The organism is Pseudomonas sp. JL3, assembly GCF_031570575.1.
GTDB lineage: Bacteria > Pseudomonadota > Gammaproteobacteria > Pseudomonadales > Pseudomonadaceae > Aquipseudomonas > Aquipseudomonas cucumis.
Genome location: NZ_JAKWJK010000004.1, coordinates 115,156 through 172,826, shown reverse-complemented (window position 1 = coordinate 172,826; position 57,671 = coordinate 115,156). Strand labels below are relative to the sequence as shown.

Genomic DNA, 57,671 nt, shown 5'->3' with positions numbered 1-57,671 from the left:
GCAAGGGGCATGCTCATTGAAGTAATTCGGGTTTATGATGCCGGACGGCAGAATAATAGAAGTCCCCCCAGGGATGACCTCGACCCCTTACGGAGCGCGCAATGCAGACTTTGTACCCGCAGATCAAACCCCACGCCCGGCACGATCTGGCCGTCGATAAAACCCACACGCTGTATGTCGACGAAAGCGGTTCGCCGGAAGGTTTGCCGGTGGTGTTCATCCACGGCGGCCCTGGTGCCGGGTGTGATGCCCAGAGCCGTCGGTATTTCGATCCGAACCTGTATCGCATTGTCACCTTCGACCAGCGTGGTTGCGGTCGCTCCACGCCCCACGCCAGCCTGGAAAACAACACCACCTGGGATCTGGTCGCCGACCTCGAGCGGATTCGCAAGCACCTGGGCATCGACAAATGGGTGCTGTTCGGCGGCTCCTGGGGTTCAACCCTGGCCCTGGCTTACGCGCAAACCCATCCGGAGCGCGTGCACGGTTTGATACTGCGCGGGATTTTTCTCTGCCGTCCCCAGGAAATCGAGTGGTTCTACCAGTGTGGCGCCAGTCGTCTGTTTCCCGATTACTGGCAGGACTACATCGCGCCGATCCCCCAGGATGAACGCCACGACTTGCTCTCGGCGTTCCACAAACGCTTGGTCGGCAACGATCAGATCGCCCAGATGCACGCGGCCAAGGCCTGGTCCATGTGGGAAGGCCGCACTGCCACCCTGCGGCCGAATCCGCTGGTGGTCGACCGCTTCTCCGAGCCTCAGCGTGCGTTGTCCATCGCCCGTATCGAGTGCCACTACTTCACCAACAACGCTTTCCTCGAGCCGAACCAACTGATTCGTGACATGGCCAAGATCGCCCACCTGCCCGGCGTTATCGTCCATGGTCGTTACGACGTGATCTGCCCGTTGGACAACGCCTGGGAATTGCATCAAGCCTGGCCGAACAGCGAATTGCAGGTGATTCGTGACGCGGGTCATGCGGCGTCCGAAACGGGTATTACCGATGCCTTGGTACGCGCCGCTGATCTGATGGCCCGTCGTATGCTCAACTTGTCGCCAGACGAAGCATGAAGGGCCTGCTGCAACGCGTGCGTGGCGCGCGAGTCGAGGTCGCGGGAGAGGTGGTTGGCGCGATAGATCAGGGGTTGATGGTGCTGGTGGCGGTCGAGCCCGACGATACTCGGGCCAGCGCCGACAAACTTGTGCATAAACTGCTTAACTATCGAGTATTCAGTGACGCCGAGGGCAAGATGAATCTGTCCTTGGCGGACGTAGGCGGCGGGTTGCTGCTGGTCTCGCAGTTCACCCTGGCCGCCGACACCAAAAACGGGTTGCGCCCAAGTTTTTCGACTGCGGCTCCTCCTGCTTTGGGCGAGGAGCTTTTCGACTATCTATTGGGCAAAGCGAAACAGGTGCATGGCACTGTGGCATCAGGTAGATTCGGCGCGGATATGCAGGTGCACCTGGTCAATGATGGCCCGGTAACCTTTCTGTTACAGACGTGAAAGCGCTTGAAAGATCCTTTTCAGGGCATTTCGGCTGAAAACAGGGGCTTTTCCCGATAAATACTTGCTTCCCCCTGATGCGTTGTAACGCGGCCTGCTAGATAATCGCGCGCTACGGGGATCAGCGTTCGTTGATCCGTTTTGACTTAGGTAGAGACTTGTCCGAGACCTGTTGGGGAATCATTTTGCCCCATAGGAGTCGGAACAATGCTCGCCAACTTGGCAAGAGTCGTTCGCAGGGTCGGTTTTTTTTCACCGCACACCGTGCTGGCACTTTAACTGGCCGTTGGTTTTTTGATCTGTTTTCGGCGAGGGTTGCTCGTGATTGTTAGTCCCTGTAATGCACCAAAATTGTCTGCCAAACGGTTTCGAAGCGCTCTGGTAGCGGGCTCTGCACTGCTCTGCCTGTTCAGCGCCGGCCAACTTTGGGCATTCAATCTGGATGACGTATCGGTCAAGGCAAAAGAGCTGGCCGGGCAAAAATACGAAGCCCCGCGCAGTAACCTGCCGAATGAGTTTCGCGAGATGAAATTCGCGGACTATCAAAAAATCCGGTTCCTCACGGAAAAAGCCGAATGGGCGAACCAGAAAACCCCATTCAAACTGTCGTTCTATCACCAGGGTATGCACTTCGATACGCCGGTGAAAATCAACGAAATCACGGCTAACACCGTCGAAGAGATCAAATACGACCCAAGTCGTTTCGATTTCGGCGACGTGAAGTTCGATCCTAAAGCCACCGAACAGCTGGGTTATGCCGGTTTCCGTGTGCTGTACCCGATCAACAAGGCCGACAAGCAAGACGAAATCATGACCATGCTCGGCGCGAGTTATTTCCGCGTCATCGGCAAGGGGCAGACCTACGGGCTCTCCGCTCGCGGCATGGCCATTGATACCGCATTGCCATCCGGCGAAGAGTTCCCGCGCTTCACCGAGTTCTGGATTCAACAGCCGAAGCCGGGCGACAAGCATCTGGTGATCTTCGCCCTGCTGGATTCGCCGCGCGCCACCGGTGCCTATCGCCTGACCGTGCGTCCGGGCAGCGACACGGTCGTCGACGTCAAGGCCAAGATGTTCCTGCGTGACAAAGTCACCAAGCTTGGCGTTGCGCCGCTGACCAGCATGTTCCTGTTCGGCGCCAACCAGCCGTCGAAAGTGCTGAACTACCGTCGCGAACTGCACGATTCCAGCGGCCTGTCGATCCATGCCGGCAACGGCGAATGGATCTGGCGCCCACTGAACAATCCGAAGCACCTGTCCGTGAGTAACTTCTCGATCGAGAACCCGCGCGGTTTCGGCTTGCTGCAACGTGGCCGTGACTTCAGTCACTACGAAGACCTCGATGACCGCTACGACAAGCGCCCAAGTGCCTGGATCGAACCCAAAGGCGATTGGGGCAAAGGCTCCGTCGATCTGGTAGAGATTCCTACCGCCGACGAAACCAACGACAATATCGTCGCTTTCTGGAGCCCGGAAAAACTGCCTGAGCCTGGCCAGTCCCTGGACGTTGCCTACCGCATGCACTGGACCATCGACGAAGCCTCCCTGCATTCGCCGGACAGCGCCTGGGTTCAACAGACCCTGCGTTCCACGGGTGACGTCAAGCAGTCGAACCTGATTCGTCAGCCGGACGGCAGCGTGGCCTATCTGGTGGATTTCGAAGGCCCGTCCCTCCAAGTCCTGCCGGAAGATGCTGAAGTGCGCAGTCAGGTGAGTGTTGGCGACAACGCAGAACTGGTCGAGAACAGCGTCCGTTACAACCCTGAAACCAAGGGCTGGCGCCTGACCCTGCGGATGAAGATCAAGGATCCGAGCAAGGCCACCGAAATGCGGGCTGCGCTGGTCAAGAACATCTCGCCTGCCGAGGCGCTCAAGACCGCGGCGCCAACGTCCAGTTCTTCCGTTGCCAAGGCCGACAAGATCGCCGCCCGCCAGCAGGAGAAGAAGGACAAGCAGGCTGAAGCACACGCCCAAGCCCAGCAAGTCAAGGATACCAAGGACAAGGACAACAATGACGCCAAGCAGCCTGTCGCTGCCGAAGCGGCCCCAGCCACAACGGAATCGGCACCGACTGAACAAGTCCTGACCGAGACCTGGAGCTATCAGTTGCCCGCCGATGAGTAATTCACAAGTACAGTCACAAACGCTTGCCGAGTATCTGGCGCATTTGCCGATGAGCGACGAGCAGCGCGCGGAACTCGCGGGCTGCAAGTCTTTCAGTGAACTGCACGAACGTCTGTCGTCCTCGACGTTCGACGCGCCGGCCGAGGCTGCTCAAGCCTCGGTCGGCCGGCGCCTGACCCTGAACTCCGCCGAAGAACTGGCGGATGCGGAAATGCTGGTGCTCGATGCCAGTGGTCGGGTTTGCCTGAAGGCAACCCCGCCGATCCGTCGGACCAAAGTCGTGCCTGAGCCGTGGCGCACCAACATTCTGGTGCGTGGCTGGCGTCGGCTGACCGGTCGCACCAATCCGCCGGCTCCGCCAAAGGATGAGAATGTGCTGCCGGCGGCTCGCTGGCGCACCGTCGGTTCGATCCGACGCTACATTCTGCTGGTGCTGATGCTCGGTCAGACGATCGTCGCCGGCTGGTACATGAAAGGCATCATGCCGTACCAGGGCTGGTCGTTCGTCGATCTTGAAGAAGTCCTGCATCAACCGCTGACCCAAACCGCCACGCAAGTGCTGCCATATGCCTTGCAAACCAGCATTCTGATTATGTTCGGGATTCTGTTCTGCTGGGTCTCGGCCGGTTTCTGGACCGCGCTGATGGGCTTCCTCGAGTTGATCACCGGCCGTGACAAGTACCGCATTTCCGGCGCCAGCGCCGGCAACGAGCCGATCGCCAAGGACGCACGCACCGCACTGGTGATGCCGATCTGTAACGAAGACGTGCCGCGAGTGTTCGCCGGTTTGCGGGCGACCTTCGAATCGGTTGCGGCCTCGGGTAACCTGGATCGCTTCGACTTTTTCGTACTCAGCGACAGTAACGACGCCGACATCTGCGTTGCCGAACAGCAGGCCTGGCTGGACGTCTGCCGTGAAGGCAAAGGTTTCGGCAAGATCTTCTATCGTCGCCGTCGCCGCCGCGTAAAACGTAAAAGCGGCAACCTCGACGACTTCTGCCGTCGTTGGGGCGGTGACTACAAGTACATGGTCGTGCTCGACGCCGACAGCGTGATGAGCGGCGAATGCCTGAGCAGTCTGGTGCGCCTGATGGAAGCCACGCCGGACGCCGGGATCATCCAGACCGCGCCGCGTGCGTCGGGCATGGACACCCTTTATGCGCGTATGCAGCAGTTCGCCACGCGTGTGTACGGTCCGCTGTTCACTGCCGGTCTGCACTTCTGGCAGTTGGGTGAATCCCACTACTGGGGTCACAACGCGATTATCCGCATGAAGCCGTTCATCGAGCACTGCGCCTTGGCGCCGTTGCCCGGTAAAGGCGCGTTTGCCGGTGCGATTCTGTCCCACGACTTCGTCGAAGCTGCGCTGATGCGCCGTGCCGGCTGGGGCGTATGGATTGCCTACGACTTGCCGGGCAGCTACGAAGAACTGCCACCGAACCTGCTGGACGAGCTCAAGCGTGACCGTCGCTGGTGCCACGGCAACCTGATGAACTTCCGGCTGTTCCTGGTCAAGGGCATGCACCCGGTGCACCGTGCGGTGTTCCTGACCGGCGTGATGTCTTACCTGTCGGCGCCGTTGTGGTTCTTGTTCCTGGTGTTGTCGACGGCCTTGCTGGCGGTCAATACGTTGATGGAGCCGCAATACTTCCTGGAACCGCGTCAGCTCTATCCACTGTGGCCACAATGGCAGCCGGACAAGGCAATTGCTTTGTTCTCGACGACCATTGTGCTGCTGTTCCTGCCGAAATTGCTGAGCATCATTCTGATCTGGGCCAAGGGCGCGAAAGAGTTCGGTGGCAAGTTCAAGGTGACGCTGTCGATGCTGCTGGAGATGTTGTTCTCCATGCTGTTGGCGCCGGTGCGGATGATTTTCCACACCCGTTTCGTACTCGCCGCATTCCTCGGCTGGGCCGCGACCTGGAACTCGCCGCAACGTGACGACGACTCCACGCCATGGAGCGAAGCGGTCAAACGCCATGGTCCGCAAACCTTGCTGGGCTTCTTCTGGGCGCTGTTGGTGATCTGGCTGAACCCGAGCTTCCTGTGGTGGCTGGTGCCGATTGTCGGTTCGCTGATGTTGTCGATCCCGGTATCGGTGATCTCCAGCCGTGTCGGCCTGGGCCTCAAGTCCCGTGACGAAAGCCTGTTCCTGATTCCTGAGGAATATGCCCCGCCACAGGAATTGCTGTCGACCGATCAGTACACCCACGAAAACCGTTGGCATGCACTGAACGACGGCTTCGTCCGGTCGGTGGTCGACCCTCAGCAGAACGCTTTGGCATGTGCGCTGGCGACGTCTCGTCACCGTCAGGCCGAGCCGATCGAATGGCTGCGCATCGAGCGGGTTCGCCACGCGATGAAGGTCGGGCCTGCCGGGCTGACCAACGACGAGCGCGTGGCCCTGCTGAGTGATCCGGTGGCACTGGGTCGCTTGCATGAGCAGGTCTGGAACGAAGGCGACGCCGAGTGGCTACAAGCCTGGCGCACATCGGTGGATGCCGATCCCCATGCGCCGCTGTTGCCGCTCAAGCCGCTGAGCGTGCAGCCTCAGTTGGCCTGATGAAAAAACCCCGCGAAAGCGGGGTTTTTTTTGTGCTGATGATCTGACTGAACACAACTTTTGTGTTGGGTGCGGACCCTGTGGGAGCGGGCTTGCCCGCGATGGCATCACCCCGGTTTCAAGCGAACCGGGATACCCGCATCAGCTCAAACCTTGAACCGCCCCACCAGCATCTGCAAATGCGTCCCCAACCGCGCCAACTCAACGCTGGAAGCCGCGGTCTCTTCACTGGCGGCCGAAGTCTGCTCGGACACATCGCGCACGTTCAGCACGCTACGGTTGATCTCTTCAGCCACCGCGCTCTGTTGCTCGGCAGCGGCGGCGATCTGCTGGTTCATCGACTGGATTGCCGACACGGTGCGGGTGATGCTTTCCAGCGAGCTACCGGCGCGGCGAGTCAGTTCGACGCTGCTGTCGGTCAGGCTGCGGCTGTTGTCCATGATGGTCGCGACTTGCTGAGTGCCGGTCTGCAGACCGACGATCAGCTCTTCGATTTCTTCGGTGGACTTCTGAGTGCGCTGGGCCAGGCTGCGGACTTCATCAGCGACCACGGCAAAACCGCGCCCGGCTTCACCGGCGCGGGCGGCTTCGATGGCGGCGTTGAGCGCCAGCAGGTTGGTTTGCTGGGCCACGGACTTGATCACGTCGAGCACGCTGCCGATTTTGTCGCTTTCGCGCTTCAGATCGCCCATGGCGGCGGTGGAGTTGCCGACTTCGGTAGCCAGGCGTTCGATCTGGGCGATGGCTTCGCCAACCACCTTGTCACCCTCGCGGGCCTGCTGGTCGGCGGCAACGGCAGCTTCGGACGCTTCTTCGGCATTGCGCGCGACCTCTTGCACAGTGGCGGTCATTTCGTGCATGGCGGTGGCCACCTGATCGGTCTCGACCTTCTGGCTGTTGACCCCGGCGCTGGTTTGTTCGGTGACGGCCGACAGCTCTTCAGCGGCGCTGGCGATTTGGGTCACGCCATCGCTGATGCCACCGATCAGTTCCCGCAGGCCCAGGGTCATGCTCTGCATGGCGCGCTGTAGCTGGCCCAGTTCGTCCCGACGTTCGGAAATAAGATTGTGAGTCAGGTCACCCGCGGCGACACGCTCTGCCACTTTGAGGGTCTGGCTCAGAGGAATGACGATCTGGCGAGTGATGGCCCAAGCCGCGAACAAACCAAAGGCCGACGCGAGGACGGTGGCTATCAGCAGCAGGTTTTTGGCGTGCGCGGCATCGGTGTCACGCACGACGGTTTGCGAGACGGTGAGCTTTTTGCTGACGTCGAGCAGAATGTCGCCTTGCGCGCTCATGCGTTTGAGGGCGGCAGCGCTGGCGACCTGGGAGTCGCGGAACTGGCTGACGGCCGCGCGGTAAGCTTTGAGTGAATCGGTCGCCTGTTGCAGGTTGGCGATGTGTTGTTCCGGCAGTTGAGACGGCAGGCTTTCGAGGTTTTTCAGAGCGTTGCCGATGGCATCCAGCGCAGGCTGTTCGGCCTCGGGCTTGCCGCTGTAGGTGTAGCCGCGGACCTGGAAACGCGCTTGCTGGATCAGCTTGCTCAGGTCGATCACGCTGTTGAACTGAGCGACGCTGTCGCCTTGCAGCAGGGATTTTTCGACTTCAGCGACCCGGGCCACGGCGTTATCGGCGGTAGCGCCCAGTTTGCTGCGAGCATCTTCGCGGGTGGCGGTGGCCTGGGTCATGTCCGCGAAAGCGCGTTTGTACTCGCTGACCGCGGCCAATTGCTGATCGATCATTGCCACGTCGGCAGGTTGTTCGACCAGCGTTCGGGCAGTTTTCAAGCCGGCATCGAGTTGGCCGACCAGCTCGTTGACGGCGCCCGCGCCTTGTTCGCCACGGCGCATGTCGTAATCCAGACGGGCCAGGCGCAGGTCTTTGGTCAGCTCATTGAGGCTGGAAATAAACCCAAGCGTATCGCCACGGCTGATCACACCGCTCAAGCCGGTCCAGCCGGTGAAGGTGATCAACAAAGTCAGAAGCAGCACCAGACCGAAGCCGACACCCAGTTTGCGATTGACGCTTACGTTTCCCAGTTTCTCGGCTAGCCAACGGTACATGCTGCAACTCCCCTCGGACCATTAATCGGTTTTATGGAAGCTGTATCGGCAGGCGGGCGGGGTTCTGTAGGTGTCAAGGCACGATCCCGTAGGAGCTGCCGAAGGCTGCGATCTTTTTATCTTGATTCTAAAAATCAAAAGATCGCAGCCTTCGGCAGCTTCTACATGGGGAGGTGTGATCCGGAAGGGTTAAAATAAACGAGAGAGCAGCGCAGTGACGGCGGTTTCGACCCGCAGGATGCGCTCGCCGAGTTGCACCGGTTGCAGGCCGGCCTTGCCCAGTAAGTCGATTTCGTAGGGAATCCAGCCGCCTTCGGGGCCGATGGCCAGGGTCACCGGTTCGTCCAGGCCGCGGGGGCAGGGCGGGTAGTTACCGGGATGGCCGACCAGGCCTAAGGTGCCTTCGGTAATGGCCGGCAAACGATCTTCGACAAAGGGCTTGAAGCGCTTCTCGATGACGACTTCCGGCAGCACGCTGTCCCGGGCCTGTTCAAGACCCAGGATCAACTGCTCGCGAATCGCCTCGGGCTCCAGGAACGGGGTTTGCCAGAAGCTCTTCTCGACGCGATAGCTGTTCACCAGCACGATTCGCGGCACACCCATGGCAGCCACGGTCTGAAACACCCGACGGAGCATTTTCGGTCGCGGCAGGGCCAGCACCAAAGTCAGTGGCAGCTTGGCCGGTGGCGGCTGGTCGAGGATGACACGCAACTCGGCTTCATCGGCGTCCAGGCGTAGCAGCTCGGCCGAGCCCATCAAGCCGCCGATACGCCCGACCCGCAGGCTGTCGCCAACCACCGAGCGATGGACTTCCTGCATATGAGTCAACCGGCGATCGCGCAGGATCACCCGGTCGGCCGTAATGAAGTCGGCCTCTTCGAGGAGCAGCAGGTTCACGCTTGGGTCGCTGGCGGCTGGTCGTTGTGATCATCAGCCGGCTGATCGTCCGGGTGCTCGCCGCGCTTGCTGATCAGGCTACCGAACAGGATGCCGATTTCGAACAGCAGCCACATCGGAACGGCCAGCAGCGTCTGCGAGAAGATGTCCGGCGGCGTCAGAATCATGCCGACCACGAAGCAGCCAATGATCACGTACGGGCGGATTTTCTTCAGGTAGGCGACGTTGACCACGCCAATCCACACCAGCAGCACCACGGCTACCGGAATCTCGAACGCCACGCCGAAGGCGAAGAACAGCGTCATGACGAAATCGAGGTAGCTGGTGATGTCGGTCATCATTTCCACGCCGGCCGGGGTGGCGGCGGCGAAGAACTTGAAGATCAGCGGGAACACCAGGAAATAGGCGAAGGCCATGCCGGTGTAGAACAGCAGAATGCTGGAGACCAGCAACGGCACCGCGATGCGCTTCTCATGCTTGTACAGGCCCGGCGCGATGAAGCCCCAGATCTGGTGCAGGATCACCGGGATCGCCAGGAACAGCGAGACCATCATGGTCAGTTTCAGCGGCGTCAGGAACGGCGACGACACGTCGGTGGCGATCATCGTCGCGCCGGCCGGCAGGTACTGGCGCAGCGGCGTGGAGACGAAGGTGTAGATCTGCTGGGTGAAGGCGAACAGCCCGGCAAAGATAATGAAAATCGCCGCTACACAGCGCAGCAGGCGGGTGCGCAACTCGGTGAGGTGCGAAACCAGCGGCATGTGCTGGTCATTTTCGGGAAGATCGCTCATGGGGCTCGCGGCGGCAAAGTGGTGTCGTGAGGCGCCGGTGTTGTCGGCGCGGCGGCAGGAGCAACAGTTTCTACTGAAGGTGCAGGTTCAGCGGTTGCAGCCACCGGCATAGCCTCAGCCGCTGGCGCATGAATAGTCTGCGTCGCGACAGGTTCCACCGGCGTCGGCTCCTGTTGAGTCGGCGTGAAGATCTTCCGCGCCTCCTGCTCCAGGGACAGAATGTGCTCGTTGTGCAGTTGCCGGCGGATCTCGTCGGCACCGATTTCACGTTCAACTTCCTGTTTGATCGCGTTGAAGCTGCGCTTCAGTCGCCCGACCCACAGGCCGGCGGTGCGCGCAGCGCCCGGCAGACGCTCGGGGCCCAGCACCAGCAGGGCAACGAGGCCGACGAGCAGCAGTTCAGAGAAGCTGATACCAAACATTAGTCAGTGCTCACGAGTCTTTGCGGGTCGGCTCTTCGACTTTTTGCGCCTGCACATCGATGGTGTGCGGCGGGTTCACGGACTGTGTGGCCTGTGGCTGAACAGGCGGAACCGGTTGGGCCGGGGTCGCTGTCGGGTCAGCCGGTTTCTCGTCGTCGTTCATGGCTTTACGAAAGCCCTTGATCGACTCGCCCACGTCAGTGCCGAGGTTTTTCAGCTTCTTGGTGCCGAACACCAGCACCACGACAACCAGGATGACGACCCAATGTTTCCAGTCAAAAATGCCCATGTTGCGTTCCTCTCTAAATAGTTGTTCAGGCGGACGGGCGAGAGGCTTTCTCGGCGTGTCCGGACAGACCGAAGCGACGGTCCAGTTCATCGAGCACAGCCTGTGGATGCTGCCCCAGCTGGGCGAGCATGACCATGCTGTGGAACCACAAATCGGCGGTCTCGTAGATCACATCGCTACAGTCACCGCTGATGGCGGCATCCTTGGCGGCAATGATGGTTTCGACCGACTCTTCGCCGACTTTTTCCAGAATCTTGTTCAAGCCCTTGTGGTACAGGCTGGCGACATACGAGCTGTCGGCAGCGGCGCCTTTGCGCTCTTCCAGCACCTGGGCCAGACGGGTCAGGGTGTCACTCATGTGAGGATGTGTCATCAGTCATTTCCTGAGCTGCGCCGGAGCCTGATTTTGTGCAGGGCAAGGCGCGAGGAGTGTGGTTTGGTTGTTCCAAATAAACGACGAGTAACGCAGCCCTGCACAAAATCAGGCCCGGCCCTACGGGTTGTCGGCTCAAAGCGCGCCATGCTGCGTTGCAGGCCTTGGCAAGGAAACGACATTCCCGGCGGCCTGCGCCTTGCCTGGCGCGCTTTGAGCCGGCAACGCAGCTCAGGAAATGACTGATGACACATCCTAATGTCCTGCGGAGTAGATAGCGTGCGGGTCTTTCAGCACCGGGTCGACGGTTTTCCAGTCGCCGTTCTCGAAGACGCGGTAGAAGCAGCTCTGACGGCCGGTATGGCAGGCGATGTCGCCGATTTGCTCAACCATCAGGATGATCACGTCAGCGTCACAGTCCAGGCGCATCTCATGCAGGGTTTGCACGTGGCCGGACTCTTCGCCCTTGCGCCACAGCTTGCCACGGGAACGTGACCAGTAAATGGCACGGTTCTCGGCAGCGGTCAATTCCAGCGCTTCGCGGTTCATCCAGGCCATCATCAGGACGCGTCCGGTCTTGTGATCCTGGGCAATCGCCGGCACCAGGCCATCGGCGTCCCACTTGATCTCGTCCAGCCAGTTTTTCATCTTCGACTCCGACGCGGGCTCTACTTCAATAGTTGAGGCCAATGTTCAAATTCAGCGTTCAAACAGTGTGCCAGCCGATTATCCAACTGGCTATCGGCGAACGACCAGATACAAGCCGACCGCCACCATGATTCCGGCGGGCCAGTGCCCCAGTTCGTTCAACGGGCCACCGGCGGCGAGTATCGTGCCACCGGCCAAATGAGCGGTGCCGAGCAACCGCAGGAACCAGTCGTCCTTGCGCTTGTGCCAAGGAGGCGGCGGGTCGTTGGCGTGGGGCTGGGACATGCGCTCGAGCAGATCGCGGGCCATGTTGGCCAGATGCGGGATCTGCTCGAACTGGCTCTGTACGTTGCCTAACAAGGCTTTGGGGCTGACGCGCTCGCGCATCCAGCGCTCGAGGAACGGCTGGGCGGTGTTCCACAGATCGAGGTCCGGGTACAGCTGACGGCCCAGGCCTTCGATGTTCAACAGGGTTTTTTGCAGCAAGACCAACTGCGGCTGCACTTCCATATTGAAGCGTCGAGCGGTCTGGAACAGGCGCATCAGCACCTGGCCGAACGAAATATCTTTTAACGGTTTTTCGAAGATCGGCTCGCACACCGTACGGATCGCCGCTTCGAATTCGTTGAGTTTGGTTTCTGCCGGCACCCAGCCCGAATCGATGTGCAACTGCGCGACACGACGGTAATCACGTTTGAAGAACGCGAACAGGTTGCGCGCCAGATAGTCCTGGTCTTCCGGGGTCAGGCTGCCGACGATGCCGCAGTCGATGGCGATGTACTGCGGGCTCCACGGTTGCACGGTGCTGACGAAGATGTTGCCGGGGTGCATGTCGGCGTGGAAGAAACTGTCGCGGAACACCTGGGTGAAAAAGATCTCCACGCCACGCTCGGCGAGCATTTTCATGTCGGTGCGCTGGTCGGCCAGGGTCGCGAGGTCGGTGACCTGAATCCCGTAGATGCGCTCCATCACCAGCACTTTCGGTCGGCACCAGTCCCAATAGACTTGCGGTACATACAGCAGCGGCGAACCTTCGAAATTGCGCTTCAGCTGGCTGGCGTTAGCCGCCTCGCGCAGCAGGTCGAGTTCGTCGTAGATGGTTTTTTCGTAGTCGCTGACCACGTCCACCGGGTGCAGCAAGCGAGCATCGGCCGAGAGTTTTTCCGCCGCGCGGGCGAGGATGAACAGCCACGCCAGGTCTTGGGCAATGATCGGTTTCAGGCCCGGGCGAATCACTTTGACGACAACTTCTTCACCGGATTTCAGCTGCGCGGCATGCACCTGCGCCACCGAAGCCGAGGCCAGCGGTTCAACGTCGAAACGGCTGAAGACTTCACTGATTTTTTTGCCGAGTTGCTCTTCGATCAGCCGGACCGACACTTGCGAGTCGAACGGCGGCACGCGGTCCTGCAGCTTCATCAGCTCATCGGCGATGTCTTCGGGCAGCAGGTCGCGGCGCGTCGAAAGGATCTGGCCGAACTTGATGAAAATCGGCCCCAGGTCCTGCAACGCCAGGCGCAGTCGCGCACCGCGGCTCAAGTCCAGCGTCTTGCGCGGGAACCAGCGCCACGGCAAGGCGTAGCGCAGCGCCAGCAGAAACCAGGGCAGTGGCAGGGCGAACAGCAGGTCATCGAGGCGGTAGCGGATCACAACGCGCTGGATGCGCAACAAACGGCGGACGGCAAGCAGCTTCATGCGTTATCGCTTGGGTCAAGGGATCGGAAAAGGCGCTCGAAACGCGCCTCGAGACGTTCCAGATCGAGCTTGATCTGGTCCAGTTCATTGAAACGGGCATCAGCTTCGCGCTGACCGACGAGGGCGCGCGATTCTTCGGCCAGGTATTCGCCCAGGTTCTGGTTCAGGCTGGCGAACCCCTGCTGATACCAGCGTGCACGGCTGCGCAGGTGACCGCCGATCAGTTGCGTGGCCACAGGTCCCAGCCAGCGCGAGAGCTCGTACTCCCAGTCCAGTTCGAGGTCCTGAAGGATCGCTGCCAGTTCCAGCAGCACGCCACTGTCGCCGTCGAGTTCGACTTCCGGGGCATGCAGAACTGAAGTCTTGTCCTTGCTCGTCGCCAGTCTCAGCAGGCTTGAGGCCGGTGCGCGCAAAGTGCAGTCGGCACCGGTTTCCCACTGGGAGGCGAGCATCAGGCCTTCATCGCTGGGCAGGATAAACAGTTGCAACGCCGGGCTGCGGCAGTCGACGGCAATCACCTTGCCGCTCAAATGCGCCAGTCGCGGCAGCGCCGTGCTGTCGAGACGCAGCACCCGGTTCAGACCGAGCTCAACGCTGGCGAGCAGGCCGGCCAGCAACATCAGGGCTTGATGCCGCGGTGCAAGGCGACGATGCCTGCGGTCATGTTGTGGTACGTCACGCGGTCGAAACCGGCCTCGACCATCATCGACTTCAGGGTTTCCTGATTCGGGTGCATGCGGATCGATTCGGCCAGGTAGCGATAGCTTTCCGAATCATTGGTGATCAGCTTGCCCATCAACGGCATGAAGGCGAACGAATAGGCGTCGTAGGCTTTGGACATCAGCGCATTGGTCGGCTTGGAGAATTCCAGCACCAGTAAACGGCCGCCCGGTTTCAGCACGCGCAGCATCGAGCGCAGGGCGTCTTCTTTATGCGTCACGTTGCGCAGACCGAAAGCGATGGTGACGCAATCGAAATGGTTGTCCGGGAACGGCAGTTTTTCAGCGTCGGCCTGGACGAATTCGACGTTGCCGGACACACCCAGATCCAGCAGGCGGTCACGACCGACCTTGAGCATGGATTCGTTGATGTCGGCCAACACTACCTGACCCGTCGGTCCCACAAGATGCGAAAACTTGCGGGTCAGGTCACCAGTGCCACCGGCGATGTCCAGCACGCGGTTACCGGTACGCACACCCGACAGCTCGATCGCGAAACGCTTCCACAGACGGTGCATACCGCCCGACAGGAGGTCGTTCATCAGGTCGTACTTGGCGGCTACCGAGTGGAAAACCTCAGCGACTTTTTCCGCTTTCTGGCTTTCCGGAACGTTTTTGAAGCCGAAGTGAGTGGTGGGTTCGGCATCGCTGCCTTTGCGCTGATCAGTCATATCGCTGTCACCAAAAGAGAATGCGGGACATTCTAATCCCGGTGGCCTGCTTTGTCTTGGCAAGGCTGAAGGTAAGATAGGCAACTACCGAGACGTTTTGACGCATGCAGGGTCAAGATGTCTTGAGCAAGTCACGATAAAGCAGGAGTCATTCGATGGCCCGTATTAGTGTTGAGCGTGCCCACGGCCTGGGTAAGGAAGCGGCCCGCGAGAAGGCCGACAAGTTGGCGCAGAAACTGTCCGAGCAATATGGCCTGGAGCCGCAGTGGTCCGGCGACACTCTGAATCTGAGACGCCCCGGGGTGAAAGGCGCGGTGCATGTGGGCGACGACTCGATCAAGGTCGATGTCGAACTGGGCCTGTTGATGTCCGCCATGAGCGGCACCATCAAATCGGAAATTGAAAGGGCGCTCGATAAAGCGTTGGCATAATCCGGTCGTTGTGCGGAATGCGATTAATGTGGGAGTGGGTTTGCTCGCTCCCACATTTGTTCTGCGTCTACAGATTTTGTGTCACTTGTTAGGGTGCCGTTTCTAATTATTCTCACTACTTTGTGCCTGAGCCCGACTCTTTGCGGGCAGTTCCTCGACCCTTCTGCGCGTGAGGTGCACCATGGCCAAAGTTATTTTGAAGAAAAAAGTCGACGTTGAAACTAACGCTCTGGGCGACGTCAAATCGTATGCCCGCAAGATCTGGCTGGCAGGCCTGGGTGCTTATACCAGGGTTGGCCAAGAGGGTGGCGAGTACGTTCAAGAGTTGATCAAGGCTGGTCAAGCTGTTGAAAACAAAGGTAAAAAAGTCATCGATAAGAAACTTGAAGCGGCCAATGCCGAGATCGATGAAGCCAAGAGTGAAGTGAGTACTTTCAAAGGCAAAGTCGAACTTCAACTCGACAAAGTAGAGAGGGCTTTCGATACGCGTATCGCAAGTGCCTTGAATCGTATCGGCATTCCGTCTAAACATGACGTGGAGACACTCTCTGCTAAGCTCGATGAGCTGACGGCATTGCTCGAACGTGTCGCGCGTAAATCTTAAGGAGAACGGGATGGCTGGTAAAAAGAATACTGAAAAAGAAGGCAGCTCGTGGATCGGGAAGGTCGAAGACTACTCCCGCAAGATCTGGCTGGCTGGTTTAGGCGTGTACTCGAAGATCGACACTGACGGCAGCAAGCTCTTCGATACATTAGTTAAGGACGGCGAGAAAGCCGAGAAGCTCACCAAAAGCGCTGTCGGCAAGAAAGTCGATGCCGCCAAGGACTCCGCTTCGTCGGCCAAGTCGCGCATCAGCGGCGTGAAAGATCGTGCGCTGGGCAAATGGGATGAGCTGGAAGGGGCTTTCGACAAGCGCCTGAACAGCGCCATTTCGCGCCTGGGTGTACCAAGCCGCAATGAGGTCAAGGCACTGCACAGCAAGGTCGATACCCTGACCAAGCAAATCGAGAAACTCACCGGTGCCAAGGTTGCACCTGTTGCGGCGAAAACCACGGCAGCCAAACCTGCAGCCAAAAGTGCTGCCAAGCCATTGGCCAAGGCCGCAGCGAAACCGGCAGCCAAAACTGCAGCTGCGAAACCTGCAGCCAAAGCGGCCGCTAAACCCGCTGCAAAAGCTGCTGCAAAACCAGCTGCTAAAGCGGCGGCCAAACCCGCTGCAGCGAAGAAACCAGCAGTGAAAAAACCGGCAGCCCCGAAAGCGGCAGCGCCAAAATCAGCAGCGGCACCCGCTAAACCGGTAACCCCGGTCAGTACGGCGAACTCCGGCACTGCGCCGACCCCTGCTGTAACCCCGACTGTCGCACCGACTCCATCGGCGCCAACCAGTCAGTCCTGATGATCGTTCCCACGCTCCGCGTGGGAATGCCTCACCGGACGCTCCGCGTCCATTGCGGCAGTGACGCAGAGCGTCACCAGCTGCATTCCCACGCGGAGCATGGGAACGATCACGCCCGGCCTGTAAAGGTCGGGCGTTTTTGTTTGCGGATACATCCTAAATAGCACCACGGATCTACTGTGGGAGCGGGCTTGCTCGTGAAAGCGGCGTGTCAGTCGAGATCAATGTTGAATGATGAACCACTTTCGCGAGCAAGCTCGCTCTCACAGGGTTAGTCGTGCTCTTCCAGATATTGGAGCGCCAACCGCTCGGTCGCGACTTTCACCGGCGGCAGCAAGTGCGGCGCCACCAGCATCATGATCTGATACACCACCAGCCGCACTTCACCTTCACGGTCGAGAATCCGCTGATAGTCCAGCGAGAACAGCAACGTCATGGTGATTTGCTCCACCAGTTGCCCCAGCGCCTGGGTGTCACTGACCAATTGACCCTGAGCCTTCAACTGCGCCAGCAATGAGGCGAGTGTGCGCTTCAACGCATTGAGCAGGTTGCGTATCCCCTTGGCCAGTTTCGGCAGGCGGCCGGCAAGGTTCGACAGGTCCTGGAACAGAAACCGGTATTGGGCCAGGCGTTCGACGATCAGATGCAGGAACAGCCAGTAATCTTCGGGCGCCAATTCCACATCGGACGGTGGATCGAGCAAAGGGGTCAGTTCAGTCTGGAAGCGTTCGAACAACCCGAGGATCAGCGGTTCCTTGCCATGGAAGTGGTAGTAGAGGTTGCCCGGGCTGATGCCCATTTCGTTGGCCACTTCCATGGTGGACACGTTCGGTTCGCCCTTCTGATTGAACAACTGCAGGGCACATTCGAGAATCCGGTCGCGGGTTTTCATCCTGTCTTCTTAATGGTCGAGTCATGCCACGGCCATTGGCGGCCGTGGTTCGTTGAACGTCAGCGCACGCGCACGTAAGTACCGGGTGCTGCCTCCATCGGTGGATAGTTCTGGTTGCCGAGGGCCATCTGGGTTTCGCGTTGTGCGCCGGAACGTTCCTGAATCCAGCTCAGCCATTGCGTCCACCAGCTACCGTCGACGCGCTTGGCGTCGTAATACCAGGCCCGCGGGTCGCTGCTCAGTTTCGGATTCTCGACGTAGTTGGCTTTCGGATTGTGGGGCGGGTTGAGAATGCTCTGCACATGACCGCTATTGGACAGCACAAAGCGCCGCTCGCCACCCAATAGCAATGTCGAGCGATACACTGCATCCCACGGGGTGATGTGATCATTCATGCCCGCCACGCTGAAACTGTCGACGGTGACTTTCTGCAGGTCGATCGGCGTGCCGCACACTTCCAGCCCCCCTGGATGACTCAGCGGGTTGTGCTTGAAGAAGTCCAGCAGATCGCCATGAAACGCCGCCGGCAGGCGCGTGTTGTCATTGTTCCAGTAGAGGATGTCGAACGCCGGCGGCTCCTTGCCCAGCAGGTAGTTATTGACGAAGTAATTCCAGATCAAATCGTTGGGCCGCATCCAGGCAAACACCCTGGCCATGTCACGACCTTCCAGAACGCCCTTCTGATACGAGCGGCGCTTGGCCGCTTCCAGCGTCTGTTCGTCGGCGAATAGGGTGGCCGGGCTGTCTATCTGGCTGTCGAGCATGCTGACCAGGTAGGTCGCGCTGGACACCCGTCGCAGCTGCCGCTTGGCCTGCAAATGCCCTTGTAGCGCAGCGATGGTCAGCCCGCCGGCACAGGCCCCCATCAGGTTGACCTCGCGAGCGCCGGTGATTGCCCGGCACACATTCATCGCTTCCTCGGCGGCTTCGACGTAAGACGACAACCCCCATTCGCGATGACGCACATCGGGATTGCGCCAGCTGATAACGAAGGTCTGCAAGCCGTTTTTAAGGGCGAACTGGACGAAGCTGTTGTTGGGGCTCAAATCGAAAATGTAGTACTTGTTGATCTGTGGCGGCACGATCAGCAAGGGTTTGGAATACTGTTTTTCGCTCATCGGCTTGTACTGGATCAGTTCCAGCAGCTCATTGCGAAACACCACGGAGCCGGTGGTGGTGGCGACCGTTTTGCCCACCTCGAATGCTTGTTTGGTGACTTGTCTTGGAAGGCCGTCGTTGTGCAGGAGGTCGTCGAGCAAATGACCGATGCCCCGGACCAGGCTGCTGCCGCCGGAGTTGAAGAGTTCCTTGATCGCCAGCGGATTGAGCAGGGTGTTGGACGGCGCCACGGCGTCGTTGATCAAGGCAAAGGCGAAGTGGGCGCGGGCACGATCGTCCGGGCTCATGTTGCTTTCGTCGATCCAGCTTTTGACTTCTTTCTGCCAGCTCAGATAGGCCTGCAGGCTGCGGCGATAAAAAGGATTGAGGCTCCACGTCGGGTCGGCGAAGCGACTGTCCTGCGGGTTGGTCGGGTGCAGGGTTTCACCCAACAGGACACGGCCCAACTGGCCGCCCAGCTTCAAGGCATGCCGGGCCGTATACACCGGGTTGCGCAGGCCGTGGGTGGCCAGGCTGCGCAAGGTCGAAAGCAAGTCCCGGCCGCGCAGACCGGTAATCGCACTCTGAGCATTGATGAATGCAGCGGGAGCGGGCAAAGAGCCCTTCGCTGGTTTGTCGCGCATGAGTTAACACTCCTTCGTCATCAGGCCAAAAACAAACACACCCGAACAAAACACCATAGACGTTGTTGCGGGTTGTTGCGCGGCACGGCCTCCTGCCGACTCCTTTTCATAAACAAAAGTCGGGATCGGTTAACCGCTCGATGGTGCCGGATGCGGATGCATTACTGCGCGCTGACGTTCCTCCTCCAGAAACTTCATGATGATTGGTGCCACCGCTTCGGCACGGGTAATCAAAAACAGATGCCCATCGTCGATGATGTGCAATTGGGCATTGGGAATTCGCCAGGCCAACATGCGCATGTTGATCAGCGGGATCAGAGGATCGTCGTCGCCGGCCAACACCAAAGTTGGCTGGTTGATCTTGTGCAGCCAGTGAATGCTGGTCCAGCCGAAGCCAGCGAACAGCTGCCAGTAATAACCGAGTTTGCCTGCCGAGCGGACCCTGGCGGCGTGACTGGCTGCCAGGGTCGGATCGCGACGAAACGAGCCGCCATAGATCATCGGTGCAATACGAATCACATGGGATGGCTGGATGTAGCGCCGTGGGCTGGCCATCATCCACAGTACTTTCGGCTTGCCCGGCACCATCACGGTACCGGCCGCTGTAGCCGCCAGCACCAGCTTCTTGCAGCGCTCGGGATAGTCATAGGCGAACTGTTGTGCCAGGGCGCCACCCCACGACACACCAATCACATTGACTTGCCCGTAATCGAGATAGTCGAGCATTCGCGCCGTGAGTTTCGCCAGGCCCGAAAAGCGATACGGGCGGTTGGGAGTCGATGAGCCGCCAACACCGGGTACGTCGAAAGCAATGACTTCCAGGTCCGGATCCAGAGCCTGGACGAACGGAAATATCAGCTCCAGGTTGGCGCCGATGCCGTTGAAAATCAGCAAGGGCGTCAAGTGAGGCTTGCCGGGGCGTACCGCGGTGCGGAGGGTCTGGCCATCCAGGTTGACGGTACGAAAGACGAACGGTTGCGGCATGCACGGAGCCCTGTAGGTTTTAAACGCTGATCGGGCCGTCCCGGGCCGTCGCAGAATGTTCGAGGATGGCCTCGAGAGTGATGGGTAGAAATCGCGGCACCTCCCAGTGCCGCGGACCGCGAGTAAGTTGAAGCTCAACGTTCATGCACATAAGTACCCGGAGACGCTTCACCCGCTGGATAGGCCTTGTTGCCAAGGTGGGCGGGGGATTTCTTCAGTTTGCCCGAACGCTCGGCCTGCCACGCTTGCCAATACAACCACCAGGAGTCGGTGTGTTTGGTGGAGTTTTCCATCCACTCCTCGGCTTTGACCGGCATGTCGGTGCTGGTCATGTAGCGCGCTTTCGGATTGCCCGGCGGATTCAGAATGCTCTGGATATGCCCGCTGCTGGACAGCACGAACTCGACCTTGCCGCCGAACAGCTGCGCGGATTTGTAGCAGGATTTCCACGGGGTGATGTGATCGTTGGTGCCGGCCAGGGAAAAGATGTCGGCGGTCACCTGTTTGAGGTCAATCGCTGTGCCGCACACTTCCAGGGCATCGGGGCGGATCAGTGGGTTGTTTTTGAACATCTCGATCAGGTCGCCATGGAATGCCGCCGGCAACCGGGTGGTGTCATTGTTCCAGAACAGAATGTCGAAAACCGGCGGCTCATTACCCAGCAGGTAGTTGTTGACCCAGTAGTTCCAGATCAGGTCGTTGGGGCGCATCCAGGCGAAGACTTTCGCCATGTCGCGACCTTCCAGCACACCGGCCTGGTAGGAATGGCGCTTGGCGGCTTCGAGGGTCTGCTCGTCGACGAACAGAGCCACATCGCTGTCCAGGGTGGTGTCCAGCACGCTGACCAGCAGGGTGAGGGCGTTGACCTTCTTCTCGCCGATCGCTGCGTAGTGACCCAGCAGGGCGGTGCAGGTGATGCCGCCGGAGCAGGCGCCGAGCATGTTCACGTCTTTGCTGCCAGTGATCGCGGTGACGACATCGACCGCTTCCTTGAGCGCTTCGATGTAGGTCGACAGACCCCACTCGCGCTGCTCCTTGGTCGGGTTGCGCCAGCTGACGATGAACGTCTGTACGTTGTTGCGCAGGCAGAAGCGCGCCAGGCTCTTGTCCGGGCTCAGGTCGAAAACGTAGAACTTGTTGATCTGTGGCGGCACTACCAGCAGCGGGCGCTCATGCACCTGCTCGGTGATCGGTCGGTACTGGATCAGTTCCAGCACGTCGTTGCGAAACACCACAGCGCCTTCAGTCACGCCCAGGCTCTTGCCGACTTCGAACGCGCCCATGTTGACCTGGCTTGGCATGCCGCCGTTGTGGATCAGGTCCTTGGCCAAGTGGGAGAGACCGTCGAGCAGGCTCTTGCCACCGGTTTCGAAGAAGCGTTTGACCGCCGCCGGGTTGGCCGCCGTGTTGGTCGGGGCCATGGCTTCGGTCATGAGATTGACTACGAAATGCCCGCGAGCGATGTCCTTGGGCGAGAGGTTGCTGTCATCGATCCACGCGTGAAGCTCCTTGCGCCACGCCAGATAAGTTTGCAAATAACGTTTGTAGAGCGGGTTCTGGCTCCACGCCGGGTCGAGGAAGCGACGGTCGTCACTTTGCGGTTGAAGCTCGGATTTTCCGAGCAGCACGTTCTTGAGTTCGATGCCGAAATGGGCGACATGCCTGACACTGTGGATGGGTTGTCTGAGGGCCTGGCTCAGCACCATGCGGGCAGAGCCCAAGAGATCCTTTCTGCGTAGTCCAACAACAGGATTCAGCCCCAAGGTGTTTTCCGAAGCCTGAAATTTCAAGTCATCGTTAAGCTTGTTACTCATCTACGACGCTCCATTGTCCTGAGACGAGTACCTGAGTCCAGCTGTGTAGTCACACAACACGCCAGGTACTACTGCTCGGGTGACTGTAAATTGCGCATCGCTGCTTTTTAGTTCAGAGAGCACTGCACGGAACTTGCCAGCTCCATTGGTTACCCGAGTTTAATTTTTTTCGCAAGCGGGCCAATCGTTGACACCGCAGCGGAGCATTCAAACAGATGGAATTAGAAAATGCCCTCTAAATAGCCAGAGGCCTGACCTAGAGCATCAGCTTGACGACTGACTCATTCGGATCACGGGTCTTTCCAGCCGCTTTGAGTTCCGCAAGATAATCACTCCAAAGATCTTCTTGGCGCACTGCCAACTGGTACAGATATTCCCAAGTGAACAGGCCGCTGTCGTGGCCGTCGTCGAAGGTCAATTTCAGTGCGTACTGACCAGCCGGTTCGACCTTGCTCAGGCCTACGCCAATCTTGCCAAATTGCAGGATAGGTTTGCCGTGGCCCTGAACTTCAGCGGAAGGAGAGTGCACGCGAAGAAACTCGGCGCTCAGGTGATATTCCTCGCCGGACGCGTATTTGAGCGTCAGGGTTTTTGAGGCTTTGTGGAGTTTGATGTCGGTGGGGAGTTGGCTCATGGCAGGTCGTCCGTCTATGTGGAACGTTGTGTAGGACCTGCCGCAGGCTGCGATCTTTTGATCTTCGGCGTCAGCCGGAAAAGATCGCAGCCTGCGGCAAGCTCCTACAGGTATTTCGTTCTCACAGGAGAGTAGGTGACCTACAGGATATAACGGGACAGGTCTTCGTTCTGCGCCAATTCGCCCAAGTGGCTGTTGACGTAATCGGCATCGATCAGGATTGGCTTGTCCTCGTGGGTGCTGGCCAGATCGCCGGCGCTGAACGACACCTCTTCGAGCAGACGCTCGAGCAGGGTGTGCAGGCGACGGGCACCGATGTTTTCGGTTTTCTCGTTGACCTGCCAGGCGATCTCGGCGAGGCGCTTGATGCCGTCCGGCAGGAATTCGATGAGCAGTCCTTCGGTTTTCAGCAGTGCGCAATACTGCTCGGTAAGCGATGCATGCGGCTCGCTGAGGATGCGCTCGAAATCTTCCGGGCTCAGGGCCTTGAGTTCGACCCGAATCGGCAGACGACCTTGCAGCTCCGGTACCAGATCGCTTGGCTTGCTCAGGTGGAACGCGCCGGAGGCGATGAACAGGATGTGGTCAGTCTTGACCATGCCCAGTTTGGTGTTGACGGTGCAGCCTTCGATCAGCGGCAGCAAGTCGCGCTGTACGCCTTCGCGGGACACGTCGATGCCACCGGAGTTGCCGCGCTTGGCGACCTTGTCGATTTCGTCGATGAACACGATGCCGTGCTGCTCAACGGCTTCCAGGGCCTTGGCCTTCAATTCTTCTTCGTTGACCAGGCGACCGGCTTCTTCGTCGCGAACCAGTTTCAGCGCTTCCTTGACCTTGAGCTTGCGGTTTTTGCGCTTGCCCTTGCCCATGTTGGCGAACAGGCTCTGCAGCTGGTTGGTCATTTCTTCCATGCCCGGTGGCGCGGAGATATCGACGCCGGACACTTCGGCCACTTCGATTTCGATCTCCTTGTCATCCAGCTGACCTTCACGCAGGCGTTTGCGGAACAGCTGACGGGTGTTGGAGTCGGCCGACGGTGCCGAGTCCTCGTTGCTGAAGCCCATGCGTGGCGGTGGCAGCAAGGCGTCGAGGATGCGCTCTTCGGCAGCGTCTTCGGCGCGGTGGCGAACCTTGGTCATTTCCTGTTCGCGCAGCAGTTTGATCGCGGCGTCGGCCAGATCACGAATGATCGATTCGACGTCACGGCCCACGTAGCCCACTTCGGTGAACTTGGTCGCTTCGACCTTGATGAACGGCGCGTTGGCGAGCTTGGCCAGGCGACGGGCGATCTCGGTTTTACCGACACCGGTCGGGCCGATCATCAGGATGTTCTTGGGGGTGACTTCGACGCGCAGCTCTTCGGGCAGCTGCATCCGACGCCAGCGGTTGCGCAAGGCAATGGCGACGGCGCGTTTGGCATCGTCCTGGCCGATGATATGGCGATTGAGTTCGTGGACGATTTCACGGGGGGTCATGGGCATAATAATTGGCGGTCCTCAAGCAAAAGTGAGCCGTGGCGCTAGGCCGACACAGGCTTACTCAGCGAGGTCCTGCTCCTCGATGGTGAAGGTGTGGTTGGTGAATACGCAGATGTCGCCGGCGATGCCGAGCGCTGTTTCGACGATTTCCCGTGCCGACAAATCGGTTTTCTTCAACAGGGCACTCGCGGCAGCCTGGGCGTAACCGCCGCCGGAACCCATGGCGATCAGGCCTTGTTCGGGCTCAACCACGTCACCGTTGCCGGTGATGATCAGGGAGGCATCTTTGTTGGCGACCGCGAGCATGGCTTCGAGGCGGCTGAGGGTGCGGTCGGTGCGCCATTCTTTGGCGAGTTCGACGGCGGCGCGAACCAGGTGACCCTGATGTTTCTCGAGCTGGCCTTCGAAACGTTCGAAGAGGGTGAAGGCGTCAGCGGTGGCCCCGGCAAAACCGGCGATAACTTGGCCGTGGTAGAGGCGGCGAACTTTCTTCGCGTTGCCTTTCATCACGGTATTGCCGAGCGAAACCTGGCCGTCGCCGCCCATGACGACTTTGCCGTGGCGGCGAACTGAAACGATGGTGGTCAAGGGAGAGTCTCCACGCAGCGGGGCGAAAATGCCTTATGCCAACTCATATGGGGGTGGTGGAGCGTTTTTCAACTGTAGGACGCGGCGGGGGACGAGCGGTGCGCGTATTGATCGTTCCCACGCTCTGCGTGGGAATGCAGCCCGGGACGCTCCGCGTCCCTTTCTAAAGCTGGAACGCGGAGCGTCCCTTGAGGCGTTCCCACGCAGAGCGTGGGAGCGATCAGCGGAAGGTCAGCGGCTTTGGCGTTGTTGTAACAACAGGTTGCTGAAACCGCTACCAGCCAGTTGCTTCTGGGCGGTGGTCAGCTGTTCGCGGTTGCTGAACGGGCCGACCAGAACCCGATACCAGGTCTCGTCCTTCACAGTGCCGGATTCAACCGCCACGGCCTGGCCCAGCAGGATGATCTGCGCACGAACCTTATCGGCATCGGCTTCCTTGCGGAACGAGCCGGCCTGCAGGAAGAACTTGGTCACCGGCGCCGCTTTCGCCACAGGCGGCGCTGGCGGCGGGGTGATGCCGGCCAATGCCGCTTGAGCCCGGGCGGTGTCGATCTTCGCCGCTTCCGCAGGCGTCACCGGCGTGGTCGGAATGGCCGGCACTTGTGGTGTCGGCAGGGTTTTCTCCGGCACTGCGTCCGGCGGCACGATGACTTCCGATTCCGGCAGCAAGGTGTAGAAGTCGTACTTCGGCTTCACCGGTTGCGTCGGGCTCGGCGGGGTCTTGTTGGCCTCGGCGATCTTGGTGGCTTTCTGCTGCTCGATCTTCTCGCGCTTGACGCTGTCGCTGCCCTTGCCCGGTTCCAGCTTCATCAGGAACACAATGAACGCACCGACCGTCAGGCCGATGGCCATCCACAACCAGCCCGGGATCGGTTGTTTTGCAGGAGCTTGGTAACGGCTGGCGCCACGCTTGGGTGCAGGTTTTTTCTTGGCAGCCAACTTACATACGCTCCAGAGTTTCCAGACCCAAGAGTTCCAGGCCTTGCTTGAGAGTGCGGCCGGTCAGCGCGGCGAGGCGCAGGCGGCTCTGCATTTGCGCCGGGGTGTCGGCGCCGAGGATCGGGCAGTTCTCGTAGAAGCTGGAGAACAGGCCGGCAACATCGTACAGGTAGGTGCAGAGAATGTGCGGCGTACCTTTGTCGGACACGTTATTCAAAATTTCGCCGAACTGCGCCAGTTTCGCCGCCAGCTCATGTTCGTGGGCGGCTTCGAGGACGATCTGCCCTTCGACTTCGCTGAAGTCCTTGCCGAGCTTGCGGAACACACCGGCCACCCGGGTGTAGGCGTACAGCAGGTATGGCGCGGTGTTGCCTTCGAAGTTCAGCATCAGGTCGAAGTTGAAGCTGTAGTCGCTGGTGCGGTGCTTGGACAGGTCGGCGTATTTCACGGCGCCGATGCCCACGACCTTGGCGATGTTGCGCAACTCGTCTTCGGCCAATTCCGGGTTCTTCTCTTTCACCAGGGTGTAGGCGCGTTCCTGGGCTTCGGTCAGCAGGTCGATCAGCTTCACGGTGCCGCCGTCACGGGTCTTGAACGGACGGCCGTCGGCGCCGTTCATGGTGCCGAAGCCCATGTGCTCCATTTCCATCGGATGGGTCACGAAGCCGGCCTTGCGGGCGACGGCGAACACTTGCTGGAAGTGCAGGGCCTGGCGCTGGTCGACGAAATACAGCGCACGATCGGCCTTCAGCACGCCACTGCGGTAGCGCACAGCCGCCAGGTCAGTGGTGGCGTAGAGATAGCCGCCGTCAGCCTTGACGATGATCACTGGCAGCGGGTCGCCATCGGCGTTCTTGAACTCGTCGAGGAACACGCATTGAGCGCCGTTGCTCTCGACCAGCAGGCCAGCGGCCTTGAGGTCGTTGACCACGTTGATCAGGTCGTCGTTGTAGGCGCTTTCACCCATTACGTCGGCCATGGTCAGTTTGACGTTCAGCAGTTCGTAGATTTTCTGGCAGTGCGACAGCGAGATGTCTTTGAATTTGGTCCACAGCGCCAGGCAATCCGGGTCGCCAGCTTGCAGCTTGACCACCAGGCCACGGGCGCGATCAGCGAATTCTTCGGACTCGTCGAAGCGTTGCTTGGCGGCGCGGTAGAAGTTTTCCAGGTCCGACAGCTCATCGCTGGTGATCGGGTTTTCCTGCAGATAAGCCATCAGCATGCCGAACTGGGTGCCCCAGTCGCCAACGTGGTTCTGGCGGATCACTTCGTCGCCGAGGAATTCAAGCACCCGGGCCACGCCGTCGCCGATGATGGTCGAACGCAAATGGCCGACGTGCATTTCTTTGGCCAGGTTCGGGGCCGACAGGTCTACCACGGTGCGCTGCACCGGGCCGGCTTTGCGCACGCCGATGTGGTCGTCGGCCAGTGCCGCGTCCAGGCGGGTCGCCAGGGCTTGAGTGTTCTGGAAGAAGTTCAGGAAGCCAGGGCCGGCGATTTCGGCTTTGGAGACGTTCTCGTCAGCCGGCAGCGCGGCGATGATTTTCTCGGCCAGGTCGCGGGGTTTCATGCCCGCCGGTTTGGCCAGCATCATGGCGATGTTGCTGGCGAAGTCGCCGTTTTTCTTGTCGCGAGAGTTTTCCACCTGGATCGCCGGCGACAGGCCTTCAGGCAACACACCTTCGTTGACGAGTTGGGTGATGGCTTGTTGGATCAGCTGGCGAATGGTGTCTTTCATGGTCTGCTCTTTCGGCCGCAAGCGCGGCGGCGCTTCGATGCGCTGGTGGAAAAACTGGGCATTATCCGTTGCGAAGACGGGCTTGCCAACTATAGCGGGCCGGTTATGGATATGTGGTGACAAATCGACCGCTATCGCGGGCAAGCCCGCTCCCACAGGGTAAGTGGTACGACGTAGAGCATGTGAACAACGCAGATCCCTGTGGGAGCCGGGCTTGCCCGCGATAGCGATCTTGAATTCAATACAAATCGACCGGATCGACATCCAGCGACCAACGCACCGCCCGCCCACTCGGCATCTGCTCCAAAATCAGCAGCCAACTGCTCAACAACCGATGCAACGGCGCCCGGGCCGTGGCCTGCAACAACAACTGTGCACGGTAGCGTCCGGCCCGGCGTTCCATCGGCGCCGGCACCGGCCCAAGCAACTCAATTCCGGTCAGATTCTGCTCGACCAGCAAACGCTCGGCCTCGCTGCACGCCTCATCGAGGAAGCCTTCGGCCTGCCCCGGTTTATGTGCTTCGGCCCGCAGCAGTGCGAGATGCGCAAACGGCGGCAGCCCTGCGGAGCGGCGTTCGCTCAACGCCTGTTCGGCAAAGGCGAAATAGCCCTGTTCGGTCAGTTGCACCAGCAGCGGATGGTCCGCCAGGTGCGTCTGGATAATCACTTTGCCCGGCTCTTCGGCCCGTCCTGCGCGCCCGGCGACCTGGACGATCAGCTGCGCCATACGTTCGCTGGCGCGAAAATCTCCGGAGAACAGTCCGCCGTCGGCATCGAGAATCGACACGAGGGTCACCCGTGGAAAGTGGTGCCCTTTGGCAAGCATCTGTGTGCCGACCAGAATGCATGGCTGGCCCTTCTGAATGGTGGCGAACAGTTGATTCATCGCGTCTTTGCGTGAAGTGCTGTCGCGGTCGACCCGCAGCACCGGCACGTCCGGAAACAGAATCCCCAGGCGCTCTTCGGCGCGCTCTGTACCGGCGCCTACGGGCCGCAAATCGACCTTCCCGCACTTCGGGCAATGCCGGGGCACTCGTTCGACGTAGCCACAATGGTGGCAACGCAGTTCGCCGGAGCGCTGGTGCACGGTCATTCGCGCGTCGCAGCGCTGACATTCAGACATCCAGCCGCAGTCATGGCAAAGCAGCGTCGGGGCGAACCCTCGGCGGTTGAGGAACACCAACACCTGCTGGCCGGCGGCGAGGGTCTGACCGATGGCTTGCTGCATTGGCCCGGAAATGCCGCTGTCCAGTGGACGACTTTTCACGTCCAGGCGCAGGAAGCGCGGTTGCTTCGCGCCACCGGCCCGCTCATTCAGGCGTAAGAGGCCGTAACGACCGGTGTAGGCGTTTTGCAGGCTCTCCAGCGAAGGCGTGGCGGAGCCAAGGACAATCGGGATGTTCTCCTGCCGGGCGCGGACCAGTGCCAGGTCGCGGGCGTGATAGCGCAAGCCTTCCTGCTGTTTATAAGAGCCGTCGTGCTCTTCATCAATGATGATCAGGCCGGGGTTCTTCATCGGCGTGAACAGTGCCGAACGGGTACCGATAATAATGTCGGCCTCGCCATCCCGTGCCGCCAGCCAGGCTTCCAGGCGTTCGCGGTCATTGACGGCGGAGTGGATCAGCGCGATGCGCGCATTGAAGCGCTGCTCGAATCGGGCCAGGGTTTGCGGGCCGAGGTTGATCTCCGGGATCAGCACCAGGGCTTGCTTGCCGGCCTCGAGGGTTTCGCGGATCAGCTGCAAATAGACTTCGGTCTTGCCGCTGCCGGTGACGCCGGCCAGCAGGAACGCGTGATAACTGTCGAATCCGGCGCGAATCGCCTCGTAAGCGGCGCGTTGCTCCGGGTTAAGCGGCAATTCCGGTTGCGCCAGCCAATGTTCGTGGCGCACACCGGGCGCGTGCTTGCGGATTTCGACTTGCACTAAATCCTTGGCCAGCAACAGATCGAGGCTGTCCTTGCTGAGCATCAGTTTGCTCAACAACTGATGAGCGACGCCGTGGGGGTGTTGGGCCAGAGTCGCCAGTGCTTCACGTTGTCGCGGGGCGCGGGTGATGCGCGGATCATCGAGGCTGGCGCCGGGCGCGGCGGACCAGAAGCGTTCCTGGCGTGCTTCGGCCAATTCGCCTTGTCGCAACAATACCGGCAGCGCCCAGCTCAACGTGTCGCCGAGGCTGTGCTGGTAATACTGAGAGGTCCACAGGCACAGTTTGAACAGCGCGGGGGGCAGCGGCGGCGTGGCGTCGAGCAGCGCCAGGGCGGGTTTGAGTTTTTCTGCCGGTACTTCGCTGGTGTCGGTGACCTCCACCAGAATCCCGATCATCTCCCGCCGACCGAACGGCACCCGCAAGCGCATGCCCGGGTGCAACTGGGCGCGCAGGATGCCGGCCGGGGCACGGTAATCGAACAGGCGGCGCAGGGGCGAAGGCAGGGCGAGGCGCAGAATGGCGTTGGGCACGCGATTGTTTTCTCGTTACTGGAGCGGTGAAGAAGGCCGGGAGCCTAGCAGACGACTGGTTTAAGCGACAGCTTGCGTGAATGGCATTGTCTGGTAGAATCCGCGGCCTAATTACGTGCGGTATTCAACAATGGTGTTGAGTGGCGGCACGCTAGCCTGAGGAATACATCATGAAAGCCGATATCCATCCAACATACGAAATCACCGCAGTTACCTGCAGCTGTGGCAACAAGTTCGAAACTCGTTCGAACCTGGCCAAGCCTCTGGCGATCGACGTATGCAACGAGTGCCACCCGTTCTACACCGGTAAGCAGAAGACTCTGGATACTGGCGGCCGTGTACAGCGCTTCGCAGACCGTTTCGGTGCTTTCGGCAAGAAAGCTCCAGCTGCTGCAGAGTAAGGTTGAAGGGCCCGATGGGCTTTTCCTTGCTGATAAAAAAGGCGTCCCTCGCGGGCGCCTTTTTTGTGTCCGCGATTTGGCTTTCCGGTGCCCAGGCCTTCTGCCCGGCGTCGAGCGGGCTGACGTCGGTCGCAGTGCAGCGGGTGGTAGATGGTGACACCTTGCGTCTGCGTGATGGTCGCAGCGTGCGCATGATCGGTTTGAATACGCCGGAGTTGGGCAAGCAGGGGCGTTCCGACGAACCGTTCGCCGTCGCTGCGCGCAAGCGCCTTGAAGCTCTGGTGGCCGCCAGCGACGGGCAGGTCGGTTTGCTGCCGGGTAAAGAAAGCAAAGACCATTACGGCCGGACCCTGGCCCATGTCTATGGCATCGATGGGGCTAACCTCGAAGCGCAGATGCTCGCCGAGGGCCTCGGTTTTCAAGTGGCGGTGGCGCCGAATGTCGATTTGGTCGCCTGCCAGCAAGCGGCCGAACGCAGTGCTCGTCGGGCCGGTCTCGGGCTGTGGCGACAATCACCTGTACTGAAAGCGAAGCAGATCAGCGCGTCCGGCTTCGCCCTGCTCAGCGGTCGTGTGAGCAAGGTTCAGCGCAATCGCGGCGGGGTTTGGATCGAGTTGCAGGATTCGGTTGTATTGCGGGTTGCACCCAATATGCTGGACCAATTCGATGTCGCATCGCTTGAAAAGCTCAAAGGCAAGCAAATCGAGGCTCGTGGCTGGGTGGTGGATCGTTCGCGCCGCGGAGGGTTGAAACCGGGGCAGGCGCGTTGGCTTCTGCCGCTGACCGATCCGGCAATGTTGCAGGCGGCACCGTAAGAAAAAATTGTAGACATTTTTCACGTTGATTGTGAACAGTCTATCCCTTGTGTTCCGTGGCTCTTGGCCCAAAGTCGTAGGGCCGGGCGCTTGACAGGGGTGACTGGTCAGTCTTGTGAGGACTTTGCGAGGCGAGTATCCTCGGCGGTCCGTCTGTCCAACAGTAAAAAGCGGAATGCCCCTATGTCTGATCTGAAAACTGCCGCTCTCGAATATCACGCCCATCCCCGTCCAGGGAAGCTGAGTGTCGAGCTCACCAAGGCCACCGCTACCGCCCGCGATCTGTCGCTGGCCTACAGCCCCGGCGTAGCCGAACCAGTACGCGAAATCGCCCGCGATCCTGAACTGGCCTACAAATACACCGGCAAGGGCAACCTGGTTGCAGTCATTTCCGATGGCACCGCGATTCTCGGCCTGGGTAACCTCGGCCCATTGGCTTCCAAGCCGGTCATGGAAGGTAAGGGCGTGCTGTTCAAGCGCTTCGCCGGCATCGACGTGTTCGACATCGAAGTCGACTCCGAAAGCCCGCAAGCCTTCATCGACACCGTCAAGCGTATCTCCATTACCTTCGGTGGCATCAACCTGGAAGACATCAAGGCACCTGAGTGCTTTGAGATCGAACGCGCTCTGATCGAGCAGTGCGACATTCCGGTATTCCACGATGACCAGCACGGCACCGCCATCGTTACTGCAGCCGGCATGATCAACGCCCTGGAAATCGCTGGCAAAACCCTGGCAGACGCCAAGATCGTCTGCCTGGGCGCCGGTGCGGCCGCTATCTCCTGCATGAAATTGCTGGTGAGCATGGGCGCCAACATCGAAAACATCTACATGGTTGACCGTACCGGCGTGATCCACTCCGGCCGTGACGACCTGAACCAGTACAAGGCTGTGTTCGCTCACGCGACCGAGAAGCGCACCCTGGCTGACGCACTGGAAGGCGCTGACGTGTTCGTTGGCCTGTCCGGCCCGAACCTGCTGAGTGCTGAAGGCCTGAAATCCATGGCGGCCAACCCGATCGTGTTCGCGTGCTCGAACCCGGATCCGGAAATCTCCCCGGAACTGGCTCACGCCACCCGTAACGACGTGATCATGGCCACCGGCCGTTCGGACTACCCGAACCAGGTCAACAACGTACTGGGCTTCCCGTTCATCTTCCGTGGTGCCCTGGACGTTCGCGCCAAGCGCATCAACGAAGAAATGAAAGTGGCTGCCGCCAACGCCCTGCGTGAACTGGCCAAGCTGCCAGTGCCTCAGGAAGTGTGCGACGCCTACGGCGGCATCAAGCTGGAATTCGGTCGTGAGTACATCATCCCGAAACCAATGGATGCCCGTCTGATCACCCTGATCTCCGATGCCGTGGCCAAGGCTGCGATCGAGACCGGTGTGGCGACCCTGCCGTATCCGAAGAACTACCCGCTGAAAAGCGTGGATGACGTGTTCAACGGCTAAGCCGTTGTAACGCTCAACCAAAAGCCCCGGCTCTCGCGAGTCGGGGCTTTTTTGTATCTGCGGGTTTGATCGTTCCCACGCAGAGCGTGGGAGCGATCGGCAGGCCAAAAAAAGCCCCGCATTTCTTTCGAGGGCGGGGCTTTTAAGTGTTGCTACACGATCAGAACAAATCGATCGGCGCCGCTTCATCCGCTGGCAGCGGGCTGCCCGGCGCATTGCCGTTGCTCAGCTCGTTAACCGACGGTGGTGTGTCTTCGGCCTTGAACAGTTCGAAGTAGGCGCCTGGCGTGCTTGGGGTGGCTGCACGGCCGCTGATCGGGTCGACGCGCAGGCTGAGAATGCCTTCCGGCTCCGCCTGGGTGTGAGGCGGCTTGTCTTTAAGGGCTGCCGCCATGTAGTTCATCCAGATCGGCAAGGCAACGGTGCCGCCGAACTCGCGTTTACCCAGGCTTTCCGGTTGGTCGAAGCCAGTCCAGACGGTGGTCACGTAATCGGCGTTGTAGCCGGAGAACCAGGCGTCCTTGGACTCGTTGGTAGTGCCGGTCTTGCCCGCGATGTCGCTGCGACCCAAGGCCAGCGCACGGCGGCCGGTGCCGAGTTTGATCACGTCCTCAAGCATGCTGTTGAGGATGTAGGTGGTGCGCCCATCGACGATGCGCTCGGCCACGGCTGGCGTTTGTGGCGCTGGCTGGGCGCTCGGCGCTTCGCCTGGGGTGGCGTTGACCGTGAAGGTGTTGGAGGCCGGTACGGCGATGCCATCGCTGGCTATGGCGCCTTTAGGAACACTCGGCGGGTTGGCGACGAATAGCGTGTCGCCGTTGCGGCTTTCGATCTTGTCGATGATGTACGGGGTGATCTTGTAGCCGCCGTTGGCGAAGGTGGCCCAGCCGGTGGCGATTTCCATTGGCGTCAGGGTCGCGGTACCCAAGGCCAGCGACAGGTTGCGCGGCAGGTCCTGCTTGTTGAAGCCGAACTTGCTGATGTAGTCGATGGTGCGGTCGACACCCAGCGCTTGCAGCAGGCGGATCGATACCAGGTTGCGCGACTTGTAGAGCGCTTCACGCATGCGGATCGGGCCGAGGAAGGTGTTGGTATCGTTCTTCGGGCGCCAGACCTTGTCCAGGTATTCGTCAACGAACACGATCGGGGCGTCGTTCACCAGGCTGGCGGCGGTGTAGCCGTTGTCCAGGGCGGCGCTGTAGACGAACGGCTTGAAGCTCGAGCCTGGCTGGCGCTTGGCCTGCATGGCGCGGTTGTAGTTGCTCTGCTCGAAGGCGAAACCGCCGACCAGCGAACGAATGGCACCGTTCTGCGGATCGAGGGAAACCAGTGCGCCTTGAGCCTGTGGAATCTGGCTGAATTTGAGCGAGCCGTCTGGCTGACGCTGCACGCGAATCAGATCACCGACCTGTGCGACATCCGACGGCTGCTTCGGATTGGCGCCCATGCTGTTGGTGTTCAGGAACGGACGAGCCCACTTCATGGTGTCCCAGGCGACATGCTCTTCGCCGGTACCCGTGCGGGTCAACACCTGCACGCCGTTCTTGTCGACCTGGGTCACGATCGCCGGTTCCAGGCCGCTGATGATTCGCTGTTTGGTCAACTCCTGGGTCCAGGCCTCTCGGGTCTTACCCGGCAGGCGTGACTCGGGGCCGCGATAACCGTGCCGTTGGTCGTAGGCCATCAAGCCTTCGTGAACCGCGGTGTTGGCCATCTCCTGCAAATTGCTCGGGACTGTGGTGGTGACACGAAAACCTTCGGTGTACGCATCGCTGCCATATCGGCCGACCATTTCGGCGCGGGCCATTTCGGCGACGTATGGCGCGTTCACTTCCGGTGTCGGCACATGGTAGCTGGCGTTCAGCGGCTCATTGATCGCAGTGGTGTAGTCGGCTTCGGTGATTTTTCCGAGCTTGTACATGCGCCCCAGGATCCAGTCGCGACGCTCCTTGCTGCGGGTCGGATTGGCCAGCGGGTTGAAGCGAGACGGGGCTTTTGGCAGGCCGGCGATCATCGCCATCTGCGCCAGGCTCACGTCACGAATCGACTTGCCGTAATAGACCTGCGCTGCTGCCTCGATGCCGTAGGCGCGGTTGCCCAGATAGATCTTGTTGACATACAGCTCGAGAATCTCGTCCTTGGTCAACTGCCGTTCGATCTGCAGGGCCAAGAGGATTTCGGTGGTTTTGCGCGAGAAGCTGCGCTCGCTGGTCAGGAAGAAGTTCTTCGCCACCTGCATGGTGATGGTGCTGCCGCCGGACTGAATGTGTCCGCTCTTTACCAGCTGGGTAGCGGCACGCATCAGGCTGCTGGGATCGACGCCGTAGTGGTTGGCGAAATTGTCGTCTTCAGCACTTAGTAACGCATTGATGAAATTGGGGGGAATGTCGGCGAAACGGATCGGAGTACGGCGCATTTCGCCAAATTCTGCGATCAACTTGTTGTCGCTGCTGTACACCCGCAAAGGAATCTGCAACTGAATACTTCTCAGCGCCTCCACGGACGGCAATCCGGGGCTAAGGTAAAGAAAAGCGCCGCTCAGACTCAGGAGCAGTCCGCAGAAAACGGCGACGACGGACCAACCGAAAAATTTCAGCAGACGAATCAAGGCTTTTGGATATCCAGGGTAAAAAATGAATTAGGCATCAGGGGTTCAGGCTATACAGAAAATGACCCGCGCTTGCAGTGAAAGCGGAAAAAACGCTCAGCATTATAAGCATTTTTCCTTCGGGGGCGTCATTTGCGCTTCTGTCAAGACGGAGGGTATTGAACGCAATGGATATTACAGAGTCCGTAACTCACGGATAGTCATAGGGAATTGGTAGTGCTAGGACTCTTCAATAAAAAAGCCAATACGCTTCTGGGGATCGACATCAGCTCCACGTCGGTGAAGCTACTGGAGCTAAGTCGCCAAGGCGACCGGTACCGGGTCGAGGCCTATGCGGTCGAGCCGCTGCCTGCCAGCGCGGTGGTCGAGAAAAATATCGCCGAGCTCGAAGGGGTGGGGCAGGCTCTTGCGCGGGTGCTATCCAAGGCCAAAACCAACCTCAGGAACGTTGCCGTGGCTGTGGCCGGTTCGGCGGTGATCACCAAAACCATCGAGATGGACGCCGGTCTTTCCGACGACGAGATGGAAAACCAGCTGAAGATCGAGGCCGATCAATACATTCCTTATCCACTGGACGAAGTGGCAATCGATTTCGAAGTGCAAGGCGTGTCGGCGCGCAATCCCGAGCGGGTCAATGTGCTGCTGGCGGCCTGTCGCAAGGAAAACGTGGAGGTCCGTGAAGCGGCCTTGGCTCTGGCCGGGCTGACTGCACGAGTGGTCGACGTCGAAGCCTATGCCCTGGAGCGATCGTTCGGCCTGCTGGCCACCCAGTTGGCCGCTTCTCAGGAGCGTCTGACCGTGGCGGTGGTCGATATCGGCGCCACCATGACCACCCTGAGCGTGCTGCACAACGGGCGGATCATCTACACCCGCGAACAATTGTTCGGGGGCCGTCAACTGACGGAAGAGATCCAGCGTCGTTATGGCCTGACGGTCGAGCAGGCGGGGTTGGCAAAGAAGCAGGGCGGTTTGCCGGACGATTACGTGAGTGAGGTCTTGCAGCCGTTTCGTGATGCGTTAGTGCAACAGGTGTCGCGATCGCTGCAGTTTTTCTTTGCCTCCGGCCAATACAACTCGGTCGATCACATCCTCCTGGCTGGCGGTACCGCTTCGGTCCCCGGGCTTGATCGGTTGATCGAACAGCGATTGGGGACGCCGACTCAGGTCGCCAATCCATTCTCCAACATGACCCTGAGCAGCAAGGTCAACGCGGGTGCCCTGGCGAGCGACGCTCCGGCACTGATGATCGCCTGCGGGCTGGCCCTCAGGAGTTTCGACTGATGGCGCGGATCAATCTTTTACCCTGGCGTGAAGAGTTGCGCGAAGGGCGTCGCAAACGCTTTTTGCTGGCATTGGTCGGTGTTCTGGTGGGGTCAGTGGGAGCGCTGCTCATCGCGGACCAAGTCATTGAAAGCGCGATTAATCGGCAAGTCGCTCGTAACGATTACATCAGCAAGCAGATTGCCGTGGTCGACGAGCGGATCAAGCAAATCAGCGACTTGAAAGCCCGTCGACAGCAACTCGTGGAGCGCATGCACATTATTCAGGACCTGCAAGGCAACCGGCCGATCAGCGGGAGGATTTTCGATCAGTTGGCGCGTACTTTGCCGGACGGGGTTTATTTCACCCAAGTGAAAATGGTCGGCAAAACCGTGTCCATCACCGGCGCTGCGGAATCCAACAATCGTGTTTCGGATCTGATGCGTAATCTTGATGCCTCCGACTGGTTCGATGCGCCCAACCTCACGGAAGTCAAAGCGACCACCGCCGGTCAGCTGGATCAGGCCAATGTTTTTCAGTTGACCGTCCGTCAGACCCAGCCCGCCATTGTGGGGGGCGCTAAATGAAGCTGTCTGAATGGTTCGAAGGATTACGCCAGATCGACATCAACGATCTGGACACCAACAACATGGGTTCCTGGCCACCGGCGATCAAAGTCCTGGCGAGTGTCCTGCTGATGGTTCTGGTCCTGGCCCTGGGCTACAGCTTTTTGATCAGTGACCTGCAAAACCACTTGGAACTCAGACGCGAGGAAGAGTCGACGCTCAGGGAGCAATTCGCGACCAAGGCCCATATGGCGGCGAATCTGGAGCTGTATACCCAGCAGATGAAGGAAATGGAGAACTCCTTCGGCGTGCTATTACGGCAATTGCCCAGCGACACCGAAGTGCCCGGCCTGCTGGAGGACATCACCCGCACCGGCCTGGGCAGCGGCCTGGAGTTCGAAGAAATCAAGCTGCTCCCGGAGGTCACCCAGCAGTTCTATATCGAGCTCCCTATCCGGATCACCGTCACCGGCGCTTATCACGACCTGGCTACTTTCGTCAGCGGCGTGGCCGGGCTGCCGCGGATCGTCACCCTGCATGACTTCGACCTGGCGCCGGCCAATCCCGACGGCGGTCCGAAGTTGCGCATGAGCATCCTTGCCAAGACCTATCGCTACAACGACAAGGGGTTGCAGAAATGAGCCCGATTCGTTACCTGTCGATGATTATGTGCCTGGTCATCCTGGCCGGTTGTGGCGGTGACAGTGATTTCAGTGACCTGGACGCCTACCTGAATGAAGTGCGCCTGCGTGCACCCGGCAAGATTGAACCAACGCCGACATTCCAGTCTTACCCGACATTCACCTACAACGCTGCCAATCTGCGTAGCCCGTTCTCCCGGCAGGTCAGAGTCGATCTGGCCGGCCAGAAACACGGCTCGCGTAACGTCAAGCCCGACCCCAATCGGGTCAAGCAGTACCTCGAAGGTTTCAACATCGAGCAATTTGAAATGGTCGGCACGATCTCCAATGCAACTGGCTCCTTTGCGCTGTTGCGCGGGGCGGGCGGCGTGCATCGGCTGAAAGTTGGCGATTACCTGGGGCGTAACGATGGGCGGATCGTCGCCATCAGCGGTTCGCAAGTCGACGTGGTCGAAATCGTTCCCGATGGTGAAGGTGCCTGGCTGGAACGGCCGCGAACCATCCCTTTGAAAGAGCACTCATAGTGGAACTCGAATAATGAACAGGATTTTCTCAACCTTCGGTATTTCGCTATGGATAGCGTTTCTGTCGCCGATGGTAGTGGCGGCCAACCTCAAAGCGCTGGACGTCGCCGCGCTGCCCGGTGACCGTGTCGAGTTGAAGTTGTCGTTCGATGGGCCGCCCCCGCAGCCCCACGGTTACACGACAGAGCAGCCTGCGCGGATTGCGCTGGACCTGCCGGGGGTCACCAGTCAGCTGACGAACAAGAATCGGGATCTGGGCGGCGGCAATGCCCGTAGCGCCACGGTGGTGGAGGCCAAGGACCGTACTCGGCTGATCATCAGCCTGACTCAATTGACTCCATATAACACCCGCCTCGAAGGCAACAATCTATTCGTGGTTGTCGGGCAAAATGCCGGTAGCAAGGCGCCCAAACCGGCCGTCAGCGCACCGCGCGCAACCACTGCGACGCCAGCGCCCCCCAAGGTCAATGCGCCCATGGGTAAAGCCATCCGGGGCGTGGATTTCCAGCGCGGCACCCAGGGTGAGGGCAATGTGGTCATTGATCTGTCGGATCCGTCCATCGCCCCGGACATCCAGGAGCGCGATGGCAAAATCATCGTCGGTTTCACCAAGACCCAACTGCCTGAACGGTTGCGTGTACGCCTCGACGTCAAGGATTTCGCCACGCCGGTGCAATTCGTCAATGCCAGCGTCACGGGTGATCGGGCCACCATCAGCATCGAGCCCAGCGGCGCTTTCGATTATTCGACCTATCAGACCGACAACAAACTGACCGTCAGCATCCGACCGATGACTGTCGATGACCTGCAAAAGCGCAATACCGAACGCTTTGCCTACACCGGCGAAAAACTCTCGCTGAATTTCCAGGACATTGATGTGCGCTCGGTGCTGCAACTGATCGCCGACTTCACCAACCTCAATCTGGTGGCCAGCGACACGGTGCAGGGCGGCATAACGTTGCGCCTGCAGAACGTGCCATGGGATCAGGCGCTGGACCTGGTGTTGAAAACCAAAGGTCTGGATAAACGCAAAATCGGCAACGTCCTGTTGGTGGCACCGGCCGATGAAATCGCCGCCCGGGAGCGCCAGGAACTGGAGTCACAGAAGCAGATCGCTGAACTGGCGCCTCTGCGTCGCGAGCTGTTGCAGGTCAACTACGCCAAGGCGGCCGATATCGCCAAGCTGTTCCAGTCGGTGACCAGCGCCGAAGCGAAAGTCGATGAGCGAGGATCCATCACAGTCGATGAGCGGACCAACAACATCATTGCCTACCAGACCCAGGATCGTCTCGACGAGCTGCGTCGCATTGTTGCGCAGCTGGATATTCCAGTGCGTCAGGTGATGATCGAGGCGCGCATCGTCGAGGCCAACGTCGATTACGACAAAAGCCTTGGCGTGCGATGGGGTGGTTCGGTGCAGAAGGGCAACTGGAACACGTCCGGGGTCAACGGCTCTTCCACCACCATTGGTACGCCGGGCAGCACCAGTACCAATTCGCCGTTCGTCGATCTGGGGACGTCTGCCAATACCTCGGGGATAGGCATTGCCTTCATTACCGACAATGTGCTGCTGGACCTTGAGCTTTCAGCCATGGAGAAAACCGGCAACGGGGAAATCGTCTCGCAGCCCAAGGTGGTCACGTCCGACAAGGAAACCGCGAAAATCCTCAAGGGCACCGAGATTCCCTATCAGGAAGCCAGTTCCAGCGGCGCCACCTCGGTGTCGTTCAAGGAGGCTTCGCTGTCCCTGGAAGTGACCCCGCAGATCACGCCGGACAATCGCATCATCATGGAGGTCAAGGTCACCAAGGACGAACCGGACTACCTGAACAAAGTGCAGGATGTACCGCCGATCAAGAAAAACGAGGTCAACGCCAAGGTGTTGGTTAACGACGGCGAGACCATCGTCATTGGTGGGGTTTTCTCAAATACTCAGAGCAAGGTTGTAGATAAGGTGCCATTTCTCGGTGATGTGCCGTATCTTGGCCGCCTTTTCCGGCGTGACGTGGTTTCGGAGAAAAAATCCGAGCTGCTGGTATTTCTCACTCCGCGTATCATGAACAATCAGGCGATTGCTGTGAGTCATTGATTCTGTGCGAAATTTGATTCTTGTTGGACCGATGGGGGCTGGAAAAAGCACCATCGGCCGTTTGCTGGCCAAAGAGCTGCGCCTGCCGTTCAAAGATTCCGATAAGGAAATTGAATTGCGCACGGGCGCCAATATCCCGTGGATTTTCGATAAGGAAGGCGAGCCGGGCTTTCGCGACCGCGAGCAGGCGATGATTGCCGAGCTGTGCGCGTTCGACGGCGTGGTATTGGCGACCGGTGGCGGCGCCGTAATGCGCGAAGCCAATCGTCGAGCGCTGCACGCCGGTGGTCGGGTGGTCTATCTGCATGCGTCTGTCGAGCAGCAGGTCGGCCGAACGGCTCGCGACCGCAATCGCCCGCTGTTGCGCACCGCCGACCCGGCGAAGACCCTGCGGGACTTGCTGGCGATCCGTGACCCGCTGTATCGGGAAATCGCCGACCTGGTGGTGGAAACCGATGAGCGGCCACCGCGGATGGTGGTGCTCGATATTCTCGACCGCTTGCAGCAACTACCTCCCCGTTAATGCGTGGCCCGAAATGCGCTATCCTCGGCGTCCTGTCGCAGCCGCTCAAGGTTGTGGCGGCTGGCTACCGAACGGCGTCACACCAGCAGACGCCATGGAATTCGTAAACTCAAGGCAGGACGCCTGATTCCATCTTCACTGTGGGGACACATGCAGACACTCAAGGTCGATCTAGGCGAGCGCAGCTACCCGATTCATATTGGCGAAGGTTTGTTGGATCAGCCTGAGCTGCTGGTCCCGCATATCCGCGGACGGCAAGTAGCGATCATCTCCAACGAAACCGTTGCGCCGCTCTATCTCGAACGTCTGACCCGCAGCCTCGCGCAGTTCTCGGTGATTTCCGTGGTGCTGCCCGACGGCGAAGCCTTCAAGACCTGGGAAACCCTGCAACTGATTTTCGACGGCCTGCTGACTGCACGGCACGATCGCCGCACCACGGTAATCGCCCTCGGTGGCGGCGTGATCGGTGACATGGCCGGTTTTGCTGCCGCCTGCTACCAGCGTGGCGTCGATTTCATCCAGATACCGACCACATTGTTGTCGCAAGTCGACTCCTCGGTGGGCGGCAAGACCGGGATCAATCACCCGCTGGGCAAAAACATGGTCGGCGCCTTCTATCAGCCCAACGTGGTGCTGATCGATACCGCCACCCTCAACACCCTGCCGCCCCGCGAACTGTCCGCCGGGCTGGCGGAAGTCATCAAATACGGGCTGATCTGCGACGAGCCATTCCTGACCTGGCTCGAAGCAAACGTCGATCGCCTGCGAGCGCTGGACCAGACCGCCCTGACTTACGCCATCGAACGCTCCTGCTCGGCCAAGGCTGCGGTGGTCGGTGCCGACGAGAAAGAGACGGGTGTGCGTGCCACGTTGAACCTGGGCCACACCTTCGGCCACGCGATCGAAACCCATATGGGCTATGGTGTCTGGCTTCATGGTGAAGCAGTCGCCGCTGGCACCGTAATGGCTTTGGAAATGTCTGCGCGCCTGGGCTGGATCAGCGAACAGGAACGTGATCGCGGTATTCGTCTGTTCCAGCGTGCCGGCCTGCCGGTCATTCCGCCGGAAGAGATGACCGAAGCCGATTTTCTCGAACACATGGCAATTGACAAGAAAGTGATCGACGGTCGTTTGCGCCTGGTGCTGCTGCGCCACATGGGCGAAGCAGTGGTGACCGACGATTATCCGAAAGAGGTTTTACAGGCCACGCTGGGAGCGGATTACCGTGCCCTGGCTCAGCTTAAAGGTTAATAAGATCCCGATGACTAGTTTGCATGCCGACGAGGCTTTCCTCGGCCATTACCAGTTAAGTCATGACCCTTTCGCTCCACGGGTGCCTGGCTTCAAATTTTTCCCGGCCCAGCGCAAACCGGTGCTGGGGCAACTGCATCATCTGGCCCGTTACAGCCAGTTGTTGCTGGTGGTCACTGGCCCTCAAGGCAGCGGCAAAACCCTGTTGCGTCAGGCCCTGGTGGCCAGCACCAACAAACAGTCAGTGCAGAGCGTGGTGGTTTCCGCCCGTGGCGCCGGCGATGCAGCGGGTGTGCTGCGTCAGGTGGCTCAGGCGCTGAACGTCGAACAGGTCGAAATTGGCGCGATCCTGGACCAGGTGGTACAGCTTGCCCTTACAGGGCAGGAAGTCTATTTGCTGGTGGATGATGCCGAGCAACTCGACGAGTCCGCGCTGGAGGCCTTGCTGGCTTTGGCCGCTGGTGCGTCGGAAGGTCGCCCGCACGTGTTCCTGTTCGGTGAGTCGTCGCTGATTGCCCAACTTGAAGCGCTGAGCCTCGAGGAAGAGCGCTTCCACGTCATCGAATTGCAGCCCTACACGGAAGAAGAAACCCGCGAATATCTGGATCAGCGTCTTGAGGGCGCCGGCCGGGGTATCGAACTTTTCACCGCGGATCAGATCTCTGATATTCACGAAAGCTCCGACGGTTGGCCTGGCAACATCAATCAGGTCGCCCGCGATGCAATGATCGAAGCCATGATTGCCAGCCGCTCAGCGGTCAAGCGTCCAAGTATGGGGTTCAACATGCCGAAGAAACACGTATTGGCGATTTCCGCCGTAGTCGTGGTCGCGGTAGCCGCCGCCTGGTTGATGCCGGGTCGCAGCAAGGCACCGACCACCGGCGCGCCTGCCAACGAACAGGCGCAACTGCCACTGGGGCAGGGTGCGCCACAATCTGACGGCAGCGGCGCTCCCGCCGTGGAGTTCGCCGGTAATTCGCAACCGATGCCATTGCCGTTGGTCGGTAATTCGCAGCCAGTCATGCGCGGGCCACTGGCCGAAGCGGCCGGTGGCATCACCGAAGGCGATGACGGCGTGCCGGTGGAAGGCTCCAGCGCTACACCGCCAACCGTGACCACGACTGCGCCGCCTGCCGGCATCCAGCCGGGCCCTGCGCCAACGCCCGCCGCCAAACCGGTTCCAGCGCCGACTCAGGTCGCGACAGCCAAGCCAGCGCCTGCACCTGTTGCCAAACCGGCTCCAGCGCCCGCCAAGCCGGCCGCTGCCGCCAAACCTGTCGAGAAGCCAGTCACTGTGGCCAAAGCCGCCGGTGGCAGCTGGTACGCAGGCCAGGCGCCGGGTAACTACGTGGTGCAAATCCTGGGCACCAGCTCCGAATCGGCCGCCCAGAGCTTCGTCAAAGAGCAGGGCGGCGAGTACCGTTATTTCAAGAAAGTGCTCAACGGCAAGCCGCTTTACGTCATCACCTACGGTAGCTTCGCCAACCGCGATGCAGCCGTTACCGCCATCAAGGCCTTGCCAGCGAAGGTTCAGGCTGGTAAACCTTGGCCTCGCACTGTCGCCAGCGTCCAACAGGAACTGGCAACAACTCGCTGAAGATTCGGCGGCCTTACCCAGGCCGCCTCTCCAAGCACCTCAAAATTTCTGCAAGCGCATGCCGTCTCTACAGACCGCGTGCCTTGTGGTGTCTGCGTCACAGTGGTCTTTGAGTCGTTGCGGTCAAAATTAAAAAAGTTTTGACTAGCACAGCATATCGCTTTAAACCTTTCACAAATGCGACATAGATTTGCGACAGTTCGTCGTCAAATTTGTGAGCCTCGGTGTCGGTGTGTACAATGACCTCCCTTTTGCCCCCGCAAAGCTGGCGTACGTTCGGCGTGGATGGTAACTGGCTGAATTGAAAAGAAATTTGCCTCGATAAGAGGCAGCCTGGTGAGAAAGTGTCTATGAAAGCAGGTCTGTACCAACCAGATGAATTCAAGGATAACTGCGGTTTCGGCCTGATAGCCCATATGCAGGGCGAGCCCAGTCATACCCTTTTGCAAACGGCCATTGAGGCCCTGACCTGCATGACCCACCGCGGTGGGATCAACGCCGACGGCAAGACCGGTGACGGTTGCGGTCTGCTGATTCAAAAGCCGGATGTATTCCTGCGTGCAATTGCCCAGGAAACCTTCGGCGTCGAACTGCCCAAGCAATACGCTGTGGGCATGGTCTTCTTCAACCAGGACCCGGTCAAAGCCGAAGCCGCTCGCGAGAACATGAACCGCGAGATCCTGGCTGAAGGCCTGACTCTGGTCGGCTGGCGCAAAGTGCCGATCGACACCAGCGTCCTCGGCCGCCTGGCCCTCGAACGCCTGCCGCAGATCGAACAAGTGTTCATCGGTGGTGAAGGCCTGAGCGATCAGGACATGGCGATCAAGCTGTTCAGCGCCCGTCGTCGTTCGTCCGTGGCCAACGCCGCCGACGTCGATCACTACATCTGCAGCTTTTCCCACAAGACCATCATTTATAAAGGCCTGATGATGCCGGCGGATTTGACCGCCTTCTATCCAGACCTGAGCGACCAGCGCCTGCAAACCGCAATCTGCGTGTTCCACCAGCGCTTCTCCACCAACACCCTGCCGAAATGGCCGCTGGCGCAGCCGTTCCGCTTCCTCGCCCACAACGGCGAGATCAACACCATCACCGGCAACCGCAACTGGGCTCAGGCCCGTCGCACCAAGTTCACCAACGATCTGATGGATCTGGAAGAACTCGGCCCGCTGGTGAACCGGGTAGGTTCCGACTCCTCCAGCATGGACAACATGCTCGAGCTGATGGTCACCGGTGGCATCGACCTGTTCCGTGGCGTGCGGATGATCATTCCGCCTGCGTGGCAGAACGTCGAAACCATGGACCCGGATCTGCGTGCGTTCTACGAATACAACTCGATGCACATGGAACCGTGGGACGGCCCGGCCGGCGTGGTCATGACCGATGGTCGCTACGCGGTGTGCCTGCTCGACCGTAACGGTCTGCGTCCGGCGCGTTGGGTCACCACCAAGAACGGCTTCATTACCCTGGCCTCGGAAATCGGTGTCTGGAACTACCAGCCTGAAGACGTGATCGCCAAGGGCCGCGTTGGCCCGGGCCAGATCTTTGCCGTGGACACCGAAACCGGTCAGATCCTCGACACCGATGCCATCGACAACCGCTTGAAGTCCCGTCATCCGTACAAGCAATGGCTGCGCAAGAATGCCCTGCGCATCCAGGCGACCATGGAAGACAACGACCACGGTTCGGCGTTCTACGACGTTGATCAGCTCAAGCAGTACATGAAGATGTACCAGGTCACGTTCGAAGAGCGCGACCAGGTGCTGCGTCCGCTCGGCGAGCAAGGCTACGAAGCTGTCGGCTCGATGGGTGACGACACGCCGATGGCCGTGCTGTCCCAGCGCGTGCGCACGCCGTACGACTATTTCCGTCAGCAGTTCGCGCAGGTGACCAACCCGCCGATCGACCCGCTGCGCGAAGCCATCGTCATGTCGCTGGAAGTCTGCCTCGGCGCCGAGCGCAACATCTTCCAGGAATCGCCGGAACACGCCTCGCGCGTGATTCTCAGCTCGCCGGTCGTTTCCCCGGCCAAGTGGCGTTCGCTGATGAACCTCGATCGTCCAGGCTTTGAACGCCAGATCATCGACCTCAACTACGACGAGAGCATTGGCCTCGAAGCGGCGGTGCGCAATGTTGCCGATCAGGCTGAAGAAGCCGTTCGCGCCGGTCGCACCCAGATTGTACTGAGTGACCGTCACATCGCCCCGGGCAAGTTGCCGATCCACGCTTCGCTCGCCACCGGCGCGGTGCATCATCGCCTGACCGAAAAAGGCCTGCGTTGCGACTCCAACATTCTCGTTGAGACCGCCACTGCGCGCGATCCGCACCACTTCGCGGTGTTGATCGGTTTCGGCGCCTCTGCCGTTTATCCTTTCCTGGCCTACGAAGTGCTGGGCGACCTGATCCGAACCGGTGAAGTGCTGGGCGACCTCTATGAGGTGTTCAAGAACTACCGCAAAGGCATCACCAAAGGCCTGCTCAAGATCCTGTCGAAGATGGGTATCTCGACCATCACGTCGTATCGCGGAGCACAATTGTTCGAAGCGATCGGCCTGTCCGAAGAAGTCTGCGACCTGAGCTTCCGTGGTGTGCCAAGCCGCATCAAGGGCGCGCGTTTCGTCGACATCGAAGCCGAGCAGAAAGCCCTGGCGGCCGAAGCCTGGAGCCCGCGCAAGCCGATCCAGCAAGGCGGCCTGCTGAAGTTCGTCCACGGTGGCGAATATCACGCCTACAACCCGGACGTGGTCAGCACCCTGCAAGCCGCTGTGCAGCAGGGCGACTACAGCAAGTTCAAGGAATACACGGCGCTGGTGGACAATCGTCCGGTGTCGATGATCCGCGACCTGTTCAAGGTCAAGACCCTGGATACGCCGCTGGACATCAGCGAGATCGAACCGCTGGAATCGGTGCTCAAGCGCTTCGACTCCGCGGGCATCTCTTTGGGTGCATTGTCGCCGGAAGCCCACGAAGCCCTGGCTGAAGCCATGAACCGCCTCGGTGCGCGTTCCAACTCCGGCGAAGGCGGCGAAGACCCGGCGCGCTACGGCACCATCAAGAGCTCGAAAATCAAGCAAGTCGCCACTGGCCGTTTCGGTGTGACCCCGGAATACCTGGTTAACGCTGAAGTGCTTCAGATCAAAGTCGCTCAGGGCGCCAAGCCCGGCGAAGGTGGTCAGCTGCCAGGCGGCAAGGTCAATGGTCTGATCGCCAAGCTGCGTTACGCGGTGCCGGGTGTGACCCTGATTTCGCCTCCGCCGCACCACGACATCTATTCGATCGAAGACTTGTCGCAGCTGATTTTCGACCTGAAACAAGTCAACCCGAAGGCGCTGGTCTCGGTGAAGCTGGTTGCAGAAGCGGGCGTCGGCACCATCGCGGCCGGTGTGGCCAAGGCCTACGCGGACTTGATCACCATCTCCGGCTACGACGGCGGCACCGGTGCATCGCCACTGACCTCGATCAAATACGCGGGCGCACCGTGGGAACTCGGCCTGGCCGAAACCCATCAGACCCTGCGCGGCAACGACTTGCGCGGCAAGGTCCGGGTGCAGACCGACGGTGGCCTGAAAACCGGCCTCGACGTGATCAAGGCAGCGATCCTCGGCGCTGAAAGCTTCGGCTTCGGCACCGCGCCAATGATCGCCCTGGGCTGCAAATACCTGCGTATTTGCCACCTGAACAACTGCGCCACCGGCGTTGCGACTCAAAACGAGAAGCTGCGCAAGGATCACTACATCGGCACCGTCGACATGGTGGTGAATTTCTTCACCTACGTCGCCGAAGAAACCCGTGAGTGGCTGGCCAAGCTGGGCGTGCGCTCCCTCGAAGAGCTGATCGGTCGTACCGATCTGCTGGAAATCCTCGAAGGCCAGACCGCCAAGCAGAATCACCTGGACCTGACTCCGTTGCTCGGCAGCGATCACATCCCGGCAGACAAGCCTCAATTCTGCCAAGTCGATCGCAACCCGCCGTTCGACAAAGGCCTGCTGGCCGAGAAAATGGTCGACCTCGCCACTTCGGCCATCAACGACATGAGCGGCGCCGATTTCGCCCTGGATATCTGCAACTGCGACCGTTCCATCGGCGCGCGGATCTCCGGTGAAATTGCTCGCAAGCACGGCAACCAGGGCATGGCCAATGCGCCAATCACCTTCCGCTTCAAAGGCACGGCGGGTCAGAGCTTCGGTGTGTGGAACGCCGGCGGTCTGAACATGTACCTGGAAGGCGATGCCAACGACTACGTCGGCAAAGGCATGACCGGCGGCAAGCTGGTCATCGTTCCGCCGAAGGGCAGCATCTACAAGACTCAGGACAGCGCCATTATCGGCAACACCTGCCTGTATGGCGCCACCGGGGGCAAGCTGTTCGCCGCCGGTACCGCGGGCGAGCGTTTCGCGGTGCGTAACTCCGGTGCTCACACCGTCGTGGAAGGCACGGGCGATCACTGCTGCGAGTACATGACCGGTGGTTTCGTCTGCGTGCTGGGCAAGACCGGTTACAACTTCGGCTCAGGCATGACCGGCGGTTTCGCCTACGTGCTCGACCAGGACAACACCTTCGTTGACCGGGTCAACCACGAACTGGTGGAAATCCAGCGGATCAGCGGTGAGGCGATGGAAGCCTATCGCAGCCATTTGCAACGCGTGCTGAACGAATACGTCGAGGAAACCGACAGCGAGTGGGGTCGTAACCTCGCTGAAAACCTCGATGACTATCTGCGTCGTTTCTGGCTGGTCAAGCCCAAGGCTGCCAACCTGAAATCGTTGCTTTCCAGCACCCGTGCCAACCCGCAGTGATATGCGCCTGAAGAGTTTGATGAGGTTTTAACAATGGCTGAACGTCTGAATAACGACTTCCAGTTCATCGATGTCGGGCGCAAAGATCCGAAGAAGAAACTGTTGCGTCAACGCAAGAAAGAGTTCGTGGAAATCTACGAACCCTTCAAACCCCAGCAGTCGGCCGACCAGGCCCACCGCTGCCTGGGTTGCGGTAACCCGTACTGCGAATGGAAGTGCCCGGTGCACAACTTCATTCCGAACTGGCTGAAGCTGGTGGCCGAGGGCAACATCCTGCAGGCCGCCGAGTTGTCGCACCAGACCAACACCCTGCCGGAAGTCTGCGGCCGGGTTTGCCCCCAGGATCGTCTGTGCGAGGGGGCCTGCACCCTTAACGACGGTTTTGGTGCGGTGACCATTGGTTCGGTCGAGAAGTACATCACCGACACCGCGTTTGCCATGGGCTGGCGTCCGGACATGTCCAAGGTCAAGCCGACCGGCAAGCGTGTCGCGGTGATCGGCGCGGGCCCTGCCGGCCTGGGCTGTGCCGACGTGCTGGTGCGCGGCGGCGTGACTCCGGTGGTGTTCGACAAGAACCCGGAAATCGGCGGTTTGCTGACCTTCGGCATCCCCGAGTTCAAGCTGGAAAAGACCGTGCTGAGCAATCGCCGCGAAGTCTTCACCGGCATGGGCATCGAGTTCCGCCTGAACACCGAAATCGGCAAGGACGTGACCATCGAGCAACTGCTCGAAGAATACGATGCCGTGTTCATGGGTATGGGCACCTACACCTACATGAAGGGCGGCTTTGCCGGTGAAGATCTGCCGGGCGTGTATGACGCGCTGGATTTCCTGATCGCCAACGTCAACCGCAACCTGGGCTTTGAAAAGTCGCCGGAAGATTTCGTCGACATGAAAGGCAAGAAGGTCGTGGTACTGGGTGGCGGCGACACGGCGATGGACTGCAACCGTACTTCGATTCGTCAGGGCGCCAAGTCGGTGACCTGTGCCTATCGTCGTGACGAAGCGAACATGCCGGGCTCGCGCAAAGAGGTGAAGAACGCCAAGGAAGAAGGCGTGAAATTCCTCTACAACCGCCAGCCGATCGCTATCGTCGGTGAAGACCGCGTCGAAGGCGTGAAGGTGGTCGAGACCCGTCTCGGCGAACCGGACGCCCGTGGCCGTCGCAGCCCCGAGCCGATCCCGGGTTCCGAAGAGATCATCCCGGCCGACGCCGTGGTCATCGCCTTCGGTTTCCGTCCAAGCCCGGCGTCTTGGTTCGAGCAGTTCAGCATCCAGACCGACAGCCAGGGCCGCGTTGTGGCCCCGGAACAAGGCCAGTACAAGCACCAGACCAGCAACCCGAAAATCTTCGCCGGTGGCGACATGGTGCGCGGTTCCGATCTGGTGGTAACGGCGATCTTCGAAGGGCGCAATGCTGCGGAAGGGATCCTGGATTACCTGGGCGTTTAACCCTCCACTGATCGTTCCCACGCTCTGCGTGGGAATGCAGCACGGGACGCTCCGCGTCCCAAAGGCGTGACGCAGAGCGTCACAGGAGGCGTTACCACGCAGAGCGTGGGAACGATCTTTCGGTGCCGAAACCGCGACAAATTGACCCGATAGACAAAAGGAACGGCTCTTGCCGTGCCTTTTGCGTCGCGCTCTGAGAAAATGCCCGCACTTTTTTTCCGGATGCCGACATGACTGCCCTGAAGAACGACCGTTTCCTTCGCGCCCTGCTCAAGCAACCCGTAGACGTCACCCCCGTGTGGATGATGCGTCAGGCCGGTCGCTACCTGCCTGAATACCGCGCCAGCCGTGCCAAGGCCGGTGACTTCATGAGCTTGTGCATGAACCCGGCGTTCGCTTGCGAAGTCACGATGCAGCCGCTTGACCGCTATCCGCAACTGGACGCGGCGATCCTCTTCTCCGACATCCTGACCATCCCCGATGCCATGGGCCAGGGCCTGTACTTCGAGACCGGTGAAGGGCCGCGCTTCAAAAAAGTCATCAGCACCCTGGCCGACATCGAAGCTCTGCCGATTCCTGATCCGCACAAAGACCTCGGCTACGTCATGGACGCGGTCAGCACCATCCGTCGCGAACTGAACGGCCGCGTGCCGCTGATCGGCTTCTCCGGCAGCCCATGGACCCTGGCCACCTACATGGTCGAAGGCGGCTCGTCGAAAGACTTCCGCAAGACCAAGGCCATGCTCTACGACAACCCGCAAGCCATGCACTTGCTGCTGGATAAACTCGCGCAGTCGGTCACCAGCTACCTCAACGGCCAGATCATGGCCGGCGCGCAAGCGGTGCAGATCTTCGACACCTGGGGCGGTAATCTCTCGGCGGCGGCGTACCAGGAGTTCTCCTTGGCCTACATGCGCAAAATCGTCAGCGGCCTGATCCGCGAGCACGAAGGCCGCAAAGTGCCGGTCATCCTGTTCACCAAGAACGGCGGCCTGTGGCTGGAAAGCATCGCTGACGCTGGCGCTGATGCGTTGGGCCTGGATTGGACCTGCGACATTGGCGAAGCCCGCCAACGCGTCGGCAGCAAAGTCGCCCTGCAAGGCAACATGGACCCGACCGTGCTTTACGCCAAGCCAGAAGCCATTCGCACCGAAGTCGGCCGCATCCTCGCCAGCTACGGCAAAGGCAGCGGCCACGTGTTCAACCTCGGCCATGGCATCACGCCGGAAGTCGACCCAGAACATGCTGGTGCGTTCCTGCGTGCGGTGCATGAACTGTCGGCGCAGTATCACGAGTGATCGCAACCCGATAAAAAACGCCCGGCTTATGCCGGGCGTTTTTGTTTGTGGTTCAGAAAATGAGAAGTGGATGCAGTTCATTGTGGGAGCGGGCTTGCCCGCGATGGCGTCATTTCTTACAGCACATGTGCTGGACCGACCATCGCTATCGCGGGCAAGCCCGCTCCCACGGGGGTTGTGCGTCACGCTTTAAAATTTTCCAACGGCGGCAACTTCGCCAGCTTCAACGCCACCAGCAGCGCAATCACCAACAACCCACCAATAAACAGCCCGATCCCGTTCCAGCCACCCCAGTGCCAGGCCACACCGCCCGCCGTACCCGCGATACTCGACCCGGCGTAATAGCTGAACAGGTACAGCGACGACGCCTGCCCTCTGGCCTTGATCGCACGCCGACCAATCCAGCTACTGGCCACCGAATGCGCACCGAAGAAGCCGAAGGTAAAGATCAGCATGCCGAGAATCACCAGCGGTAACGGCGTGAACATGGTCAGGGCGATGCCCGCGAGCATGATCACGATGGTTGCCCAGAGCACTTTGCGTCGGCCGAGTTGGTCGGCCAGGGCGCCGATTTTCGCCGAGCTGTAGATGCCCGACAGGTACACCACCGAGAGCAGCCCGACGAAGGCTTGGTCCATGTGATACGGCTCGGCCAGCAAGCGATAACCGATGTAGTTGAACAGCGTGACGAACGCGCCCATCAGCACGAAAGCCTCGATAAACAACAGCGGCAGGCCGGCGTCGCGAAAGTGCATGGTGAAGCCATCCAGCAAGCTGCGCGGATGCAGTGAGCGGGCGCGGAAGTTGCGCGATTCCGGGAGGATTTTCCAGAACACCGCTGCGGCAATCAGCGCCAGGCCACCGATGACCAGCATCGCCGTGTGCCAGCTGACGAAGTCGATCAATACCCCGACGATCAACCGTCCGCACATGCCGCCGATGGCGTTGCCAGCGATGTACAAGCCCATGGCCAAGCCAAGGTGCTGCGGATGGATTTCTTCGCTCAGGTAAGTCATCGCGACCGCCGCCAGACCGCTCAACGACAGCCCCACCAGCGCCCGCATCACCAGCACGCCTTGCCAGCTCGGGATCATTGCGCTGGCCATGGTGCAGAGAGCGGCGGCGAACAGCGCGGCGACCATCACCGGTTTACGCCCGATGCGATCAGAGATGGGGCCGGTGATCAGCAAGCCGATGGCGAGCATTCCGGTGGCCACTGACAGGATCAGGCTGCTCTGGGCTGCGTTGATGGAAAACTCGTGGGACAGCAGCGGCATCATCGGCTGCACGCAGTAGAGCAGGGCAAAGGTCGCGAAACCGCCGGAGAACAGCGCCAGCACCGTGCGCATGAACATCGGCGTGCCTTTTTCGATGTAGATCTCGCTGAGCTCAGTGACGACATCATCCACGGAGGGCGGAATTTCATGGGCGAGTGGGGCGACAGCAGTTTTCACTTCGGACCTCGGAGGGGCGCAGCCGGTCAGGCAATGAAAAAATCATATAGCCGCCTAATGATTCAATCCAATATATTGTTCGACCTGTTTGATAGGTTTAGCGACCTAATGGAGTTTTCATGGAATTGCGCCACCTGCGCTACTTCATCGCCGTCGCCGAAGAACTGCATTTCGGCCGCGCCGCTCAGGTGCTGGGCATCTCGCAACCGCCCCTGAGCCAGCAGATTCAGGCGCTGGAGCAGGAGGTCGGTGCGCGGCTTTTCGAGCGTACCAATCGTCGGGTCGAACTCAGTGAGGCCGGTCGGCTGTTTCTGGAGGAAGCGCGATTGGTACTGGCTCAGGTCGACAAAGCGGCGGATGTGGCGCGGCGGGCACAACTCGGTGAGTTGGGTGAGCTGAAAATCGGCTTCACCTCGTCGGCCCCGTTCAACTCGACCATTCCTCAGGCGATCTTTTCGTTTCGGCAGCGTTTCCCGGCGGTACACCTGAACCTGCGGGAAATGAGCAGCACCCAAGTGGCTGATGCGCTGGTTGATGAGTCGATTGAAGTCGGCATCATGCGACCACTGGGGTTGCCGGATTCGCTCAGCGTGGTGGAACTGATGCGCGAGCCTCTGGTGGCGGTGCTCAGCTCCAAGCACCCTTTAGTGACCGATAGCGAGGAAGGCTTGTTTCTGTCAGCTCTGGCGCTCGAACCATTCGTATTTTTCCCACGCAGTTATGGCAGTGGTCTGTACGCACAATTACTCAGTCTGGCGCGAGATGCCGGCTTCAGCCCTCACTTCGCCCAGGAGGCTGGCGAGGCGATGACGATTATCGGATTGGTGGCGGCAGGTTTGGGGGTGTCGGTGTTGCCGGCGTCGTATCAGCGGATGCGTATTGATGGCGTGGTCTACCGCCCGTTGCTCGATCCGGAAGCGGTGTCGGCGGTGTGGCTGGTGCAGCGCAAGGATCAGAAGTCGCCGATGGCCAGGGCGTTTGTGGAGTTGTTGACGCGTAAGGTTGAGCCGTTAATGCCATGACTGCGAGTGTCCGAAAGAGGGACATTTCAGGTTACGGATCTGCCTTTGTCATTGTGGCGAGGGAGCTTGCTCCCGCTTGAGTGCGTAGCACTCACAAAAATCGACTATGAGCGTCAGAATTTTGGGGCCGCTGCGCAGCCCAGCGCGAGCAAGCTCGCTCGCCACAGCTCATCAGGTGTTACTGAACCTTCGCCAAATCCCCTTTCAACGCAACGCCCGCCATGATCGCCCCAGCGTGGCACTCATAGGTCTTGGCATCCTTGCGCTCATTTTTCTTGTAGAAGCTGACGATGTTGGTCACGGCGTTGGCGCCGGCGTTCTTCGCTGCCTGGTGCAGGCTGATGATTGCCGATTGCGCGACCCATTCGCAGGCCACTTCGTCAGACTTGTTGAAGGCGTTGGTTTTCTTGTTGGTTACGGCGCCGGCGCTCAGAACGGTGACGTTGCCAGCCGGTGTATTGCCTGCCAGGTAGAACTTCACGCTGCCATCGATTTTGCCGGCACGGGTTGCTTCGGCGACTGCTTTGTCAAAAGGCAGATACACCGCGGTGTCACGGGCCTGGCTGATGCCCGGCAATGCGCAGATCAGCAGGGTGGCGGCAGCGAGTTTCTTGAAGTGCATGGAGGTCTCCTTGACCCTGAGTCATTCGATTACGACCAGCGGCGGAAAATCAACGAGGTGTTGACCCCACCAAAAGCGAAATTGTTGTTCATCACGTACTGGTTGCTCATCTGCCGGAATTCACCGCGCAGGTAATCGAGCTTGCCGCACTGCGGATCGACCTCATCGAGGTTGAAGGTGTGTACGTACTGGTCGCGGTTCATCATTTCGATGCTGAACCAGGACTCCAGCGCGCCGCAGGCTCCCAGGGTGTGACCGAGGAAACTCTTCTGCGAACTGATCGGCATGTGTTCGCCGAATAACGCGCTGGTGGCGAGTGTTTCGGCAATGTCGCCCTGTTCTGTCGCGGTGCCGTGACCGTTCACATAGCCGATGGCCGAAGGCTGCAGTCCGGCGTCTTCCAAGGCGAGTTCCATGGCCCGGCGCATGGTGAGCTGCTCCGGACGGGTGGCGTGCTGACCGTCGGCGTTGCTGCCGAAACCGACGATCTCGGCGTGGATATGTGCGCCGCGTGCCAGGGCGTGTTCGAGCTCTTCGAGTACCAGCATGCCGCCGCCTTCACCGATTACCAGGCCATCGCGGCCGCTGTCGTAAGGGCGAGGGCTGGTTTGCGGGGCATCGTTTTTCAGGCTGGTGGCGTAGAGCGCATCGAACACCATGGCTTCGGTCGGGCACAGCTCTTCGGCGCCGCCGGCGAGCATCAGCGGCAGGCGGCCGAACTTGATCGATTCATAGGCGTAACCGATGCCCTGGCTGCCGCTGGTGCAGGCGCTGGAGGTCGGGATCAGTCGGCCGGTAAGGCCGAAGAAGATGCTGATATTCGCCGCTGTGGTGTGCGGCATCATCCGCACGTAGGAGTTGGCGTTCAGGCCTTCGGCCACGGAGTTGAGCAGCATTTTGCCAAACGCCTTGATCTCGTCGGTACTGCCGGTGGACGAGCCGCAGGAAACGCCCATGCGCCCGTCCTTGATCGACTCGTCGCCCAGCAGGCCGGCGTCCGCCAAAGCCTGTTCAGCCGCGCCCACGGCCAGGCGCGAGACGCGGCCCATGCTGCGCAGTTGCTTGCGGGTCCAGTGGCTTGGCACCTTGAAGTCATCGATCGGTCCGGCCAGACGCGTGTTGAGTTCGGTAAAACGATCCCACTCGTCCATGCGGCGGATGCCGCTGCGATTGGCCGCGAAGTTGCCGGCGATGGTGTCCCAGTCGCTGCCCAGTGAGGTGATGCCGGCCATGCCGGTGACGACGACGCGCTTCATCAGCACAGGCCTCCATTGACGGCCAGAACCTGCCGGGTGATGTACGACGCTTCCGCCGACATCAGGAAATTCACCGCACCGGCCACCTCTTCCGGGGTGCCCATGCGTTGTGCGGGGATCATTTTCATCAGTTCTTCCACCGGCACATTTTCATCGAGCATCGCCGTGTCGATCAGGCCGGGTGCGACACAGTTAACCGTGATTTTGCGCTTGCCCAGTTCGATCGCCAACGCCTTGGCTGCGCCGATCAGACCGGCCTTGGACGCGCTGTAATTGACCTGGCCGCGATTGCCGATCAGGCCGGAAACCGAGGTGATGCAGACAATCCGCCCGGCGGCGCGACGACGGATCATCGGCATCATCACCGGGTGCAGCACGTTGTAGAAACCGTCGAGATTGGTACGCATCACCAAATCCCAATCCTCTTCGCTCAGGGCCGGAAAAGCACCGTCGCGGGTCAGGCCGGCGTTGAGGACGACGCCGTAATAAGCGCCATGGGCTTCGACATCGGCTTCGAGAATAGCTTTGCAACGGGCACGGTCGGATACGTCAAATTGCAGGATGCGCGCGTTGCGGCCCAGTGCCTCGACTTCGGTCTTCACGGCTTCGGCGTCCGCAAGGCCGCTGCGGCAGTGCAGCACGATATCGTGCCCGGCCCGGGCCAGACGCAACGCAATGGCGCGGCCGATACCACGGCTGGAGCCGGTGACCAGTACGGATTCAGTCATCACTCGACTCCTTGGGGTTCATGAAGATATTGCGCGGCCTGAGGCGGGCGAAACACGTTCAGCCGGGCGGTGGCGTGGATGCCGGGGGCGGTGAGGTGGCATTCGAACACACCCATGCCGTTGTCGTCTTCCAGCGAGCGTATCCCATGGATGGTCAACTCGGTGCCGGCGGGGAAGTGTTCCACGTTGCATTCGAATCTACGCGTGCCGAGCAGGAAACCCAACTCCACCGCATTGCCTTTCTGGCGCGCATGGCAGCCGGCGTACGCGGCGACGCTCTGGGCCATCAGCTCGATGCCGACCCAGGCTGGCAGGCTGCCGTCGGGGCGATTGAACAGGCCGCCGGGTTTGACGGTGAGTCGGGTGTGAATCTGCTCGTCATCGAACGACAGGATCTGCTCAATGAGGATCATGTCGCCGGCATGCGGCAGCAGTTCGGCGAGCGGCCAGGCAATCATGGGGCGTCTCCGATAATCAGGCTGACGTTATTGCCACCGAAGGCAAAGGAATTGCTCATCAGGTAGCGAGGTGCAATGGACGTCAGGTGGTCGGTCGGGGTCACCCAATGCAGGGCCGGCAATTCGGGATCGGGCTGGCCGTCCCAGACGTGGGGTGGCAGCGCATATTCGCGGTTGTCCGCGCTCAGACTCAACCAGCAGAACGCCGCTTCCAGGGCACCGGCAGCGCCGAGGGTATGGCCGGTCATCGGTTTGGTCGACGAGCAGGGCACGCCATCCGGGAACAGCGCTGTCACGGCCAGGCTTTCCATGGCGTCGTTGTGTTGGGTGGCGGTACCGTGCAGGTTCAAATAGCTGATCTGCTGCGGTTGCAGGCCCGCGCGGCTCAAGGCCTTACTCATCGCTTGCCGGGCGCCACGGCCGGTCGGTTCCGGCGCGGAAATGTGGTGCGCATCGGAGCTGGCGCCACTGCCGAGCAGGGCAATCGGTTGGCTGCTGCCGACGTTTTTGCTCATCAGAAACAGCACCGCTGCTTCGCCGATATTGATGCCGTTGCGGTTCGCTGAAAACGGATTGCAGCGCTGCTCGGACACCGCTTCCAGGGCCGAGAAACCGTTGAGGGTCAGCTTGCACAAACTGTCGACACCACCGCACAACACGGCGTCACACATGCCCAGGTCGAGCAGTCGTTGGGCGCTCATCAGCGCGCGGGCGCTGGAGGTGCAGGCGGTGGAAATCACATAGGCTGGGCCGCTCAATTGCAGCCAGTCGGCGAGAAACGTCGCCGGAGCGCCGAGTTCCTGTTGTTGATAGTCATAATCGGCAGGGAACTGATGCTCTCGGATGTAATGGGCCAGACCGCTGCTGGCCTCGTGAATGCCCGAGGTGCTGGTGCCCAGAATGACGCCGATACGGTCGCGGCCGTAGGTCTGGATTGCTTGTTCGATGTCTTCGCGAATTTGCAGCGCAGCCTCCAGCAGCAGTTGATTGTTGCGACTGCT

Annotated in this window: 49 protein-coding genes and 1 pseudogene (1 of these 50 running past the window's edge); 22 read left to right on the top strand and 28 right to left on the bottom strand. The window is 60.1% G+C overall.

The genetic code is table 11. The features are described from left to right. The first annotated feature begins 101 nt into the window (after nucleotides 1-101). The 4 genes from pip to mdoH all read left to right on the top strand — a co-directional run bounded on the left by pip (nucleotide 102) and on the right by mdoH (nucleotide 6,194). Complete coding sequence (pip, locus tag MMG91_RS09995; RefSeq protein ID WP_305447854.1) at nucleotides 102-1,073, top strand: prolyl aminopeptidase; 972 nt, start codon at nucleotides 102-104, stop codon at nucleotides 1,071-1,073. Continuing rightward, nucleotides 1,070-1,507: a D-aminoacyl-tRNA deacylase gene (dtd, locus tag MMG91_RS09990; RefSeq protein ID WP_305447855.1), complete on the top strand. Its 438-nt coding sequence runs from the start codon at nucleotides 1,070-1,072 to the stop codon at nucleotides 1,505-1,507. Before pip ends, dtd begins: the two co-directional genes overlap by 4 nt. A gap of 321 nt (nucleotides 1,508-1,828) precedes the next feature. Next, the gene (locus MMG91_RS09985; protein ID WP_305447856.1) at nucleotides 1,829-3,631 is read left to right on the top strand and encodes a glucan biosynthesis protein G; all 1,803 of its coding nucleotides are present in this window, start codon (nucleotides 1,829-1,831) and stop codon (nucleotides 3,629-3,631) included. Next, nucleotides 3,624-6,194, top strand: a complete 2,571-nt coding sequence (gene mdoH, locus MMG91_RS09980) for a glucans biosynthesis glucosyltransferase MdoH (protein WP_310659484.1) — start codon at nucleotides 3,624-3,626, stop codon at nucleotides 6,192-6,194. Before MMG91_RS09985 ends, mdoH begins: the two co-directional genes overlap by 8 nt. 146 nt (nucleotides 6,195-6,340) lie before the next feature. Here mdoH and MMG91_RS28955 read toward each other — a convergent pair whose 3' ends face one another. The 11 genes and pseudogenes from MMG91_RS28955 to ubiE form a co-directional block, all read right to left on the bottom strand. After that, complete coding sequence (locus MMG91_RS28955; protein ID WP_405046531.1) at nucleotides 6,341-7,054, bottom strand: methyl-accepting chemotaxis protein; 714 nt, start codon at nucleotides 7,052-7,054, stop codon at nucleotides 6,341-6,343. Between the two features lie 144 nt (nucleotides 7,055-7,198). Next, nucleotides 7,199-8,257 (bottom strand): annotated as a pseudogene (locus MMG91_RS28950) (methyl-accepting chemotaxis protein); the annotation flags it as partial. A 189-nt stretch (nucleotides 8,258-8,446) separates the two neighbouring features. Beyond that, nucleotides 8,447-9,154: a 16S rRNA (uracil(1498)-N(3))-methyltransferase gene (locus MMG91_RS09970; protein WP_310659482.1), complete on the bottom strand. Its 708-nt coding sequence runs from the start codon at nucleotides 9,152-9,154 to the stop codon at nucleotides 8,447-8,449. Further along, nucleotides 9,151-9,945 carry a twin-arginine translocase subunit TatC gene (tatC, locus tag MMG91_RS09965; RefSeq protein WP_030129238.1) on the bottom strand — a complete coding sequence of 265 codons (795 nt, stop codon included), beginning with the start codon at nucleotides 9,943-9,945 and terminating at the stop codon, nucleotides 9,151-9,153. The genes MMG91_RS09970 and tatC overlap by 4 nt, the downstream gene beginning before the upstream one ends. Further along, complete coding sequence (tatB, locus tag MMG91_RS09960) at nucleotides 9,942-10,367, bottom strand: Sec-independent protein translocase protein TatB (RefSeq protein ID WP_310659481.1); 426 nt, start codon at nucleotides 10,365-10,367, stop codon at nucleotides 9,942-9,944. Before tatB ends, tatC begins: the two co-directional genes overlap by 4 nt. 10 nt (nucleotides 10,368-10,377) lie before the next feature. Beyond that, a complete protein-coding gene (locus MMG91_RS09955) occupies nucleotides 10,378-10,656 on the bottom strand; it encodes a twin-arginine translocase TatA/TatE family subunit (protein ID WP_305447861.1) in 279 nt (92 codons plus the stop codon). Nucleotides 10,657-10,681: 25 nt separating this feature from the next. Continuing rightward, entirely contained in the window at nucleotides 10,682-11,014 is a 333-nt protein-coding gene (locus tag MMG91_RS09950; protein WP_007899279.1) for a phosphoribosyl-ATP diphosphatase, read from the bottom strand. 270 nt (nucleotides 11,015-11,284) lie between these two features. After that, nucleotides 11,285-11,677, bottom strand: a complete 393-nt coding sequence (gene hisI, locus MMG91_RS09945; protein ID WP_305447862.1) for a phosphoribosyl-AMP cyclohydrolase — start codon at nucleotides 11,675-11,677, stop codon at nucleotides 11,285-11,287. 90 nt (nucleotides 11,678-11,767) lie between these two features. Then, on the bottom strand, nucleotides 11,768-13,372 hold the full coding sequence (gene ubiB / locus MMG91_RS09940) for a ubiquinone biosynthesis regulatory protein kinase UbiB (RefSeq protein WP_310659480.1): 1,605 nt from the start codon (nucleotides 13,370-13,372) through the stop codon (nucleotides 11,768-11,770). Next, a complete protein-coding gene (locus MMG91_RS09935) occupies nucleotides 13,369-13,992 on the bottom strand; it encodes an SCP2 domain-containing protein (protein ID WP_310659479.1) in 624 nt (207 codons plus the stop codon). The genes ubiB and MMG91_RS09935 overlap by 4 nt, the downstream gene beginning before the upstream one ends. Continuing rightward, nucleotides 13,992-14,762 carry a bifunctional demethylmenaquinone methyltransferase/2-methoxy-6-polyprenyl-1,4-benzoquinol methylase UbiE gene (ubiE, locus tag MMG91_RS09930; protein ID WP_008005057.1) on the bottom strand — a complete coding sequence of 257 codons (771 nt, stop codon included), beginning with the start codon at nucleotides 14,760-14,762 and terminating at the stop codon, nucleotides 13,992-13,994. Before ubiE ends, MMG91_RS09935 begins: the two co-directional genes overlap by 1 nt. Nucleotides 14,763-14,917: 155 nt before the next feature. On the opposite strand from ubiE, the gene MMG91_RS09925 reads away from it, so the two are divergent. The 3 genes from MMG91_RS09925 (at nucleotide 14,918) to MMG91_RS09915 (ending at nucleotide 16,590) form a co-directional block, all read left to right on the top strand. Then, nucleotides 14,918-15,193 (top strand): polyhydroxyalkanoic acid system family protein, encoded by a 276-nt coding sequence (locus MMG91_RS09925; RefSeq protein WP_305447865.1) that lies wholly within the window; start codon nucleotides 14,918-14,920, stop codon nucleotides 15,191-15,193. A 181-nt stretch (nucleotides 15,194-15,374) separates the two neighbouring features. Continuing rightward, nucleotides 15,375-15,797 (top strand): phasin family protein, encoded by a 423-nt coding sequence (locus tag MMG91_RS09920; protein WP_305447866.1) that lies wholly within the window; start codon nucleotides 15,375-15,377, stop codon nucleotides 15,795-15,797. A gap of 10 nt (nucleotides 15,798-15,807) precedes the next feature. Continuing rightward, nucleotides 15,808-16,590: a phasin family protein gene (locus MMG91_RS09915; protein ID WP_310659478.1), complete on the top strand. Its 783-nt coding sequence runs from the start codon at nucleotides 15,808-15,810 to the stop codon at nucleotides 16,588-16,590. Between the two features lie 271 nt (nucleotides 16,591-16,861). On the opposite strand, the gene MMG91_RS09910 is transcribed toward MMG91_RS09915, so the two are convergent. The 10 genes from MMG91_RS09910 to MMG91_RS09865 all read right to left on the bottom strand — a co-directional run bounded on the left by MMG91_RS09910 (nucleotide 16,862) and on the right by MMG91_RS09865 (nucleotide 29,857). Further along, the gene (locus tag MMG91_RS09910; protein ID WP_019581845.1) at nucleotides 16,862-17,482 is read right to left on the bottom strand and encodes a TetR/AcrR family transcriptional regulator; all 621 of its coding nucleotides are present in this window, start codon (nucleotides 17,480-17,482) and stop codon (nucleotides 16,862-16,864) included. Between the two features lie 59 nt (nucleotides 17,483-17,541). Beyond that, entirely contained in the window at nucleotides 17,542-19,224 is a 1,683-nt protein-coding gene (phaC, locus tag MMG91_RS09905) for a class II poly(R)-hydroxyalkanoic acid synthase (RefSeq protein WP_305447868.1), read from the bottom strand. Between the two features lie 129 nt (nucleotides 19,225-19,353). Beyond that, nucleotides 19,354-20,208, bottom strand: a complete 855-nt coding sequence (gene phaZ / locus MMG91_RS09900) for a poly(3-hydroxyalkanoate) depolymerase (protein WP_305447869.1) — start codon at nucleotides 20,206-20,208, stop codon at nucleotides 19,354-19,356. Between the two features lie 134 nt (nucleotides 20,209-20,342). Then, nucleotides 20,343-22,022, bottom strand: a complete 1,680-nt coding sequence (phaC, locus tag MMG91_RS09895) for a class II poly(R)-hydroxyalkanoic acid synthase (protein ID WP_310659477.1) — start codon at nucleotides 22,020-22,022, stop codon at nucleotides 20,343-20,345. A 256-nt stretch (nucleotides 22,023-22,278) separates the two neighbouring features. Next, the gene (locus tag MMG91_RS09890; RefSeq protein WP_310659476.1) at nucleotides 22,279-22,656 is read right to left on the bottom strand and encodes a DUF971 domain-containing protein; all 378 of its coding nucleotides are present in this window, start codon (nucleotides 22,654-22,656) and stop codon (nucleotides 22,279-22,281) included. Between the two features lie 140 nt (nucleotides 22,657-22,796). Continuing rightward, the gene (gene hslU, locus MMG91_RS09885; protein WP_305447872.1) at nucleotides 22,797-24,137 is read right to left on the bottom strand and encodes an ATP-dependent protease ATPase subunit HslU; all 1,341 of its coding nucleotides are present in this window, start codon (nucleotides 24,135-24,137) and stop codon (nucleotides 22,797-22,799) included. Between the two features lie 54 nt (nucleotides 24,138-24,191). Continuing rightward, nucleotides 24,192-24,722 (bottom strand): ATP-dependent protease subunit HslV, encoded by a 531-nt coding sequence (gene hslV / locus MMG91_RS09880; RefSeq protein WP_305447873.1) that lies wholly within the window; start codon nucleotides 24,720-24,722, stop codon nucleotides 24,192-24,194. A 231-nt stretch (nucleotides 24,723-24,953) separates the two neighbouring features. After that, nucleotides 24,954-25,661 carry an SPOR domain-containing protein gene (locus MMG91_RS09875; RefSeq protein WP_123358790.1) on the bottom strand — a complete coding sequence of 236 codons (708 nt, stop codon included), beginning with the start codon at nucleotides 25,659-25,661 and terminating at the stop codon, nucleotides 24,954-24,956. Nucleotide 25,662: 1 nt separating this feature from the next. After that, the gene (gene argS, locus MMG91_RS09870) at nucleotides 25,663-27,399 is read right to left on the bottom strand and encodes an arginine--tRNA ligase (RefSeq protein ID WP_310659475.1); all 1,737 of its coding nucleotides are present in this window, start codon (nucleotides 27,397-27,399) and stop codon (nucleotides 25,663-25,665) included. Nucleotides 27,400-27,637: 238 nt separating this feature from the next. Next, a complete protein-coding gene (locus MMG91_RS09865; protein ID WP_310659474.1) occupies nucleotides 27,638-29,857 on the bottom strand; it encodes a primosomal protein N' in 2,220 nt (739 codons plus the stop codon). 170 nt (nucleotides 29,858-30,027) lie between these two features. Here MMG91_RS09865 and rpmE point away from each other — a divergent pair, with 170 nt between their 5' ends. The 3 genes from rpmE to MMG91_RS09850 all read left to right on the top strand — a co-directional run bounded on the left by rpmE (nucleotide 30,028) and on the right by MMG91_RS09850 (nucleotide 32,525). Next, on the top strand, nucleotides 30,028-30,258 hold the full coding sequence (gene rpmE / locus MMG91_RS09860) for a 50S ribosomal protein L31 (protein WP_007899231.1): 231 nt from the start codon (nucleotides 30,028-30,030) through the stop codon (nucleotides 30,256-30,258). 14 nt (nucleotides 30,259-30,272) lie between these two features. After that, nucleotides 30,273-31,073, top strand: a complete 801-nt coding sequence (locus MMG91_RS09855; protein ID WP_310659473.1) for a thermonuclease family protein — start codon at nucleotides 30,273-30,275, stop codon at nucleotides 31,071-31,073. Between the two features lie 183 nt (nucleotides 31,074-31,256). Beyond that, nucleotides 31,257-32,525, top strand: a complete 1,269-nt coding sequence (locus tag MMG91_RS09850; RefSeq protein WP_007899225.1) for a malic enzyme-like NAD(P)-binding protein — start codon at nucleotides 31,257-31,259, stop codon at nucleotides 32,523-32,525. Nucleotides 32,526-32,685: 160 nt separating this feature from the next. Here the strand turns inward: MMG91_RS09850 and MMG91_RS09845 are convergent, their stop codons facing one another. Further along, the gene (locus MMG91_RS09845) at nucleotides 32,686-35,130 is read right to left on the bottom strand and encodes a penicillin-binding protein 1A (protein ID WP_405046530.1); all 2,445 of its coding nucleotides are present in this window, start codon (nucleotides 35,128-35,130) and stop codon (nucleotides 32,686-32,688) included. 219 nt (nucleotides 35,131-35,349) lie between these two features. Between MMG91_RS09845 and MMG91_RS09840 the strand changes: the two genes are divergently transcribed. The 11 genes from MMG91_RS09840 (at nucleotide 35,350) to hemE (ending at nucleotide 51,130) form a co-directional block, all read left to right on the top strand. Then, a complete protein-coding gene (locus MMG91_RS09840; RefSeq protein WP_253546967.1) occupies nucleotides 35,350-36,414 on the top strand; it encodes a pilus assembly protein PilM in 1,065 nt (354 codons plus the stop codon). Then, nucleotides 36,414-36,980, top strand: coding sequence for a PilN domain-containing protein (locus MMG91_RS09835; RefSeq protein WP_310659471.1), 567 nt, complete (start codon nucleotides 36,414-36,416; stop codon nucleotides 36,978-36,980). The genes MMG91_RS09840 and MMG91_RS09835 overlap by 1 nt, the downstream gene beginning before the upstream one ends. Continuing rightward, nucleotides 36,977-37,600: a type 4a pilus biogenesis protein PilO gene (pilO, locus tag MMG91_RS09830; RefSeq protein ID WP_305504169.1), complete on the top strand. Its 624-nt coding sequence runs from the start codon at nucleotides 36,977-36,979 to the stop codon at nucleotides 37,598-37,600. The genes MMG91_RS09835 and pilO overlap by 4 nt, the downstream gene beginning before the upstream one ends. Continuing rightward, nucleotides 37,597-38,124, top strand: coding sequence for a pilus assembly protein PilP (locus MMG91_RS09825; RefSeq protein ID WP_305447880.1), 528 nt, complete (start codon nucleotides 37,597-37,599; stop codon nucleotides 38,122-38,124). Before pilO ends, MMG91_RS09825 begins: the two co-directional genes overlap by 4 nt. Nucleotides 38,125-38,137: 13 nt before the next feature. Next, nucleotides 38,138-40,213 carry a type IV pilus secretin PilQ gene (pilQ, locus tag MMG91_RS09820; RefSeq protein ID WP_310659470.1) on the top strand — a complete coding sequence of 692 codons (2,076 nt, stop codon included), beginning with the start codon at nucleotides 38,138-38,140 and terminating at the stop codon, nucleotides 40,211-40,213. A 4-nt stretch (nucleotides 40,214-40,217) separates the two neighbouring features. Beyond that, a complete protein-coding gene (gene aroK, locus MMG91_RS09815) occupies nucleotides 40,218-40,736 on the top strand; it encodes a shikimate kinase AroK (RefSeq protein WP_201121330.1) in 519 nt (172 codons plus the stop codon). A 150-nt stretch (nucleotides 40,737-40,886) separates the two neighbouring features. After that, the gene (aroB, locus tag MMG91_RS09810) at nucleotides 40,887-41,987 is read left to right on the top strand and encodes a 3-dehydroquinate synthase (RefSeq protein WP_310659469.1); all 1,101 of its coding nucleotides are present in this window, start codon (nucleotides 40,887-40,889) and stop codon (nucleotides 41,985-41,987) included. A 10-nt stretch (nucleotides 41,988-41,997) separates the two neighbouring features. After that, on the top strand, nucleotides 41,998-43,584 hold the full coding sequence (locus MMG91_RS09805; RefSeq protein WP_305447883.1) for an SPOR domain-containing protein: 1,587 nt from the start codon (nucleotides 41,998-42,000) through the stop codon (nucleotides 43,582-43,584). 350 nt (nucleotides 43,585-43,934) lie between these two features. Continuing rightward, nucleotides 43,935-48,380 (top strand): glutamate synthase large subunit, encoded by a 4,446-nt coding sequence (gene gltB / locus MMG91_RS09800; protein WP_310659468.1) that lies wholly within the window; start codon nucleotides 43,935-43,937, stop codon nucleotides 48,378-48,380. 33 nt (nucleotides 48,381-48,413) lie between these two features. Beyond that, the gene (locus tag MMG91_RS09795) at nucleotides 48,414-49,832 is read left to right on the top strand and encodes an FAD-dependent oxidoreductase (RefSeq protein ID WP_048396075.1); all 1,419 of its coding nucleotides are present in this window, start codon (nucleotides 48,414-48,416) and stop codon (nucleotides 49,830-49,832) included. 230 nt (nucleotides 49,833-50,062) lie between these two features. Beyond that, nucleotides 50,063-51,130, top strand: a complete 1,068-nt coding sequence (gene hemE / locus MMG91_RS09790; protein ID WP_052965076.1) for a uroporphyrinogen decarboxylase — start codon at nucleotides 50,063-50,065, stop codon at nucleotides 51,128-51,130. 182 nt (nucleotides 51,131-51,312) lie between these two features. Here hemE and MMG91_RS09785 read toward each other — a convergent pair whose 3' ends face one another. Beyond that, nucleotides 51,313-52,584, bottom strand: a complete 1,272-nt coding sequence (locus tag MMG91_RS09785; RefSeq protein ID WP_310659467.1) for an MFS transporter — start codon at nucleotides 52,582-52,584, stop codon at nucleotides 51,313-51,315. A gap of 119 nt (nucleotides 52,585-52,703) precedes the next feature. Between MMG91_RS09785 and MMG91_RS09780 the strand changes: the two genes are divergently transcribed. Further along, nucleotides 52,704-53,606: a LysR substrate-binding domain-containing protein gene (locus MMG91_RS09780; protein ID WP_310659466.1), complete on the top strand. Its 903-nt coding sequence runs from the start codon at nucleotides 52,704-52,706 to the stop codon at nucleotides 53,604-53,606. 178 nt (nucleotides 53,607-53,784) lie between these two features. Here the strand turns inward: MMG91_RS09780 and MMG91_RS09775 are convergent, their stop codons facing one another. The 5 genes in view from MMG91_RS09775 to MMG91_RS09755 are tightly spaced (at most 29 nt apart) and all read right to left on the bottom strand, a layout consistent with a single transcriptional unit that may run on beyond the window. Beyond that, nucleotides 53,785-54,228 carry an excinuclease gene (locus MMG91_RS09775; RefSeq protein ID WP_305504173.1) on the bottom strand — a complete coding sequence of 148 codons (444 nt, stop codon included), beginning with the start codon at nucleotides 54,226-54,228 and terminating at the stop codon, nucleotides 53,785-53,787. A gap of 29 nt (nucleotides 54,229-54,257) precedes the next feature. Continuing rightward, nucleotides 54,258-55,484 carry a beta-ketoacyl-ACP synthase gene (locus tag MMG91_RS09770; RefSeq protein ID WP_305447888.1) on the bottom strand — a complete coding sequence of 409 codons (1,227 nt, stop codon included), beginning with the start codon at nucleotides 55,482-55,484 and terminating at the stop codon, nucleotides 54,258-54,260. After that, nucleotides 55,484-56,212: a 3-oxoacyl-ACP reductase FabG gene (gene fabG, locus MMG91_RS09765; protein WP_310659465.1), complete on the bottom strand. Its 729-nt coding sequence runs from the start codon at nucleotides 56,210-56,212 to the stop codon at nucleotides 55,484-55,486. The genes MMG91_RS09770 and fabG overlap by 1 nt, the downstream gene beginning before the upstream one ends. Next, on the bottom strand, nucleotides 56,212-56,670 hold the full coding sequence (locus MMG91_RS09760; protein WP_305447890.1) for a hotdog family protein: 459 nt from the start codon (nucleotides 56,668-56,670) through the stop codon (nucleotides 56,212-56,214). The genes fabG and MMG91_RS09760 overlap by 1 nt, the downstream gene beginning before the upstream one ends. Then, nucleotides 56,667-57,671 carry the 3' portion of a beta-ketoacyl-[acyl-carrier-protein] synthase family protein gene (locus MMG91_RS09755; RefSeq protein ID WP_310659464.1) on the bottom strand. Its footprint extends 192 nt past the window's final position, so 1,005 of the gene's 1,197 nt are visible here — the last part of the coding sequence; its start codon lies off the right edge, out of view; it ends in the stop codon at nucleotides 56,667-56,669. Before MMG91_RS09755 ends, MMG91_RS09760 begins: the two co-directional genes overlap by 4 nt.

Coding starts and splice junctions, on each gene's coding strand:
- MMG91_RS09935 (WP_310659479.1), bottom strand. CDS start 13,992: ATGTTGCTGGCCGGCCTGCTCGCCAGCGTTGAGCTCGGTCTGAACCGG.
- MMG91_RS09760 (WP_305447890.1), bottom strand. CDS start 56,670: ATGATTGCCTGGCCGCTCGCCGAACTGCTGCCGCATGCCGGCGACATG.
- MMG91_RS09920 (WP_305447866.1), top strand. CDS start 15,375: ATGGCCAAAGTTATTTTGAAGAAAAAAGTCGACGTTGAAACTAACGCT.
- hslU (WP_305447872.1), bottom strand. CDS start 24,137: ATGCCCATGACCCCCCGTGAAATCGTCCACGAACTCAATCGCCATATC.
- MMG91_RS09835 (WP_310659471.1), top strand. CDS start 36,414: ATGGCGCGGATCAATCTTTTACCCTGGCGTGAAGAGTTGCGCGAAGGG.
- hisI (WP_305447862.1), bottom strand. CDS start 11,677: ATGAAAAACTGGCTGGACGAGATCAAGTGGGACGCCGATGGCCTGGTG.
- phaC (WP_305447868.1), bottom strand. CDS start 19,224: ATGCGCGACAAACCAGCGAAGGGCTCTTTGCCCGCTCCCGCTGCATTC.
- MMG91_RS09770 (WP_305447888.1), bottom strand. CDS start 55,484: ATGAAGCGCGTCGTCGTCACCGGCATGGCCGGCATCACCTCACTGGGC.
- rpmE (WP_007899231.1), top strand. CDS start 30,028: ATGAAAGCCGATATCCATCCAACATACGAAATCACCGCAGTTACCTGC.
- phaC (WP_310659477.1), bottom strand. CDS start 22,022: ATGAGTAACAAGCTTAACGATGACTTGAAATTTCAGGCTTCGGAAAAC.
- dtd (WP_305447855.1), top strand. CDS start 1,070: ATGAAGGGCCTGCTGCAACGCGTGCGTGGCGCGCGAGTCGAGGTCGCG.
- MMG91_RS09950 (WP_007899279.1), bottom strand. CDS start 11,014: ATGAGTGACACCCTGACCCGTCTGGCCCAGGTGCTGGAAGAGCGCAAA.
- tatC (WP_030129238.1), bottom strand. CDS start 9,945: ATGAGCGATCTTCCCGAAAATGACCAGCACATGCCGCTGGTTTCGCAC.
- MMG91_RS09855 (WP_310659473.1), top strand. CDS start 30,273: ATGGGCTTTTCCTTGCTGATAAAAAAGGCGTCCCTCGCGGGCGCCTTT.
- MMG91_RS09915 (WP_310659478.1), top strand. CDS start 15,808: ATGGCTGGTAAAAAGAATACTGAAAAAGAAGGCAGCTCGTGGATCGGG.
- MMG91_RS09775 (WP_305504173.1), bottom strand. CDS start 54,228: ATGCACTTCAAGAAACTCGCTGCCGCCACCCTGCTGATCTGCGCATTG.
- ubiE (WP_008005057.1), bottom strand. CDS start 14,762: ATGACTGATCAGCGCAAAGGCAGCGATGCCGAACCCACCACTCACTTC.
- mdoH (WP_310659484.1), top strand. CDS start 3,624: ATGAGTAATTCACAAGTACAGTCACAAACGCTTGCCGAGTATCTGGCG.
- MMG91_RS28955 (WP_405046531.1), bottom strand. CDS start 7,054: ATGCACGAAATGACCGCCACTGTGCAAGAGGTCGCGCGCAATGCCGAA.
- MMG91_RS09795 (WP_048396075.1), top strand. CDS start 48,414: ATGGCTGAACGTCTGAATAACGACTTCCAGTTCATCGATGTCGGGCGC.
- hemE (WP_052965076.1), top strand. CDS start 50,063: ATGACTGCCCTGAAGAACGACCGTTTCCTTCGCGCCCTGCTCAAGCAA.
- ubiB (WP_310659480.1), bottom strand. CDS start 13,372: ATGAAGCTGCTTGCCGTCCGCCGTTTGTTGCGCATCCAGCGCGTTGTG.
- MMG91_RS09780 (WP_310659466.1), top strand. CDS start 52,704: ATGGAATTGCGCCACCTGCGCTACTTCATCGCCGTCGCCGAAGAACTG.
- MMG91_RS09825 (WP_305447880.1), top strand. CDS start 37,597: ATGAGCCCGATTCGTTACCTGTCGATGATTATGTGCCTGGTCATCCTG.
- MMG91_RS09890 (WP_310659476.1), bottom strand. CDS start 22,656: ATGAGCCAACTCCCCACCGACATCAAACTCCACAAAGCCTCAAAAACC.
- tatB (WP_310659481.1), bottom strand. CDS start 10,367: ATGTTTGGTATCAGCTTCTCTGAACTGCTGCTCGTCGGCCTCGTTGCC.
- MMG91_RS09805 (WP_305447883.1), top strand. CDS start 41,998: ATGACTAGTTTGCATGCCGACGAGGCTTTCCTCGGCCATTACCAGTTA.
- pilO (WP_305504169.1), top strand. CDS start 36,977: ATGAAGCTGTCTGAATGGTTCGAAGGATTACGCCAGATCGACATCAAC.
- pilQ (WP_310659470.1), top strand. CDS start 38,138: ATGAACAGGATTTTCTCAACCTTCGGTATTTCGCTATGGATAGCGTTT.
- MMG91_RS09925 (WP_305447865.1), top strand. CDS start 14,918: ATGGCCCGTATTAGTGTTGAGCGTGCCCACGGCCTGGGTAAGGAAGCG.
- MMG91_RS09955 (WP_305447861.1), bottom strand. CDS start 10,656: ATGGGCATTTTTGACTGGAAACATTGGGTCGTCATCCTGGTTGTCGTG.
- fabG (WP_310659465.1), bottom strand. CDS start 56,212: ATGACTGAATCCGTACTGGTCACCGGCTCCAGCCGTGGTATCGGCCGC.
- argS (WP_310659475.1), bottom strand. CDS start 27,399: ATGAAAGACACCATTCGCCAGCTGATCCAACAAGCCATCACCCAACTC.
- MMG91_RS09910 (WP_019581845.1), bottom strand. CDS start 17,482: ATGAAAACCCGCGACCGGATTCTCGAATGTGCCCTGCAGTTGTTCAAT.
- pip (WP_305447854.1), top strand. CDS start 102: ATGCAGACTTTGTACCCGCAGATCAAACCCCACGCCCGGCACGATCTG.
- gltB (WP_310659468.1), top strand. CDS start 43,935: ATGAAAGCAGGTCTGTACCAACCAGATGAATTCAAGGATAACTGCGGT.
- MMG91_RS09850 (WP_007899225.1), top strand. CDS start 31,257: ATGTCTGATCTGAAAACTGCCGCTCTCGAATATCACGCCCATCCCCGT.
- phaZ (WP_305447869.1), bottom strand. CDS start 20,208: ATGCCGCAACCGTTCGTCTTTCGTACCGTCAACCTGGATGGCCAGACC.
- aroB (WP_310659469.1), top strand. CDS start 40,887: ATGCAGACACTCAAGGTCGATCTAGGCGAGCGCAGCTACCCGATTCAT.